Annotated in this window: 45 protein-coding genes and 1 pseudogene (1 of these 46 running past the window's edge); 21 read left to right on the top strand and 25 right to left on the bottom strand. The window is 65.5% G+C overall.

What is annotated here, in order from left to right:
* Positions 1 to 57: 57 nt before the first annotated feature.
* From ACFYOW_RS42525 to ACFYOW_RS42565, 9 genes are all read right to left on the bottom strand, one after another.
* Positions 58 to 279, bottom strand: a complete 222-nt coding sequence (locus tag ACFYOW_RS42525) for a hypothetical protein (RefSeq protein ID WP_387296593.1) — start codon at positions 277 to 279, stop codon at positions 58 to 60.
* Positions 280 to 349: 70 nt separating this feature from the next.
* Positions 350 to 1,108, bottom strand: a complete 759-nt coding sequence (locus ACFYOW_RS42530; RefSeq protein ID WP_387296595.1) for a class II glutamine amidotransferase — start codon at positions 1,106 to 1,108, stop codon at positions 350 to 352.
* Complete coding sequence (locus ACFYOW_RS42535) at positions 1,096 to 2,301, bottom strand: hypothetical protein (RefSeq protein WP_387296597.1); 1,206 nt, start codon at positions 2,299 to 2,301, stop codon at positions 1,096 to 1,098. Before ACFYOW_RS42535 ends, ACFYOW_RS42530 begins: the two co-directional genes overlap by 13 nt.
* 1,180 nt (positions 2,302 to 3,481) lie before the next feature.
* Positions 3,482 to 4,243 carry a hypothetical protein gene (locus ACFYOW_RS42540; protein WP_387296599.1) on the bottom strand — a complete coding sequence of 254 codons (762 nt, stop codon included), beginning with the start codon at positions 4,241 to 4,243 and terminating at the stop codon, positions 3,482 to 3,484.
* 142 nt (positions 4,244 to 4,385) lie between these two features.
* A complete protein-coding gene (locus tag ACFYOW_RS42545; protein ID WP_387296601.1) occupies positions 4,386 to 4,820 on the bottom strand; it encodes a hypothetical protein in 435 nt (144 codons plus the stop codon).
* Positions 4,821 to 5,274: 454 nt separating this feature from the next.
* The gene (locus ACFYOW_RS42550) at positions 5,275 to 5,985 is read right to left on the bottom strand and encodes a hypothetical protein (protein WP_387296603.1); all 711 of its coding nucleotides are present in this window, start codon (positions 5,983 to 5,985) and stop codon (positions 5,275 to 5,277) included.
* Positions 5,982 to 6,434: a hypothetical protein gene (locus ACFYOW_RS42555; RefSeq protein WP_387296605.1), complete on the bottom strand. Its 453-nt coding sequence runs from the start codon at positions 6,432 to 6,434 to the stop codon at positions 5,982 to 5,984. Before ACFYOW_RS42555 ends, ACFYOW_RS42550 begins: the two co-directional genes overlap by 4 nt.
* Positions 6,431 to 7,153, bottom strand: coding sequence for a hypothetical protein (locus ACFYOW_RS42560; RefSeq protein ID WP_387296607.1), 723 nt, complete (start codon positions 7,151 to 7,153; stop codon positions 6,431 to 6,433). Before ACFYOW_RS42560 ends, ACFYOW_RS42555 begins: the two co-directional genes overlap by 4 nt.
* Positions 7,150 to 7,638, bottom strand: coding sequence for a hypothetical protein (locus ACFYOW_RS42565; RefSeq protein ID WP_387296609.1), 489 nt, complete (start codon positions 7,636 to 7,638; stop codon positions 7,150 to 7,152). The genes ACFYOW_RS42560 and ACFYOW_RS42565 overlap by 4 nt, the downstream gene beginning before the upstream one ends.
* A 188-nt stretch (positions 7,639 to 7,826) precedes the next feature.
* Between ACFYOW_RS42565 and ACFYOW_RS42570 the strand changes: the two genes are divergently transcribed.
* Positions 7,827 to 8,078 (top strand): hypothetical protein, encoded by a 252-nt coding sequence (locus ACFYOW_RS42570; RefSeq protein ID WP_387296611.1) that lies wholly within the window; start codon positions 7,827 to 7,829, stop codon positions 8,076 to 8,078.
* Between the two features lie 434 nt (positions 8,079 to 8,512).
* On the opposite strand, the gene ACFYOW_RS42575 is transcribed toward ACFYOW_RS42570, so the two are convergent.
* From ACFYOW_RS42575 to ACFYOW_RS42585, 3 genes are all read right to left on the bottom strand, one after another.
* Positions 8,513 to 10,273, bottom strand: coding sequence for a zeta toxin family protein (locus ACFYOW_RS42575; protein WP_387296612.1), 1,761 nt, complete (start codon positions 10,271 to 10,273; stop codon positions 8,513 to 8,515).
* The gene (locus ACFYOW_RS42580) at positions 10,273 to 10,506 is read right to left on the bottom strand and encodes a hypothetical protein (RefSeq protein ID WP_387296614.1); all 234 of its coding nucleotides are present in this window, start codon (positions 10,504 to 10,506) and stop codon (positions 10,273 to 10,275) included. Before ACFYOW_RS42580 ends, ACFYOW_RS42575 begins: the two co-directional genes overlap by 1 nt.
* Positions 10,507 to 10,990: 484 nt before the next feature.
* On the bottom strand, positions 10,991 to 11,674 hold the full coding sequence (locus ACFYOW_RS42585) for a hypothetical protein (protein WP_387296616.1): 684 nt from the start codon (positions 11,672 to 11,674) through the stop codon (positions 10,991 to 10,993).
* 169 nt (positions 11,675 to 11,843) lie between these two features.
* Between ACFYOW_RS42585 and ACFYOW_RS42590 the strand changes: the two genes are divergently transcribed.
* Positions 11,844 to 12,371, top strand: coding sequence for a hypothetical protein (locus tag ACFYOW_RS42590; protein WP_387296618.1), 528 nt, complete (start codon positions 11,844 to 11,846; stop codon positions 12,369 to 12,371).
* A 633-nt stretch (positions 12,372 to 13,004) separates the two neighbouring features.
* Here ACFYOW_RS42590 and ACFYOW_RS42595 read toward each other — a convergent pair.
* From ACFYOW_RS42595 to ACFYOW_RS42605, 3 genes are all read right to left on the bottom strand, one after another.
* Positions 13,005 to 13,334: a hypothetical protein gene (locus ACFYOW_RS42595; RefSeq protein WP_387296620.1), complete on the bottom strand. Its 330-nt coding sequence runs from the start codon at positions 13,332 to 13,334 to the stop codon at positions 13,005 to 13,007.
* Positions 13,335 to 13,338: 4 nt separating this feature from the next.
* The gene (locus tag ACFYOW_RS42600) at positions 13,339 to 14,097 is read right to left on the bottom strand and encodes a hypothetical protein (protein ID WP_387296622.1); all 759 of its coding nucleotides are present in this window, start codon (positions 14,095 to 14,097) and stop codon (positions 13,339 to 13,341) included.
* Positions 14,098 to 14,575: 478 nt separating this feature from the next.
* Positions 14,576 to 16,156, bottom strand: a complete 1,581-nt coding sequence (locus ACFYOW_RS42605) for an IS1182 family transposase (RefSeq protein ID WP_387296827.1) — start codon at positions 16,154 to 16,156, stop codon at positions 14,576 to 14,578.
* 316 nt (positions 16,157 to 16,472) lie between these two features.
* On the opposite strand from ACFYOW_RS42605, the pseudogene ACFYOW_RS42610 reads away from it, so the two are divergent.
* Positions 16,473 to 17,474, top strand: a pseudogene (locus ACFYOW_RS42610) (TerC family protein).
* Here the strand turns inward: ACFYOW_RS42610 and ACFYOW_RS42615 are convergent.
* From ACFYOW_RS42615 to ACFYOW_RS42625, 3 genes are all read right to left on the bottom strand, one after another.
* Positions 17,471 to 18,010 (bottom strand): hypothetical protein, encoded by a 540-nt coding sequence (locus ACFYOW_RS42615; protein WP_387296624.1) that lies wholly within the window; start codon positions 18,008 to 18,010, stop codon positions 17,471 to 17,473. The pseudogene ACFYOW_RS42610 and the gene ACFYOW_RS42615 overlap by 4 nt on opposite strands.
* Positions 18,011 to 18,124: 114 nt before the next feature.
* Positions 18,125 to 18,409, bottom strand: coding sequence for a YciI family protein (locus tag ACFYOW_RS42620; protein ID WP_387296626.1), 285 nt, complete (start codon positions 18,407 to 18,409; stop codon positions 18,125 to 18,127).
* Positions 18,410 to 18,425: 16 nt separating this feature from the next.
* A complete protein-coding gene (locus ACFYOW_RS42625) occupies positions 18,426 to 18,992 on the bottom strand; it encodes an amino-acid N-acetyltransferase (protein ID WP_387296628.1) in 567 nt (188 codons plus the stop codon).
* A 233-nt stretch (positions 18,993 to 19,225) separates the two neighbouring features.
* On the opposite strand from ACFYOW_RS42625, the gene pgsA reads away from it, so the two are divergent.
* The 10 genes from pgsA (at position 19,226) to ACFYOW_RS42675 (ending at position 25,848) form a co-directional block, all read left to right on the top strand.
* Positions 19,226 to 19,882: a CDP-diacylglycerol--glycerol-3-phosphate 3-phosphatidyltransferase gene (pgsA, locus tag ACFYOW_RS42630; protein WP_387296630.1), complete on the top strand. Its 657-nt coding sequence runs from the start codon at positions 19,226 to 19,228 to the stop codon at positions 19,880 to 19,882.
* Entirely contained in the window at positions 19,879 to 20,373 is a 495-nt protein-coding gene (locus ACFYOW_RS42635; protein ID WP_387296632.1) for a CinA family protein, read from the top strand. The genes pgsA and ACFYOW_RS42635 overlap by 4 nt, the downstream gene beginning before the upstream one ends.
* 129 nt (positions 20,374 to 20,502) lie before the next feature.
* A complete protein-coding gene (locus tag ACFYOW_RS42640) occupies positions 20,503 to 20,940 on the top strand; it encodes a helix-turn-helix domain-containing protein (RefSeq protein WP_387296634.1) in 438 nt (145 codons plus the stop codon).
* A gap of 202 nt (positions 20,941 to 21,142) precedes the next feature.
* Positions 21,143 to 21,979, top strand: a complete 837-nt coding sequence (pspA, locus tag ACFYOW_RS42645) for a phage shock protein PspA (protein WP_357483270.1) — start codon at positions 21,143 to 21,145, stop codon at positions 21,977 to 21,979.
* 166 nt (positions 21,980 to 22,145) lie between these two features.
* Positions 22,146 to 23,036, top strand: coding sequence for a hypothetical protein (locus ACFYOW_RS42650; protein WP_387296636.1), 891 nt, complete (start codon positions 22,146 to 22,148; stop codon positions 23,034 to 23,036).
* Positions 23,037 to 23,110: 74 nt separating this feature from the next.
* The gene (locus ACFYOW_RS42655; RefSeq protein WP_387296637.1) at positions 23,111 to 23,740 is read left to right on the top strand and encodes a TetR family transcriptional regulator; all 630 of its coding nucleotides are present in this window, start codon (positions 23,111 to 23,113) and stop codon (positions 23,738 to 23,740) included.
* 19 nt (positions 23,741 to 23,759) lie between these two features.
* Complete coding sequence (locus tag ACFYOW_RS42660; RefSeq protein WP_387296639.1) at positions 23,760 to 24,425, top strand: VC0807 family protein; 666 nt, start codon at positions 23,760 to 23,762, stop codon at positions 24,423 to 24,425.
* A gap of 156 nt (positions 24,426 to 24,581) precedes the next feature.
* Positions 24,582 to 25,031, top strand: a complete 450-nt coding sequence (locus tag ACFYOW_RS42665) for an SRPBCC family protein (protein ID WP_387296641.1) — start codon at positions 24,582 to 24,584, stop codon at positions 25,029 to 25,031.
* Positions 25,028 to 25,375 (top strand): ArsR/SmtB family transcription factor, encoded by a 348-nt coding sequence (locus ACFYOW_RS42670; protein WP_387296643.1) that lies wholly within the window; start codon positions 25,028 to 25,030, stop codon positions 25,373 to 25,375. The genes ACFYOW_RS42665 and ACFYOW_RS42670 overlap by 4 nt, the downstream gene beginning before the upstream one ends.
* A 29-nt stretch (positions 25,376 to 25,404) precedes the next feature.
* Entirely contained in the window at positions 25,405 to 25,848 is a 444-nt protein-coding gene (locus ACFYOW_RS42675) for an SRPBCC domain-containing protein (protein WP_387296645.1), read from the top strand.
* 103 nt (positions 25,849 to 25,951) lie between these two features.
* On the opposite strand, the gene ACFYOW_RS42680 is transcribed toward ACFYOW_RS42675, so the two are convergent.
* The gene (locus ACFYOW_RS42680; RefSeq protein WP_387296647.1) at positions 25,952 to 27,085 is read right to left on the bottom strand and encodes a mandelate racemase/muconate lactonizing enzyme family protein; all 1,134 of its coding nucleotides are present in this window, start codon (positions 27,083 to 27,085) and stop codon (positions 25,952 to 25,954) included.
* 18 nt (positions 27,086 to 27,103) lie between these two features.
* Positions 27,104 to 28,018, bottom strand: coding sequence for a 5-dehydro-4-deoxyglucarate dehydratase (kdgD, locus tag ACFYOW_RS42685; protein ID WP_387296649.1), 915 nt, complete (start codon positions 28,016 to 28,018; stop codon positions 27,104 to 27,106).
* A gap of 262 nt (positions 28,019 to 28,280) precedes the next feature.
* Here kdgD and ACFYOW_RS42690 point away from each other — a divergent pair, with 262 nt between their 5' ends.
* The 4 genes from ACFYOW_RS42690 (at position 28,281) to ACFYOW_RS42705 (ending at position 33,173) form a co-directional block, all read left to right on the top strand.
* The gene (locus ACFYOW_RS42690) at positions 28,281 to 29,669 is read left to right on the top strand and encodes an MFS transporter (RefSeq protein ID WP_387296651.1); all 1,389 of its coding nucleotides are present in this window, start codon (positions 28,281 to 28,283) and stop codon (positions 29,667 to 29,669) included.
* A 184-nt stretch (positions 29,670 to 29,853) separates the two neighbouring features.
* Positions 29,854 to 30,786: a hypothetical protein gene (locus tag ACFYOW_RS42695; protein ID WP_387296653.1), complete on the top strand. Its 933-nt coding sequence runs from the start codon at positions 29,854 to 29,856 to the stop codon at positions 30,784 to 30,786.
* The gene (locus ACFYOW_RS42700; RefSeq protein ID WP_387296654.1) at positions 30,707 to 31,555 is read left to right on the top strand and encodes a hypothetical protein; all 849 of its coding nucleotides are present in this window, start codon (positions 30,707 to 30,709) and stop codon (positions 31,553 to 31,555) included. The genes ACFYOW_RS42695 and ACFYOW_RS42700 overlap by 80 nt, the downstream gene beginning before the upstream one ends.
* A 343-nt stretch (positions 31,556 to 31,898) precedes the next feature.
* The gene (locus tag ACFYOW_RS42705) at positions 31,899 to 33,173 is read left to right on the top strand and encodes a cytochrome P450 (RefSeq protein ID WP_387296656.1); all 1,275 of its coding nucleotides are present in this window, start codon (positions 31,899 to 31,901) and stop codon (positions 33,171 to 33,173) included.
* A 58-nt stretch (positions 33,174 to 33,231) separates the two neighbouring features.
* On the opposite strand, the gene ACFYOW_RS42710 is transcribed toward ACFYOW_RS42705, so the two are convergent.
* From ACFYOW_RS42710 to ACFYOW_RS42730, 5 genes are all read right to left on the bottom strand, one after another.
* Positions 33,232 to 34,521 (bottom strand): cytochrome P450, encoded by a 1,290-nt coding sequence (locus tag ACFYOW_RS42710; RefSeq protein WP_387296658.1) that lies wholly within the window; start codon positions 34,519 to 34,521, stop codon positions 33,232 to 33,234.
* A 232-nt stretch (positions 34,522 to 34,753) separates the two neighbouring features.
* On the bottom strand, positions 34,754 to 35,989 hold the full coding sequence (locus ACFYOW_RS42715; protein WP_387296660.1) for a cation:proton antiporter: 1,236 nt from the start codon (positions 35,987 to 35,989) through the stop codon (positions 34,754 to 34,756).
* A gap of 36 nt (positions 35,990 to 36,025) precedes the next feature.
* On the bottom strand, positions 36,026 to 37,753 hold the full coding sequence (locus tag ACFYOW_RS42720) for a 3-deoxy-7-phosphoheptulonate synthase (protein ID WP_387296662.1): 1,728 nt from the start codon (positions 37,751 to 37,753) through the stop codon (positions 36,026 to 36,028).
* A gap of 40 nt (positions 37,754 to 37,793) precedes the next feature.
* Positions 37,794 to 39,281 carry an NAD(P)/FAD-dependent oxidoreductase gene (locus ACFYOW_RS42725; protein WP_387296664.1) on the bottom strand — a complete coding sequence of 496 codons (1,488 nt, stop codon included), beginning with the start codon at positions 39,279 to 39,281 and terminating at the stop codon, positions 37,794 to 37,796.
* A 616-nt stretch (positions 39,282 to 39,897) separates the two neighbouring features.
* On the bottom strand, positions 39,898 to 41,013 hold the full coding sequence (locus ACFYOW_RS42730) for a hypothetical protein (RefSeq protein WP_387296666.1): 1,116 nt from the start codon (positions 41,011 to 41,013) through the stop codon (positions 39,898 to 39,900).
* A gap of 270 nt (positions 41,014 to 41,283) precedes the next feature.
* On the opposite strand from ACFYOW_RS42730, the gene ACFYOW_RS42735 reads away from it, so the two are divergent.
* From ACFYOW_RS42735 to ACFYOW_RS42750, 4 genes are all read left to right on the top strand, one after another.
* A complete protein-coding gene (locus tag ACFYOW_RS42735; protein WP_040692895.1) occupies positions 41,284 to 41,454 on the top strand; it encodes a hypothetical protein in 171 nt (56 codons plus the stop codon).
* A gap of 121 nt (positions 41,455 to 41,575) precedes the next feature.
* The gene (locus ACFYOW_RS42740; protein ID WP_387296668.1) at positions 41,576 to 42,280 is read left to right on the top strand and encodes a PIG-L deacetylase family protein; all 705 of its coding nucleotides are present in this window, start codon (positions 41,576 to 41,578) and stop codon (positions 42,278 to 42,280) included.
* Between the two features lie 461 nt (positions 42,281 to 42,741).
* Positions 42,742 to 56,769, top strand: coding sequence for an amino acid adenylation domain-containing protein (locus ACFYOW_RS42745; RefSeq protein WP_387296670.1), 14,028 nt, complete (start codon positions 42,742 to 42,744; stop codon positions 56,767 to 56,769).
* Positions 56,770 to 56,779: 10 nt separating this feature from the next.
* Positions 56,780 to 57,671, top strand: the 5' portion of a protein-coding gene (locus ACFYOW_RS42750; protein ID WP_387296672.1) for an aldo/keto reductase. Its footprint extends 38 nt past the window's final position; 892 of the gene's 930 nt are visible here — the first part of the coding sequence; its start codon is at positions 56,780 to 56,782; its stop codon lies off the right edge, out of view.

Here is a 57,671-nt window from a genome sequence, read left to right on the forward strand (position 1 = left end):
CTACCCGATGTTGCCCACCGGCCGCTGATCAGCCACCGGAAACCAATCCGAACCCGACTACGCCGGGCCGAAGGCCCGGCGAAAGATCGAGGCTAATGCGGCGGCGAGTGCATCGGCGGCGCAGGGGCCGAGATCGGCATATTGATAGACGGTTTCGGGATCGTCGTCCACGCACAGCAGCAGGCGGACCCGGTGGCCGTCGGTGCTGAGGATGACATGGTCGTCGACGATGTCTCGCAGCCTGACCAGCGCGGTGGGCAGATTCAGCGTCTGTCTCATGGGATCGGGTTCCTTTGTCGGGCACTACTGCCGGTGCCAGAGTCGGGGCTTGCGGTGGATGTGTTGGAGTTCAGGTGGTTTCGAGGTCGAACAAGTCGGCGTAGCGGTTCTCGCCGGCCAATGACGGGCACGCGCACTTGGGGAAGGAGTACAAGCAGTCGGCGCAGAACCCGCAGATCCTGCAGTGCGGGCCGACCGGGTCGTCGTTGAATTCGCCGCATTCCTCGCAGTAGCCCCAGTAGCCCTCGGCTTCGCCGGACCACAGGCCGTCCAGATAAGAGTGGTTGGAGTGCCAGCTGCCCTGGTCCCAGTGCCCGTGGTGTTCGTTGAAGATGTAGGCCGCACGCTGATAGGCGGGATCGATGGTCAACAGCACCATCTTGTCGGTGCCGAGCCAGCGTTCGAGCCGCTCACGCCCAGCCCAGGAATCCAGCGACCCGAACGGGCGCACAGGCAGGTATTCCTCGGCGGCGATACGCGTGTCCGAGCGCGGATCATCCGGGGCGGGGTGCACGATCTTGGGCAGGATCCCGTTGTGCGCGAGTACGGTTCGCGCGTCGCCACCGACAACGAAGGGGTGACAGTTGTCCAGCGAAAGCACACCGTGGGTGGCCAGACGGGAATGGAACAATGCCGGACCCTCTGGGTATTGCTTTCGGATAGCGGCGAATTCGGTGATCGCCGCGTCGGCGTCCATGCTGCGGCCGACGGTGATGGTGTCGGCGGTGATGATCGCGTAGCCGTGCCCGTGCGGGTTGGCCGCCGCGCCGCCACGTAAAGCATCGAGGTTCGGGGCGATGCCGGGTTTGACGAAGGTCAGGATGCACATGCGAGCGCCTCCAGCTCAGCCAGAAGGGGCGAGTAGTCCGGGCGGGCGCGCAGCCAGGTGGTGAACGCGGTCCATTCCCAGCCGCGACGGCGCGCAATGTCGGCGGCGCTGAGGCAGCGGGTGTATTCGACCGATCCAGCCGCGAAGGCGAGCGCGGCTTGAACCTGCTGCGGAGTTAGAGAACTAGCGAAGACCCGCAGCTCGAAGGTCTTGGCAGGACGAACATTAATGGCGTGATGGCGGTCCGCGTCGCGGTCGCCCTTGGCGAAGTCACGGACACGGGAACGGGCAGAGGGCGAGAACAGTGCCCAGTCAGACGAGCGTCGCGCCAAGGTAGTGACCTGAGGTTCGTTGCGGTAAACGAACTTCAGCCACCGGTAGGCGTGGGCGGGGGAGTCGAACCCGTCGCGGGAGAGGTGGATGTGAATGCCGACGTTGGTATCGGTGTAGCAGCCGAGCGACCGCAGCTGGTTCAACAGCGGCCATGGGAACGAGGTTCGTGCGTAGTCGAACGACATCGGGTGGGTGACCAGTTCGAACCCACAGGGGTGAATGGAGGAGTCCTGTTTGAGGTAGGCCAAGTCACCGAGCTGATCCAGGGCTGTGTCGACCGCGTCGCAAAATTGCGTTTCGGGGGTTTGAATTTCGAGTTCGAGCCCGAGGAACAGCGGACCCTCGCCGTGGAATTCGGGTTCGGGTTTGTAGTCGTAGTAGTGGACCGCTTCGTGTTCGGGGCGATCGCAATCCTGGCAATACGTGTCGTCGTAGGGGATAACGTTGAAGCATTCGGCGCAGTCGTGGTAGCCCTCTTCGAGGCAGGAATCGCAGACTTCGTTGCCGCCATCAACGCGCGAGGTATCGGTGGTGAGTCGGCCGCAGTCATCGCAGGTGGAGTACTCCTCAGCGCAGTCGTCGCAGATATGGCGGCCGCCGACTGCGGTGCGGGTGTCGTGGCTGTAAATGTCGCAGTCAGCGCATTGCGTCCAGCCGGACACGCAGTCCTCACACAGCACGCTGTCGCGGCTGGTGCGGTGGACGGTGCGGGTGGGTCGGGCGCACTCATCGCAGTGGTCGAAGTCGGTGGCGCAGCTCGCGCACAGGTCCTCACCCTCGACGGTGGTGGTGAGGTTCGCGGCGGGCACCGTATCCGAACATTGCGAGCACGACTGGTCGACCAGCGTGGATGCTGGCATGGCACAGGGCCTTTCGGTGAAATGGATATAGCCCCGTGCGCAGCGAGCGGCCGCGTACGGGGTTCGCGGGGACAGATCAGCAGGGGCCAGGACTAAGGCAGATGTCGGCCGATGTGGCAAGGTCGATGGAGCCAGGCACCCTTGGTTGCGTGGAGGTGTGCATTCGGCGGTCTGGCTGTGGTCGAAGAGTTCGCAATCAGCGAAGGCGGCTTCACTCGATGCGCCAGCGGTATCTGACGCACAAGCGGTCCATGCGATCCAGGTCAGACTGCGGCAGTGGCCGTGTATCGGCAGTCTTTGTCGACTGGTGCAGAACCGCCAATGGGCAGCTGGAGTTGAAGTCCAGACACCGTCGTCCCAGTGACCGCCGTTGTCCAGCGAACAGGTACGCGCTGTAGAGAGCGGGCAGGGGCATGGGGGAAGATGACGAGCTTGGTCGAGCCCATCCGTGCGAGAAGTGGTTGCAGTGCGCTCTCCCCAGCGAGGCGGATGGGGGTGACAGTCGGCCCTGCGAAACCCGTTGCTGGGTTCGGCGGTATGCCCCAGGGGCTGCCGGGGAGTGGTGGTAAGGCAGCGCGATGTTCAGCGGGAATTCATCAGATCGGTGGCGGCGCTGGACCAGTTTCTGTGATGCCTCGGTCGTGGTCGCCGGGGTCGGTGAGCATCGCCGCGACGTTGTCATCGCGGGGTCGGTTGGTACGCGATCGCTGAAGGGCGACAAGCGCGGTCTTCGCCAGCGTCGTTGTGGGGCAGCAGGATTCAGGAGCGGCGCGTGGGTGTTCTGATGTCCTCCGGCGCGCTGGATGTCCGACGGATGTTGCGGTTGTCGATCAGTGTCAGCAGTTCGGTGTCTTCGGTGCGTCGCAGGCCGGTGCGCCATCCGATGAGTTCGAGCTGGGGCGGCTGCGGAAGCAAGGGGCCGCATCTCCGGAGCTGAGTGTCGATGCAGGAAGCGAGATTGCCAGCGGCACAACCCGAATGGGTGTGGTCACAACGCTGTCGTACTGGTTGTGCGAGTCACTGCGCGCCGCCGTTGCTGAGGCCAGCGTTGGGGGCGAGCGTGGGGATCACAAGATCTTCGACCATGCGTGAGCGATCAGTGCGGCGTGTTTCAGGCGTGCCAGGCGCCGGATCGCCGCGTGGCCACAACTCGGATCTGTTCGCGCGGTGGAATGGCAAGTCAGCTCGCGGAGTAGATATCGTTGCCTGCGCGGAAAGTGCGGCCGTCAGCTTGCGGGTCAACCCCGATCTTGACGTCCAGAACCTCACCGTTCCAGGTTTTGACGACCTCAGAGATCGTCTGTCCGGTCGTGCCGTGGAGGCGATCCCACCACACGGCGTAGTCGACGAGGGTGCCCGAGTACAGGGTGCCGTTGCGCAAATACATGTACACCGGCCGCGTGTGAACCACGGTGGGCTCGGGTGTGTCCTGCGGGCGTTCGAGCGGGAAGTAGTGCGTGAGGGTCTCCTCATAGGTGTAAGGGCCTGCGGTGAACTGGTGTAAGTCTTCGTCGGGGTTGTCGATGACGACCTCGAGGGTTTGGCCGTCCCAAGTCTTGATCACCGGTGAGACTTCACCGGGTTCGCGGTATTCCCGGTAGTGCCAGAGCAGGCCGTATTCGCCGAGTGTCCCGGTGACGAGGGCGCTGTTGTCCAGCCAGGCGAATCGGGGACCGAGACCGCGGACCGCGGCCGCGATCACTTCCGCGCTGTTTTTGGACGTGAGGGGCGCAGCCTGCCATTGCTGGTGCGCTTCGGGATGCCGCGCCAGCAGGGTGGAGGTGATGATGTCACTGATCAGTTCGTCGTGGGCGGCGTGTGGTTGCGGTAGTCCGGCCAGGAGCCGCAGGACATGGACGAGTTCGGCGGTGCTGGTGTGATCAGCTCTGCGCTGCCACTGGGCGCGCACCTCTTCTGCTGACGGTGGTGGTGTCTTTGTCACTGAACTGGTTCTCCTGCAATCGGTTTCGATGACGGGTGTTTCAAAGGGGTTGAGGATTCGAGCTGCCCCGGGGGATCGCAGGGCAGGACATGAGTGGGGGTGCTGTGGATGCGACGACTGCTACAGCGAAGTCCCGGGGCAGTCAGTACTGCGGGCTGGTCAGCGAGCAGGTGTAGACGCGGGTGGGGATGGTGAAGTGGACGCCGTGGTGAGCTCGGGCCCAGCCGTGGTGGAAGATCCACATACGCGAGGGCCGGTACTCCTCGGTCGCGGTGAGTTCCGATACCGGGACCGAGGAGTAGAGCGAGCCCGAATACGAGCCGTGTCCGCTGCCGATCAGGTAGATGCTGCCGCTGCCGAGCTCGGTCTGCGCGGCGTAATCGCCCCACATGTGTGAGATTCGCAGTGGCCGGTCGGCGAAGTCGATCCAGTCGCCGACCTGCGGGCCGGTCAAGCGACGGCGCGCTTGCAGTGCGATGTGTACGAGTTTGTAGTCCTTGGCATCCCACGTCGGGCGACTTACGATGCGGGCCGGGACAATCTCAGGGGATTCGATGGTCTCGGTCAAGTCGGGCATGAGTGTTGTCTCCTTGTCTGACCGTGAACACCACTTGTGCCGGTAGCACGGAGCTATGGTCATCGGGATGCTGAGTTTCGGTTGCCGTGGGTTTCCTGTCGCTTCCTCACACACGGGCATGTTGTGGTCGCGGTGTACCGGAGGTGGGTTGTCAGAGGGATGGTGGAGGAGCAGCGTGACCGTTGAGGCCAGGCTCGCTCGCGCCCCGATGGGTTCGGTGTAGGTCTGTCGATGCTTGTTTCTTTCCGTGCCGGTACGGGCGAGTTCGGCGGCGCGTACTGGGCGGTGAGGGTGGCGGAATCGGAGTGGTCGGCGTCGATGATCAGCGTGTTGCGGACATCGGTGACGGTGGCGTCGCTGACCGGTTCGTCGTCAGCCACGCCGTCAAGCCCGCAGCACAGCTCTGGTCGGCCGCCTCACGAGCAGTGCGGCTAACTGGAGAGGCGGCTATGAGCTATCGACCTCCCTTGTCCGGCGCCGGTGAAGGCTCTCTCAGCGCTCGACGCAGCGGGCCCCACAACGATTGGAGCTTCAGCGGTTTCGAGGTGAACTCGTCGACTCGATCTAGCGGTCGGCCGACAATCGCCTCAGCGTCAGCCCACTGCGACGCCGTCGGCAAAGTGCGGGGCTCACCGAGGAACAGCGTCCGAGTTAGGGCATCAGCCAGCCACCAAAGGCTGTCATCTGGCGGCGGTCCGAGATCGCCACGCGGCCCCCAGCATTCGGCCGTGCCGAAATAGCAGAACCCTTCGAGGTCCACGGTGTAGGGTCCGTAATCCGGGTCCGCACCAGGCATCACCAGAGATGGGTCTCGAAAGTTGCTGACCCATATGCCGACATTGTCGTCCACGGCGTCCGGATCCACCTCGACAACGATCGAGTCCAGAATCCGCTCCAGCCGCATTCCGTCGCTGCCCCAGTCTATTTCGATCCATCGGACCTTGCGTCCGTCCTCGAGGCGACATCCCGACAGGATCAAACGCATCGAAAGACCGGTGATCAGCTCCTCACGTACTGTCGACTCCCGTAGGTCGTACACCCGCTGTAACACCGCCCACACCGCCGAGTCGGGCCACATCGACGCTGTTACCGCCAGCCGATTGACTCGCGGCATACCCACCGGCCAACCCCATGCATCCGCACCTGGGAACCGCGCGACCGTCATCGTGAACCTCCGTGCGCTGCAGCCAGCCCCAGCACTTCGCGGGCGTCGTCAAGCAGCGGAACGTAGCCCGAGGTGGTGCCGAACAGCCGACGGTGGTGCGCTCGTAGCGCCGCCACGCAGCCGTGGCAGATGAACCGTGAGCCCATTGCCGAATGCCGCATCACGCCACGACCGACCTTGCACGAGTCGCAGAGCCCGCCGCCAGCGATATGTTCGAACGCGGTCTCGAGCGACCCTGGCGCGGTATTGATGCCGACCCGCATCACCAAACCATGCGGCAGCGTGGCCGCCGACGTGAACGACTGTGCCCAGTGGTTCGCGGTGAACATCCCCAGCCGGCGCCACCCCCGGCATCCCTCGTCGTGGGCGCCGGGAATGAGACTGTGGCTACCGCACTCGAATACGTCGTAGCGCCACGAGATGCCCGCCATCAGGTCTGCGGTCGTCATCCGTGTGCCTCCCACACCTGCTGGGAGTCGTCGGCGTGCAGGATCAGCCAGGAACGGTCCGGGAGATTGGTCCAGGCCTTGACGTACAGGCCGGGTCGACGCAGGATCTGTTCGGCGAGCTCGTCGCCGAGAGGCACCGTCGAGGATATGATCGGGCCGAGTTGCGCACCGTCGCTACTGACCGATGTCACTGGCTGCCAGGGCTCCCAGCCCTCCTGCTCGATACGGACCGTGCCGTCGTCGTCGACTCCGACCAACGGCGCGTAAATCCCGTCTACGGTGCACACTTCGCCAGCGAGACCCACCCGGATCACCTGGTCGATGACCTCATCCAGTTTGCCCGGGGTGATCGGCTGCATGTTGGCGCCCTCCGGCGAGCGCTGGACGACTCGGAACATCAGCGGTAGGAGGGGGCTACTCATCGCCAGCCGCTCCAGTTGCGCGAATCCGCCATCGCTGTAGCGGGTTTCGGGGGATTCCGTGTCGAGTTCCAGTGGTTCGCCGCTGAATGCGTTGGCAACACCCCGGTATTCCAAGCCGACCAGGGTGACGTTGTCGGCGATCGGATCCAGCGAATCCGGCATCTCGATATGCTCGAGCGTCGGCAAGATACGCTGCGCCGCATCGAAATCACTAGCCCGCACCGTGATCGTGGTCAAGGTGTAGAGGTCGAAGGTGAATTCGGGAAGGTCTTTGTCGACAGTGAATTCAGGCATCATGCCCCTTTCGATTGTTGTGCGTACTCAACGGCTTTCGGCTGCCTCATGTTGTTGGCGCGGGCGGCTACCCATGTCCCTGCCTGCATGACCGACGCGAAGACGTCGCGCTTCGCTGCCGCCTTGCGGTATGCGTCCGCCACCGCCTCATATACGCCCACTCGACCCATCTCGGTCTCGGTGACTCCGGCGATGAGGGACGCCCGCATGTCGACGGTTACCGCTGAGGTGTCGCCAAGAATGTTCTTCGCGAAGTTGAGGATCTTCGGACTTTGCGGCGAGAAGATCGACCACGGATCGGCATCGACCATCGCTCGTTGCGCTCGGGCAACGTTCATCGGCAAGGTGCCGGATACCGGTTCACCCTTGGCCATCGCGAGCGCTGCCGCGACGTTGCGTTCCCACCTGGTGCGCGGACTCAGCGCGGAGATCACACAGGCGGCGCGTTCCAGGCTGATGTCCGCGATCTCGGACACCTTGGTCGCCAAGACGAACGCCTCCGCGTACCAGGTATGCCCCTCAGCGACCTGTTCATCGGTCGCCTGATCCCAGACCTTGAGAATCGAATTGATAGCTTTGCGTTCGGTGGTGGCTGTTTTCGCGAACGCGGTAAGACGAGCTATATCCGTACTCCTTTTCGATTGTTGTGCAGGCGAGAGGAATTCCGCCCGCCGATGTGGCTCTGCTACTCGTCCTCTGCGCCGAAGGTGATCAGTTGGCCGCCGACGAAGTGCATGTATTGGGGCTGGAAGTAGCTGGCGAGTTGGTTGTCGATGCCGTCGATGTGGACGCTGGTGCTGCGTCAGAAGCTGCCGTCGGTGGTGTGGTGGGGGAACAGCACGGCGCCAAACTCGCGAGAAATATGCCGCTGCAACCAGATTCGGCTTGCCAGCGGATTCCACCCGTCTATGCCGCGGACGCCCAGTAGGTCGACGGCGCGATACTTTGCCGGGATGTCGTCGAGGCCGAAGTCGACCAGCAGTCCGGCGCGGTTAGCCGGTGTTCACGGCGATGGTGTTCATGCTGACCAGTGGTTGTGCGTGGCAGATGCTGCTGCCTTCGCTCGGCGTCACCGTGCCGAGAGCGCACCGCCGGTTCGGAGGCTGGCCTGTGGCGGTCTCTACATCACGCCGTGCCGGATGAACTGGGTGGGCGAGGCTCAATCGACTAGTCGCAGGCGGTAATCGACTCACCGAGTGTTCTGGCGAAACCGGCCACAGTGTCAGTGCTGGGCGGCGACACGTTCAACGACGGCGTGTAACTGGCGGCGCTGTCGACCGCGCAAGACAAGGTCTCAGATTGGTTTTGGTGTGCGGGTCGGGGCTGTTGTGGTGGTGTTGCGCCCGCGTTCGAGGGTGGTTCTCATCGTGATCGATCGGGCCCTCGTTCGAGTCCAGGCGCAGGCGGGCTGTCAGCTGGTCTTGAAGGTTCTTCAGTCGTCCATTGGCGGTCGATGACTGAAGGCAGTGCCGCCTCGATCGATGCGCCGAAATCGGATGCGGTGCCGATCACGTAATCGGTGGCGCGGCGGTGAGGGATATCCGAGTGCGCGGATCGTCCCGCAAGGACTGCCTGTGGGGCCAACGTGTCGTCAATGATGGACAAAATCCGGGCTCCGACCGAGATCGAGGGTATGAGGAGTCGATCTTCCCCGCCGACGATTTCGAAAACTTCCAGTGCCCCGCGGGGGAGAAGTCTCTTCCAGCTGTCGTTTCCCTCTTCGAACACGGCTTGCACGTCAACTCGGTGGTATTCGATCAGAGGATCGGCAGCGTAGATGACACGGTCCAGGATCTGCCAATAGTATTGGTGCTGGCTTGTTTCGGGTTCGCCATCGACTCGTTCGGTAGGCAGCACCACATCGTAGGTGTCTTTGTGAAAGAGCTGGTTGAACGTGGCTGGGTCGAGCTCGGGCCGCCCGATCGGGACAACGGCGACGCGATCGTCCAGTCCAGTAGCGATAAGCGCCGCGTTCCACATCGCTACTACCTCATAAGCCCTCAGTGGGTTGAGGGCTGAGGCCGATGCGCGGTGTTCTGGTGTTGGCTGAGCTGGTTGTTGGTCGAAGTCCAGCACGCCGATAGTCACACGCGGGCGATGCTGGAGCATCTGCACGACTGTGTCCATATCCGATATGGTCACCGGCTGGTAGTGACCCCAGGTCACCGCGGCCCGATCCGAATGCAGCTCGAGCGCCGGAGCGAACAGTTGCGGTTCGGCCGCCTCACGGGCTCGGCGCAGCGACGGGAGGAGCTTGGGCTCAAGGCGGACTGTAAGGCTTGCGTGGAGCCCAAGCCAATCCTGGGTTTGCTGCAGGTTCCACTCCAGATGATGCGTCTTCTCGACCAGCTCGGGCACCGACATCGTCTGCGCGCCAGGCAGTCTCGATTGGCCTTCGACCCGATCGTGGATCCAGTTGCCAGTCTCGCCGCGGTGGCGCAGAGCGATAACGTCGTTGTCGAGGCCGCCGTAGATCGCGATCGTCCCGACACCAGGTTCATTTTCGACGAACTGCGCGGCCTCGAGGATGTTGGTCTTGAGTTGGGCGTCGGATCCGTCGCCGGTGTAGGTGCTGTGGCCGGTCCGCTCGTAGATGAGCTGATGGCATTCGAGCTCCAGCAGCTCGATTTCGGCGTCCGAGGCAGCGAGGAAGGCGAACGAGACCTCGTGGGAGGCGGTTACGGGTGGTGAGTCGGTGAACTGGGCCACGATGTCGGCGGCAAGTTGTCGGCTTCCGACATCGTCGACAACGATTATGCTGGCCCCGATGGCGCGCACGTAGTCCACTGCCATCCGCACCCAGCGTCGAACCTCGTAGTCGATCTGTGCAGAATGCGCTTCTTCCCAGCCGGGTTGATTCTTCTTTTTCAGGTAGTCGGGATAGAAACCACGAAAGTCGTGGGGGTTGATCACGACCGGGCGGGTCGGTGCGGCGGTGCTGTCGGCGAGGGTTTTCGTGAAGGTGGTCTTTCCTGCACTGGGCTGGCCGAGGAGGACAGTGATGCGTGGATCGTCCGAAGGGAACGCCTCAGACAGGTGCAGCCATACGATGCCTTGGGTGAAGATCTGCTCGGCGCGCTCCAAGGATAGGGCAGATGACGGTTCAGGCGCCGAGTTGGACATCAACGTGGGCCTAATAGCTTCTGATGGACTGCGGCGTCATGCGTCAGGATCGCGTGGATCGCTTCGCGGTGAGTCGGTTTCAGATCTTTCAGGCGTTGCTTGTAGCGCTCAGCTTGCGGAAGCCATCTTGGATCGTCGGTTGCTTCGAGGCGTGCGTATGTCGCGAGTTCGGTCAGAATTTTTTCGGCGAGTGCGTACCCAACTTTTTCGCCTAGTGGGATGGCGGCACCCATCTCCCCTCCCTCAACCCGTGCTCGCAGAGGAATTGTCGAGCTTTCCTACGAGGTTACTCGCCGTCTACTCAGCTGGTCTGCTGCGAAGGGGTGTGTGTTCGCCTCGGGCAGGCGATAGCAGTACTGCGGCGCCGATGTCGGACGGGTGGGGAGGGTTCGTTGCGTGGGGGTGTCTTGTGGACAACGGGTGCGAGGCTTATCGGAATCGTGTGGGGATGTGTGGACGTAGGTCGGCATCGGAGTTCCTGTGCGGTTTGATTGCATTGTCGCTCTTGATATCTGGTCGGGCTTGCGAGCAGCAAAGCCGGGAGCTGGAATCCCAACAGATCTGAGTGCCGATCAGAGCGGCCTGGCAAGGGCTTGCTTGTTGGTGTTCGGTTGTGTGCGCGACTTGGTGTTGTCTCGATGCCTGGCGGTGCTGAGTTAGCAGGCCGGGCCGGCAACGTCGTCCAGCTGCTGTCGGTGTGGCGCACGTTGGCGTGCGCTAGGCGAAGAATGCCCAGCCGGTATGCTGATCGGCGCCGCCGCGGCTGTGGAGGCTGGCTCTGATCTGCTCGGTCCCGTGATCTCTGTGTTGGTAGAAGAATCGGATTTCTTCGAGCGTTTCGGCCGGATATGCTACTGCCACAGCGGCTTTGGCCGCATGGTCGAGCCAAGTCCGAAAGCCTTCGGTGAGATCGCGGTCGGGAATCGGAATGTCGAGTTCGTGGAAGACGGTCTCGCCGCGCACGGGTATAGCTCCGGCCAGCTCTGTTGACGCTGTGATTTCGGGATGCGTACTGCGCAGGTGTGCGGCGAGGTTCTGTGCTTGAGTGAGCGTGAGCGGTGTATCGGCGACTGCGAGGAAGCGGGCGCGTGATGCGATGGTTCCTCTGATGTATTCCTGGTAGTGGGGCTTGTCGTCGTCGACGGGGCATTGACCGTATCGATCGAGGTCTTTGGTGTAGGCGATGTGCATTTCGGTGGCCCACCATTGGCGGGCGCGAACGAATGCATCACCGACGTCGGCTCCGGCGGTGTCGGTGGCGCAGACGTAGACAAAGAAGTCGTCGGGTGTAGACACAAGAGGGTCCAGTTTCGTTGAGGGTGGCAAGAGATCCTGATCTGGATGGGCGTTTCTTGGATGGCGAATCGAGACCCGTGGCAAGGCGGCGCGATCCGCGCGCATCTTCGCTCGTGGTGAAATTAGCTCGGCTGCAACGACACTCGCGGGTACTCTCGCTGCAGACATCGCGAACCCGCTTTGGGGGTAGATCACCTTGCAACCCGACACCTCGTGCCCGTCATGCCACTCACACGGTTCGGTCCGTCACCTCGCTGCCGTCCACCACGAAGGCATGAGCACGATCGAAAGCCACGGTGTACTCACCGGTATGGGGATCACCAGCGGTGGCTCCCTCGTGCCTGTCGTTGGTGCAACATCCGCGGTGCAGATCCAGACAACTGATCTCGTTGCGATGACTGCACCGACCCCACCACTGCGCAGGACCACAGGGTTGATATTGGTGGGGGTGGCGTTCCTCGCGATATTCTTCGTGTTCGTCGTGCCGCTCGGTGGGCTCATTATTGGTTCGATGGCCGCGCAAGGTGGCGACCATGTCGTCACCTCGGCGGTAATCCTGTTCGGCCCGTTCATCCTTCTGTGGGCTGTGCCATTCGCGATGGTAATCCCGCGAGTACGACGGAATCGCCGTATCGCCCGTGGCCGCACCACAGCGATGGCAGCGTTTCAGGACAGTTGGTACTGCGGCCGGTGCGGCGGTTGTTTCCTCTCGACGACGTCATGGCGGCCCCTTCCTGCGCGGACGTTGATGTCGCCACTTGAATACCGGACCCGTTTGTGGCAGGCCGCAGGTTACGCTTGACCCGCAGTCCCGAGGACACGCTTGGCTTTTCGACGGCGGAGAGATCCGCCGGACGGAGAAAACAACTTCCCGAACCGCCTTATGCCGCCAACTGGATAGCCTCTTGTGAGGCGAGTCATGTTGTAGTGCTTGTCGTTCCGGTGCGACGAGCTAATGTTTGCAGGTTCGGCAAGGGTGTGGCTGCAGGGTGACGTAGAGCCGCCGCACCGTGTGCGGCGGCGGTGTGATGATCGGCGGAGCGAGCAGACGGTAGCAAACAGCGTATGTGAAGATCGGCTGCGGAATTTGCTCTCTCCAGGTACTGGGTTGCTCGCTAGCTCTGCCGTTGGATGTGTCCAGGATGGCTTGGCTTGTCTTCCTTTCGGCGAATCTTCGCAACTCACCCGGTCCAGGAGCTCATCCTCGGAGGCTACGAAAGACGCCTTTTGTCAGCGTTGACGTTCAGATAGTGCGCACGGCGCACACTCCGAGAAAGCCTTCGGTCACCTTGCTCAGCATGTATCCCGGGCATCGCTCAGTGCCGGGATTATCACCACCGATGCGGCGCAGTTCATCTTCGCAGCTGGGCTTCCGCAGCGGGCGAGCGCTCTCGTCTCGTGCCGCGAATCAGCCCCTCAATGGCGGAGCGGGCTGTTATTGACGGGTTGCGATGAGGATCGGTTGCACAGCGTCCCAAGGCACCCATTGCCGCAGTGTCACTCCGCTGAGGCCGTTGATGGTGAGTAGATCGAGCTCGATTTCCAGGTACCAGGTGGGCGTGGTGCCTCTAGCCAGCCGTGCCCATCGGTAGGCGGTCGCCGTGATCCACTCTTCACCAGTGCGGATATCCAGGGACGCGGCTTTTTCGCCGAGGGTTGGCGGCATGGTCCGCGGCCAGTCGTGCTGTGGTGCACCCCAAATGCGGCGCGGGTCTACTCGCACTCTCTGTGGTGGTTTCAGTACTCGCATGGGTCCGTCGCTCATCGGCTCAACCAGTCCGGGCGATCGGTGAGGGCGTAGCGGCGCTGTCGGTCGCCTGTCGAGTCCATGCGCAGCGCCGGTCATCGGTGCCCTGCAAGTGCACTCGGGTGGTGAGCGGTCGCGGTGTAGCACGGCCGGTGACGGTAATGTCGTAGCTCACCGCACGCAGCAGCCCGCGCCCGCGGGCAAGTCCGACATATTCGGCTCTGTCGCAACGTATTTCGAGATCCACAGCGAGCCGGGCAGGCTGGGTGAGTATCAGGATGGCGTCGTGGCTGCGGACGCGGGCGAGCGCAGCTCGAATCCGGCTCGCTGGAGCGGTGTCGGGGGTGTCGAGCACAACGATGTCGAGACCGTCGAGCAGGACCACGGCCACCTCAAGAGGATCGGGACCCGGATACGGGATATGGGCCAACCGGGTAAGGTCGCCGCCCATCTCGACGAAGGCGAGTAGCCCGAGTTGTGGGCGTCCGACCACCGCGACACGTTTTCGTTGCGATGTTGCTGCGGCCAGGAGTCCGAGTAGTGGCGTGCTGCTGCCAGTGCATGCGATGGTTCGACCGAGTGGGAGTCCGCCGTGCGGCAGCGCTTCGCCGAGCCCGCCCGGCACTGAAAGTAATTTCGTGGTGACAGGTGCAGCGCCGAGTGGTGGCGCGGCTCCGACTTCTTCGGGAATCGTTGTCACGTGGGTGCGCTTATGTGCTCCGTGCAGGCGCCGCACCAATGCCGCGCTTTGCTGCGGTGTCAACCCAGTCAGGTCGGCCATTTCTACCCGGATCACAACATTTCCGTTCCTCGAACCCGAGACATTGAGTCGAACATACATTCGATTCTACTGGTTTCTCGGCGCCGCTGAAGCGCGTCGTGGATCCACCGCAGCACGTACTAATCGACCTGAGCGCAGCGATCCCGACCAACGGTCCATTTCGGGCGGACAGAGTTTCGCTGCGGTCCAAGAACTGCGGCCTCGACGTCACCGCGACCATGCCCGGCTTACTTCTGGCGTGGGCCCGCGCGACCGATGGGACCTGGCTGGGCCTGTGCTGTTTCGCTATCCGCACTGGTAATCAGCGAGGCCGTGTCGAGACCAGACAGTGTGCCCGGCACGGGCCATATCGTTGAGGCGTGACTAGGACGCTGCTGAATAAGGCTGATTCCGGGGGTTCCGCCGCTGCGCGGCGGAACCCCCGGAATCGTGTGAGTGTGATGGGCGGTGGTGTCTGCTGGTGGGCCATCGCCTCGGTTCAGGCGATGGCCCAGGTGCCGGCGGTCCGGGTGAGGCCGAGGTTGAGCAGGCGGCGCAGGTTGAGGGCGGCAGCGCGGCGGTGCAGCCACTGGTTACTGGCGTCGATGCCGCGGTAGCGCAGTTTGCGGCAGCGGCCCTTGGGGCCGATGAGCCAGGAGATGCTGCGTTCGACCATCGGTCGGTGTTGTCGGTAGATGGCGCGCAGGTCCGGGTCGCTGCGCCAGTGGCGGCGGGCTTGACGGAGTAGGGCATCATGTTCGTGCAGGCGCAGGATTCGGCCCTGTTCGCTGGTGGTGCAGCGGGTGCGCAGCGGGCAGTTGCGGCATGCGACCCCGAAGGTCACCGCACGTTTGGCGGTGATGTGTTTGGTGACACCGTTCGGGCAGGTCACCGACCCTGCGACTTCGTCGACGAGGAAGTCGTCCATGGTGACCCCGCCCTCGACCGCCGGACGCAGCGGCAGTGGTTTGATGACTGCGGTGAGTTCGCGTCGTGCCAGGTCGGCACGGAACTCTCCGGTGCCGTATGCGCTGTCGCCCAACACTTCTCGCACTTCCCGTAGAGCGGTGTCGGTGTCGAGTAGTGATCCGGCGACGGTGGCTTCGTGGTTGTCGGTTCCGGTGCCTTTGGTGAGCCGGGCGGCGGTGACCAGGCCGGTGTCGGGTTCGACGGCGAGGTGGGCCTTGTAGCCATCCTGACGGGAAGCCACGGACTTGTGGACATGGCGGGTGCCGGGGTCGACCACCGAGATCACCCGGTCCTCGGCGACCTTGCGGGCGATACGCCAGCGTCCATCCGTCCCGTCGGAGCCCTCGGCGGGTTCGACGTCCTGTCCGGCGATCAACGCCAGCAACGCCAACGCCTGCTCGGCCTTGTCGCGGACTTTCTCGTCGAACTCGTTGCCCGACAACGCATTCACTACCGATGTCGCGTCGTTGACCAGCGCCGACACCAACGCTTCGCGGGCGGGGTTGTCGTCCCACGCGATGGCTGGCTTGCCGGGATCGTCGTAGTCGTGGCCCGTGCACAGTTCAGCGACAATGCTCGCAGCGCCGGGCACCTCGCGGCGGACCCGGCGGATCGCGGCGATCAACTGGGTGACGGTGTCCTGGGTCGCGACCGCGTCGTCGAGGACCACCGAATCCAGGGCTCGTCGCGTCTTACCTTGCAGCACACCGGTTTCGGAAACCACCGCACGGACCGCATCGAAGATCCGGTTCGGACTGTCCGAGTTCGCCAACCGCCGCCGCCAATACGTCAACGTCGACGGATCGAAGCCCTCGTCATCCAACGCCAGCCCGCACGCAACCTTCCACCGCAGGTCGCACCGCACCGCGGCCACCGTCTCACGGTCGGACAGGTCGTGCAGCGCCTGCAACACCAGCACCGACGCGGCGACCTCGCACGGCAGACTCGGCCGCCCCGTCCGCGACGGGAACAGGTCCTCGAACATCACCGCCGGGAACACCTCCCGGCGATGCTCGGCCAGGAACGCGAACACACTGCCCGCCGGAACCAGATGCCCCACCAACGCCGCCGCATCCATCAACTCCGGATCCGACCTGCCCTCACCTTGCACCCCACCATCCTCGTTGACCCCGACCCAAAGGACCGGGGACAACACGCCACGTTATTCAGCAGCGTCCTAGCGACTGCTTACAGGTCGCTCGAGAGGGTCGGCATCCTCGTAGTCACGCGATGCGGCATGCGCAGGCGCGCGCTCGTCCAATTTCGCCTTGTTCAGGATGAGGTAGTCGCCGGTCATGCTCGCGAGGGTGACACGTCGGCCGCCGGACCCGCATGTGAAATTATGGTCAGCAACTCTTCAGCTAGCTCGACAGAACGGACAAATCGGGCATGATTGCTGTCATGAAACGCGTTTCCCCGGAGCCCGCATGCAGGTAACCGCACTCGAATGGATCTTGACGATCTTGGTGATCCTGGGTCTGTTCGTCTTCGACTTCTTCGCCCATGTCCGCACACCACACGATCCGACCTTCAAGGAATCCGGCACCTAGTCAGCGATCTACATCGGTCTGGCCCTGGTCTTCGGCGGATTCGTCGCCTGGAAGTGGGGCTCGACCTTCGCGGGCGAGTACTACGCGGGCTTCGTCACCGAGAAGGCCCTCTCGGTGGACAACCTGTTCATCTTCGTCATCATCATGTCGAGCTTCGCGGTGCCGCGGATCTACCAGCAGAAGGTACTGCTGATCGGCATTGTGCTGGCGCTGGTCATGCGGGGTGTGTTCATCGCCGTCGGTGCGGCGGCGATCAGTGCGTTCAGCTGGGTGTTCTATCTGTTCGGCCTGTTTTTGGTCTATACGGCCGTGAAACTGTTGCGCGAGAGCGGACACGAGGTCGAGCAGGAGGAGAAGCGCGACAGCCGGATCGTGGCGCTGGCCAAACGGGTGCTCCCGACCACCGACGAATACGACGGCGACAAACTGCTCACCCGGATCGATGGCCGGCGCGTGATCACCCCGTTGTTGTTGGCGCTGTTGGCAATCGGCTTCGCGGACCTGCTGTTCGCGCTGGACTCCATCCCCGCCATCTATGGTCTGACCGAGCAGCCCTACATCGTGTTCACCGCGAATGCCTTCGCGCTCATGGGTTTACGGCAGCTGTATTTCCTCATCGGCGGCCTGCTGGATCGCCTGGTCTACCTGTCCTACGGCCTTTCGGCGATTCTCGCGTTCATCGGCGTCAAACTGGTGCTGCACGCACTGCACGAGAACACCCTGCCTTTCGTCAACGGTGGTCGGCACGTCAAGGTACCGGAGATTTCCACGCCGGTCTCGCTGAGCGTGATCATCGGGATTCTGCTCATCGCGACCGTCGCGAGCCTGATCAAAACCCGTGGCGCGGCCCGGTCCGTCGAGAGCCGAGTAGCGGATTAGAAGATCCGGTTGTTTTCGGGCGTGATCTCGAAGCCGTGCCCGGTCGCGTCATTGCGGCAGGTCACCCCGACGGGCTGGGCCAGGCAGGTGAAGCCGGCCACGCTCAGGCTCGACCCGACCGGCAGCACCGGCGCATCGGTATCGGCTCCGGATGTGGTGCCGACGAAGTAGCCCCGGTTCACGCACAGATATCCGGCGTTCTCGCCGACGGCCAGTGCCGCCGCACTCGGGTCGATGCCCCAGCAGGCCTGCATCGCCGGCGGGGTGGGCTGGGTCGTGCCCTGGCAGCCCACCGGTCGTTTCGGCTGTCCGAACGGCTCGTCGAGGAAGCCGCATGCGATGCCGCCGTCCGCCGTCCGGAAGTAGTAGCCGTCGGTGGCGCGGTATATCGACTCGTCGACCGAACCCGCTCGTAGCAATGGACGATCCCCGACCGTCAAGTTTGCCGTGGTGTCGAAATCGGCGGCCCTCGAGCAGATGGTGAGTGCGAGGCCTGCGACCGACAGCGACGCGAAAATCGCGACGGATATGCGCATACGGGGGAGTCTGCGTCGGTGGGCGCGGATTCTTCCGCACCTGGCGCGGCGTGTCGCCGTAAGTTTGCTGACCGCCAAGTGTCGAGCGGCGACACGCGGCGGTCAGCCGGACGGTCAGGAAGCGAATGTGCCCATCACCGGCAGCCACTCGACCGCCCGTACATCCTCGATGAGGTTCTCGCGGGCGAACGGATCCTGCGGCAGCAGTTCCTTGATGGCCGCCTCGTCGGTGACCTGGAACAGCAGCAGTGCGCCGGAACCATCCGGGTAGGGACCGCTGGTCAGCAGCGAACCCGCGTCGATCAGGCCGTTGAGCCAGGCCCGATGTTCCGGGCGGAAGGCATCGCGCGCCTCGACGGTGGCATCGGAGTAGGTGTAGTGCACGGCGAAGATGGGCACGATCGATCCGTTCTGGTCAGAGGTTCAGCAGCATTCGAGTATTGCCGAGGGTGTTCGGTTTCACATAGCTGAGGTCGAGGAATTCGGCGACACCGGGATCGAAGGTCCGGCACATCTCCGCGTACACCTCGGCGGTGACCGGTGTGCCGTCGATTTCCACGAATCCGTGCCTGCCGAAGAAGTCCACCTCGAAGGTGAGTACGAACAGCCGTCCGAGTTCGAGTTCCCTGGCCACCGCGACCAGCCGTTCTACGATGAGCCGACCGACACCATGCCCCTTGACATCGGGATGCACCGCGACCGTGCGCACCTCGCCGAGGTCGGCCCACAGCACATGCAGCGCACCGCAGCCGACCACCCGGCCGTCGAGTTCGGCTACCCAGAATTCCTGTACCGCCTCGTACAGTGTGACCAGGTTCTTCTCCAGCAGGATCCGACCGGCGTATTCATCGACGAGGCTCTTGATCTGGGGCACATCGGAGGTTCGGGCGCGTCGCACAACAGGGGCAGATTTGTTCGCGGCAGGTGCCGCGCCCGGATACGCGTCGCTGGTCGAACCACCTAGTGGTCCCCGAGAGGTCATGTGGTGCACAGTAGTCGGCCCGGTTACCGATACTCTGAACGTGTGCCGCACATCCACCCGCTCCGCTCACCGCATCGCGTAGGCATGCGTCCGAGCGTCGTGACGGTGGGTGGTGTGGCCTTGGTGACAGGGGCTTACGCCAGGGAGGCGGAGGCCGTGAGGGAGCGCAGCGAGCGAACCATGTCACAGCCGTGCACGCACGCGCCGGAGCCGAGCGCCAGCGAGGCGGAGGCGTGAGCGTGCAGCCCGAAGAGATCGATCGACGCTGGGGCGAACCCGTGGTTCGCGCCGGATTCGCGCCCGCCCAGACCGATCCCGTCGTCCCGCTGATGAATATCGCGAATGTGCTCACCATGCTGCGCATCGCGCTGGTGCCGCTGTTCGTGCTCGCGCTGTTCGTCGGCGGTGGCCACCAGACCGGCTGGCGGATCGCGGCTGCCGCACTGTTCGGCATAGCCGCGATCACCGATCGCTTCGACGGGCAATTGGCGCGCAAATACGGCCTGGTCACCGATTTCGGCAAACTCGCCGATCCGATCGCGGACAAGGCGCTGATCGGTTCGGCGGTGATCGGACTTTCGATGCTCGGTGATCTGGCGTGGTGGATCACCCTGGTCATCTGCGCTCGCGAGATCGGGATCACGCTGCTGCGGCTGGTGGTGGTGCGGCGCGGGGTGATTCCGGCCGGACGCGGCGGCAAGTTGAAGACGCTGGTGCAGTCCGTCGCGATCGCGGTACTGCTGTTGCCTCTGCACGGCGGATTCGCCACCGCAGGCATGACATTGATGTATGTGGCCGTCGCGCTGACGGTCATTACCGGCCTCGACTATGTGGGGCAGGCGGCGCGGGTGTGGCTCGCTGGAGGTCCGGGCCGGACACGCGGCGCATGACCGATCCGCTGACAACCGGAGCGCCTGTCGTCGAATTGGTGCGCGAGCTGGGTGCCGCCCGGCAGACCGTGGCGACCGCCGAATCGCTGACCGCGGGCCTGCTCGCGGCGACCATCGCCGGGGTGCCCGGTGCCAGCGCGGTGCTGCGCGGCGGGCTGGTCGTCTACGCGACCGAACTCAAGCACAGCCTGGCCGGTGTCAGTGACGAAGTGCTCGCGACCGAGGGACCGGTCGCCGCGAGCACCGCCGAAGAGTTGGCCGTCGGTGCGCGGCTGCGCTGCGGTGCGGACTGGGGTATCGGATTGACCGGGGTGGCCGGCCCCGAATCTCAGGGCGGGCATGCCGTCGGCACTGTCTTCCTCGGACTGGCCGGGCCCGGGCATACCGAGGTCATGCGGCTGAAACTGGACGGCGACCGGTGGGCGATCCGAATCGGCGCTACGCACAGCGCGGTACGGGAGTTGCGTCGTATCGTGGGAGACGGCCACTAGGCGCTGCCGCGCCTGGTTTGCCACCGTGGGAACCAACCGGGCCCTGTTCGACGTTGTGCCAGAAAGGACGGCGTGCGCAGCGCTTGTAGGCGCCCGCGGACCCGGTTACTGGGAGCTAAGGAGAACGACATGACGCTGCTGCGAGAGGCGATCGGGGACAGTTTGCGGCGTGCTCGTCTCGCCCAGAGCCGGACCCTGCGTGAGGTCTCCACCTCGGCGCGCGTGAGCCTGGGATATCTGTCGGAAGTCGAGCGGGGCCGCAAAGAGGCCTCCAGTGAGCTGCTCGCCGCCATCTGCGCGGCCCTGGATGTGCCGCTGTCGCGGGTGCTCTGGGATGTGAGCACGATCATGGCGGGCGCCGACGGTCTGCCCGCCGACGCGCCCGCCCAGACCGCCGATGCACCCGAGGCGGAGCGGACCGCTGCGGCCGAACCCGCCGAGGCCGCGTCGGAGCCCGCGACCGCCACGATGTCGGTGGCAGGTGCCCGTACGCAGATCGCCGAGGACACCCGGATCGTCATTCCGGCCCCCAGGGCCGACATGCTGGTCCTGGTGAAAAGCAACTGATCAATAGACGAGAGGTGGCGTCTGCGGCCGACGCTGCGAACCGGTGCCGAAAGCGGATAGATTCTGTACTAGGCGTCAGTTGGGCCGGGTTCGCCCGGCCCGGGTGCCACATGGTGGAGGATAGGCACATATCGGGTGCGTGACGGTCGCGCACTAGAGTCGCGGTAAAGCGCGGCGCATCTTATGGAGGCGGGATCAATCGATGGCTAATCCGTTCGTCAAGGCCTGGAAGTACATGATGGCCCTCTTCGATTCGAAGATCGAGGAGCATGCGGATCCGAAGGTCCAGATTCAGCAGGCTATCGAGGAAGCTCAGCGTCAGCATCAGGCCCTCTCGCAGCAGGCCGCATCGGTCATCGGCAACCAGCGTCAGCTGGAGATGAAGCTGAACCGTCAGCTCGACGATGTCGAGAAGCTCAATGCCAATGCGCGCCAGGCCGTCATGCTGGCCGATCAGGCCGCCGCGGCCGGCGATACCGAGAAGGCGATCCAGTACACCAACGCCGCCGAGGCATTCGCCGCGCAGTTGGTCACCGCCGAGCAGGCCGTCGAGGACCTCAAGGTGCTGCACGACCAGTCGCTGCAGGCGGCCGCGCAGGCCAAGAAGGCGGTCGAGCAGAACGCGATGCTGTTGCAGCAGAAGGTCGCCGAGCGCACCAAGCTGCTCAGCCAGCTGGAGCAGGCCAAGATGCAGGAGCAGGTCTCGGCATCGCTGCAGCGGATGGATTCGACGCTGTCCGCGCCCGGCACGACGCCGAGCCTGGATGCCGTGCGCGAGAAGATCGAGCGCCGCTACGCGAATGCGCTTGGCGCCGCCGAACTCGCGGGCAATTCGGTGCAGGGCCGGATGCTCGAGGTGCAGCAGGCCAGCATTCAGATGGCCGGACACAGCAAGCTGGAGCAGATCCGCGCCTCGATGCGCGGCGATGCGCTGCCTGCGGGCGGAGCGACCGCCCCGGCGATCAATCCGGGTGCCGCGCAGGCGAATCCGGCACAGCCGCAGCCGCAGATGAACAAGGGCCAGACCGCGCAGCAGTAGCCCCGTCGTTCGAAATAGATGGCGTTCGAAATAAATACAGTTCGGCGAGGACTGGTTCGGTGGAAGACATGGCACGGGTACCTGGCGGGTCGGCCGTCGGTCATGCTCGGGCCCTGCCTGTCCGGCCACCGCGGGTCGCGCCGAACGCGTGCCCTGGAGGAGACCGATGAGCCCGCAGGGACCTCGCGAACAAGGTAGGGGTGGTCGTCGTCGCGGTGCCGCGCTCGTGCGCGCACAGGCGGCACTCGCACCGCAGCCGGGGAGCCTGCCCGACAGTCTGCGCGAGGTGGGCGAGCATGCGCTGGTCGCGGTGCGGCGCTGGGCGGATCCGCGCGAGCGGGAGTTGCGCAAGCGCCGCCGGGCCCGCCGCCGCAGCTTCCAACTGGGCACGGTCGGCGGTCTCACCACCGCGGGAACCGTTGGGCTGATGGTGCTTTCGGCACCGGTATGGGCGGTGGTCGTGGTCGGCGGGGGAGCGGTTGCGCTGGTCACCGGTACCGCGCTCAGTGCCCGCCGCTACCTCCAATTGCGCAGCTCACCGCTGCCGCAGGCAGCTTTCGTGCCGCGCAAACAGCCACCGCCGTGGTCATCCGCGCGCGGGCCGATTTCCCGCCTGGTTCGGGCGGAGAAGGCGCTACACGGCCTCGGCACGCAGATCGCCCGCTCGAACCGGCTGCCCGAGGACGAACTCGCCGACATGATCGAAACCGCGGGTTCGGGTGCGGCCGCGCTGCACGCGCTGGCCGCCGACATCACCGCGATGGAACAGGCACTCGGCGCCATGGGGCGCTCGAAATCCGTTGCCGCCGTTGGCCTCACCGAGAATATGCAATTTGCACTCGGTCGCCTCGATAGCGGGGTCGCCGAGTACGAACAGGTAGTCGCCGCGGCGGGGCGGATTCTCGCGGTGCCCGAAAGTGCGGTGCTGCGGCACAACTTCGACACCATCGTCGCCGATCTGCGAGACGCGGCCGATCGCCTGGACGGGTGGGCGCAGGCCCTCACCGAGGTGGCCGACCAGCACGCCCCCACTTCACTTCCGCCGCAGGGGAACTAACCCGCGTCGGGCGGGTGGATAGTCGCTCATATCGACTCTTGCTTGCATGAGCAAGACGCCCTACAGTCTTGCTCATGCAAGCAAGAAGTAGGTCGGGCAAGCAAGATGAGCGGACCTTCACCGAGACTGCGCGCCGGGCGCAGATCGTGAACGCGGCGATCGCGGTGGTCGCCGAGCACGGCTATCCGAATGCCTCGTTCGCGAAGATCGCCAAGCAGGCGGGGCTGAGCAGTACCGGCATGATCTCCTACCACTTCGCGGGCAAGGATGATCTGATCCGCGCGGTGGTCGCCGAAATCATGCGCGTGGCTTTGGAATTCGTGAGCGACAAGCTCGAGGGGGAGGTCGACTACACGGCCCGGCTACGCCTGCACTTCGCCGCCAACCTGGCACTGCTGGACGAGTACCCCGACCATCTGCGGGCGCTGTCGAGCATTATCGCGAACGCGCACCCGAACGACCGGCAGACTTTCGGACTGGCCGAGCATCTCGCCGACTTCGGCCGAATCCAAGCGGAGCGCATCCGAGAAGCGCAGCGGGCCGGGGTATTTCGGGACTTCGACCCCACCGTCATGGTCATCGCCATGCGGGGCGCGCTCGATGCGGCGATCGCCCGCGCCTCCGTCGACCCCGACTTCGATACCGCGGCCTGTGCCCGTGAACTGGCCGATCTCTTCGACTATGCCACCCGCAAGCACTCGTGATCACGACCGGAGCCGAATCATGAACCAACAGAAGGCGATTGCGACCGACCGCACGCTGCGGCAGAAGCGCGCCGCAGTGCGCCGCCACCTCATGCGCCAGTTGCTCGTGGAACTGGTACTCCCGCTCGGCGGTTATTACGCCTTACGTGCGGCCGGGGTGAATCCGTGGCTGGCGCTGGTCGCGCCCGCCTTGCTCACCGTGCCGTTCCTGGCCTATAGCGCGATACAGCAGCGCCGGATCGACATGGTCGCACTGTTCACGCTCAGCATGATCGTGGTGGGGACGGCGATGTCGATGGTGACGGGCGACCCTCGAACCCTGCTGGTGCGCGACAGCTGGATCTTCGGCGCGCTGGGGCTGTGGGTGCTGGCCACCCTGTTCACCCGGCATCCCTTCATGCGCAGTGCCGCCCGCACGATCGTCACCGTCAAGATCGGCGAGGAAGGCTATCGGCAGTGGGATGCCCGCTGGGACAACGACTCTCGATTTCGCAGCCAGTTGCGGGTGCTGACCGCGGTGTGGGGTCTGGGATTCGCCCTCGACGCCGTGGTGCGGGTCGTGCTCGCCTACACCCTCCCGGTCGATTCGGTGCCTCTGGTGAGCACGCTGCAGTGGCTTGTCGTCCTCGGTGGGCTCTTCGCCTTCCATTACGCCTATGTCACCAAGCACGGGCTGAAGGTCTGAGTCGCCGCCGAAACCCCGGCCGACCATGCGTGCTGGTTTGGCCGGGGTTTTGTGCTGTCGGCACGCTGCCGGACCCCATATGCAACCAATGGTTGCGTGATGAGCGGTGGTCGGCTAACGTGATGTGCAACCAAACGTTGCAGATGGAGGAAGAGTATGGAGTACGGCAGCATCGAACGCGAGATCCACGTCGACGCCTCACCCGAAGTTGTCTTCGAGGTGGTCAGCAGCCCGGAACACATCTCGGAATGGTGGTCCGACGAGGCCGATTTCGAGACGACTCCCGGCGCGGTCGGTGAACTGGTCTTCGGCGACCGGGAACATGTCGCCCCGATCACCGTGGTGACCGTCGAGCCGCCGCGGCTGTTCTCGTTCCGCTGGTGCTATCCGGAGGGCTCGGCCGACCTCGCCGACTCGCTGCTGGTCACTTTCGAGCTCACTCCGGCAGGCGCGGGCACCAGGATTCGCCTCACCGAGACCGGTTTCCGTGAGATGGGTTGGGAGGCTGCGAAGTTGGAGGAGGTCTACCAAGATCATAGCGCCGGTTGGGACCGGTTCGTTCCGCAACTCGGCGAGTACATCGCGCGGCTGGTGTCGACCCCGTGACCGCTACCGTCGACGACGACCTGTGGTCCGCGGTCGGGGATCCGACCCGTCGGCGGATGCTCGACCTGCTCCTGGCGGCCGGCGATGGCACGGCCACCAGTCTCAGCGAGCAGCTGCCCGTGACACGGCAGGCCATCGCGAAACATCTTGGCGTGCTCGACCGCGTCGGCCTGGTGCACGCCACGCCCGCGGGGCGGGAACGGAGGTATCGGGTGGATGAGGCGCAACTTGCCCGCGCGGTCGCGCAGTTGTCCTCGGTCGGGGCGGCGTGGGACGCCAGGCTCCGGCGCATCAAGCGGATCGCCGAGGCGATTCAACGCACAAAAGATCAGCAGCAGAAGTGAAAATCCAACACTGGAAAGAGGATTCGAAAATGGTGGATATCCTGCACCGAGTCGCGATCCAAGCGCCGACGGCCGAGGTCTATGCGGCCCTGACCACCGTCGAGGGGCTCGCCGGCTGGTGGGCGAACAACACCCAGGGCAAGGGCAATGACGTCGGCGGCGTGCTCCAATTCCGTTTCGATGCCGGTGGATTCGATATGAAGGTTCTCGAGCTCGACCCGGGCAAGCGCGTGCGCTGGGAAGTCGTCGAGGGACCCGAAGAATGGGTCGGCACCCAAGTGGACTGGAACCTCGACCAGGTCGACGACTACATCGTCATCCTCTTCAAACATGAAGGCTGGAAGGAGCCGGTCGAATTCATGCACCACTGCAGCACCAAGTGGGCGGTCTTCCTGCTGAGCCTGAAGTCGTTGGTGGAGACCGGAAAAGGCGCACCCGATCCGCACGACGTCAAGATCGACAACTGGAACTGACGCAGCAGGCCTTCCTGCGAATCGGACAGGCGATCACCATGCGCGGACGGGTCAGGTCTCGACCGACGCCGCACAACGCATGGTGATCATCTGACCAGCCTGGTCATCGGTGGATGGTGTGTTCGGCGATGGTCCAGGCGCGGGCTTGGTCGCTGATGGTTACGCCGAGGCCGGGGCGCGATGACAGGTGCATGCGGCCGTCGGCGATTTCGAGGCGTTCGTTGAAGAGGGGGTCGAACCATTCGAAGTGTTCGACCCAGGGCTCTCGCGGGTAGGCGGCGGCGAGGTGGATGTGGATTTCCATCGCGAAATGTGGTGCCAGTTGCAGGTTTTGGCTGTCGGCGAGGGCCATCACCTTCAGGAATTGGGTGATGCCGCCGACACGCGGTGCGTCCGGCTGCACGATGTCCGCGCCATGAGCAGCGATGAGTTGGGTGTGTTCGGCAACGCTGGTGAGCATTTCACCGGTGGCGATGGCGGTGTCGAAGGTGGCACTGAGTTGGGCGTGGCCATCGAAGTCGTAGGCGTCGAGGGGTTCTTCGATCCACACCAATCCGAACGGCTCGAAAGCTCGGCACATGCGGCGAGCGGTGGGACGGTCCCACTGCTGGTTGGCATCGACCATCAACGGCACGCGGTCCCCGAGCTTCTCGCGCACCGCGGTAAGCCTCGCGAGATCCACCGCGTGGTCGGGGTGACCGACCTTGATTTTGATGCCGCCGATGCCGTGTTCCAACGATGCTGTGGCGCGGTCGAGGACTTCTTCGATGGGTGCGTGCAGGAATCCACCCGAGGTGTTGTAGCATCGCACCGAATCACGGTGTGCACCAAGCAGTTTCGCCAGCGGCAACCCGGCGCGTTTGGCCTTGAGATCCCACAGCGCGACATCGAAAGCGGCGATCGCCTGCACCGACAGCCCGCTGCGCCCAACCGAGGCACCCGCCCACATGAGTTTGTCCCAGATCTTGGCGATATCGCTGGGATCCTCACCGAGCAGTACGGGCGCTATCTCGCGGGCATGTGCGAACTGGCCCGGTCCGCCCGCGCGCTTCGAGTAGCTGATGCCGATGCCTTCCAGCCCGGCCTCGGTGGTGATCTCGGCGAAGAGCACCGCGACTTCGGTCATCGGCTTCTGTCGACCGGTCAGCACCTTCGCGTCGCTGATCCCGGTGGGCAGGGGCACGGTGACCGAGGAGATCTCGACGCTGGTGATCCGGTCGAGGATGGGTGAATCCATGGTGGGGGTCCTTCGGGTTCAGGCGATCGTCTTCACGAGGGTGGTCAGCTCGGCGAGTTCGGCCTCGGTGAGGTCGGTGAGCGGCGGGCGGACCCGGCTGGATCGTCTGCCGACCGCGGTGAGCCCGGCCTTGATGATCGATACCGCGTAGCCGGGGCGGCGGTCGCGGATGTCGAGGTAGGGGATGACGAAGTCGCGCAGGTGGGTGTAGACGGTCGCGCGATCGCGGGCGCGGACCGCGCGATAGAAATCGAGCGCGAATTCGGGTGCGAAATTGAAGATCGCCGAGGAGTACGTGGTAACACCCATTTCGGTGTAGGGGAGTGCGAATGTTTCCGCGGTGGGCAGGCCGCCGATGTAGGTCAGCCGATCACCCATCCGGGTGTAGATCCGCGTCATCGACTCGATATTGCCGACGCCGTCCTTGAACCCGATGAGGTTCGGGCTGCGCTCGGCCATCTTTGCCACCGTCACGTCATCGCAGGCGGCATTGGCGCGGCTGTAGAAGATCACCCCGAGCGAGGTCGCCGCACACACCTGGGCCACATGTTCGACCAGCCCGTCGGGCGAGGCTTCCACAAGATACGGCGGCAGCAGCAGTATTCCGTCCGCACCCGCCGCCTCGGCCGCGCGCGCCTGCTCCACCGCTACCCTGGTGCCCGCCGTCGCGGGCGCGATCACCGGAATCCGTCCGGCGGTTTCGGCCACCGCGGCGCGCACCACGCGATCGATCTCCGCGCTGGTCAGGGCAAAGCCTTCGCCCGTGCCACCGGCCGCGAACAGGCCGGCGACTTCGTATCGGGACAGCCAGCCGATGTGCTCCCGGTAGGCCCGCTCGTCGAAGTTCAGTTCGGCGTCGAAATGGGTGACCGGGAACGAGAGCAATCCGCGCCCCAGCGCGGGTCCCAATTCCTCGGCGGATAGCTGCGGCACGAATATCCTCCTGGCGACGGAAATTGCTGATTTCTCTGGAGATTAGGTCCGGCACCTGATGCCGGTCCAACACTGTTTTGAAATCAACCGATACTCGAATGGCATCGGATCCGACTATGCTCTCGCCGACCGGCACCCTCTCGTTCGGGTATCGCTCAATACCGAATTGGTGTTCGACGGGTATCGCTTCCGACCTTTAGCCTCCTTTCACACCCATTGCAGGGTGATCCGGCGCACACCGGCCGGTCACAGGAGGACAGTGATGTTGAAACGTGAGAACATGCCCGCCGACGGCGGCACCCGCGCCGTGGTGGCACCCACCGAACAGCGGCCAGCCCGTCGCATTCCCACGCGCTATCTGGTGCTCGGGCTCTTGTTCATCATCACCGCCGTGAATTACGCCGACCGCAGCAGCCTTTCGATCACGGGCAGTGCGGTCCGGGCAGATCTCGGGTTTTCCACCGTCCAGCTGGGCTACATCTTCTCCGCATTCAGCTGGGCCTATGTCGTCGCGCAATTGCCCGGCGGAATGCTGCTCGACAAATTCGGCGCACGACGGGTCTATGCGGCGAGCCTGGCGTTGTGGACGCTGGTCACCGCGGCGACCAGCCTGGTCGGTCTGATCACCACGCCGGTGCTGGTCGCATTGTCGATCGTATTCGGGCTGCGATTGCTGCTCGGCATCTTCGAATCACCGGCCTTCCCCGGTAATGCACGGGTGTCGACCATGTGGTTTCCGGCCGCCGAACGTGGCCGGGCGACAGCGGTTTTCAATTCGGCACAGTATTTCGCGACCGTAATGTTCGCCCCGGTAATGGCCTGGATCACCAATCAATTCGGCTGGCGCTGGGTATTCGTGCTGCTCGGTGTGCTCGGCTTCGGCTTGGCCGTGTTCTGGTGGCGCTGGCTGTATCCGCCGCGTGCGCACCGCCGCGTCACCCCGGCCGAACTCGATACGATCGTCTCCGGTGGTGCGCTGGTCGATCTCGATACGACCAAGGGCGAGAACGCGACTCGACGCACGCGACTCGATCGGCGCATGCTCGTGCGCGTCTTCTCCACCCGGCCGCTGTGGGGCGTCTACGTCTTCCAGTACGCGGTGAACGCACTGACCTACTTCTTCATCACCTGGTTCCCGATCTATCTGAACAAGGGCCGCGGCCTGTCGCTGGTGCATGTCGGATTCGTCGCCGCACTGCCCGCGCTTGCCGCCTTCATCGGCGGCCTGGTGGGCGGCATCGTGTCCGATGCCCTATTGCGTCGCGGCCGATCACTGACGGCGGCGCGCAAAATCCCGGCGGCCGTTGGCATGTTGCTTGCCACCCTCATCGCGCTGTCCAACTTCAGCGACAGCACCACTGTGATCGTGGCGATCTTGACCGTGGCCTTCTTCGGCAAGGGCATCGGTTCCCTGGGCTGGGCGATCACCACGGATATCGCACCGACGCAGGCGGTCAGCTTCGTGAGCTCCACCATGAATGCGTTCGGCAATATCGCGGGCATTGTCACCCCGATCGTCATCGGTTATCTGGTTTCCTCGACCGGCTCGTTCGATACCGCGCTGTGGTTCGTATCTGCACACGGGCTGCTCGCCGTGGCCGCGCTCATCGGTATGGGCACCATCCGGCGTATCGAGTTCGATATGCCCTGAGTGGCACCACTTTCCATGGACATTCCGTCGCGCGACACGCGGAATGTGTTGGGACGCCATCCATCCGGGTCTCCGCTCCGAATGACAGTTGATCGACGTTGCTGACGCTCGCCGAGCTCGACCTCGGCGAGCCGCGTCATGCGGCGCAGATCTGGTTGGCGGGTTCCGGGAGGTGCGTCACTACATGCTGTTGATATTCATCGTTCCCGTCCTTGCGGCGATTATCGCTGTCGCCATCTTCGTGATCGGAGATCGGCTGCGACCGAAGTCTTGGGTGTCGACCGACGACGAAGCGGCCGGTTCCCTCGTACTCGAACTGATCAACACGCTCTTCCTGGCGGTGGTCGCCTTTGTGGTGGTGATCTGCTGGCAGGAGTACGACAACGCGCACAATCACACCATTGCCGAGGCGAAGGCGCTGGTGGATACCTATTCGACCGCGCATTCCATGCCGGATCCCGAGCATCGCCAGATCCAGGACCTGGTACGGGATTACACCGATCAGGTGCTCACGCGGGAGTGGCCGGTCATGCAGGCGGACCGGCGGCTGAGTCAGCCCACCCAGGACACGTTCGACAGCCTGCGCGATGCCGTCGCGTCGGTGAATACGACGGATCCGGATGTCGCGGACCTGCGCACGAGTGCCATGGCCAGCCTCGACGCGGCTGCCGAGGCGCGCCAGGACCGGGCCATGGACGCGAGTTACAAGATGCCCGTATTCCTTTACGCGGCACTGTGGTTCGGCACCATCCTGCTGCTGTGCACCGCGGTGCTCTCAGGTGTGGAGGTCACCAGGCGCAGTGCTGATGACCGCCCTGCTGGGTATCGTCGTCGGCACGACGGTGCTGGCGATCTACAACCTCGACCGGCCGTTCTCCGGCGGAAACAGTGTCCCGAAGGACGCCTTCGAATACGCCATGTCCCGCTACGCGCACATCACCTGACGGGCCGCCCGAGACCTGCGGAGCTGCGACGGATGGGATATCGGCAACATGGCGTTTGTAGTGCAGAGACGAAGGGCCGCATTTGGCTTGGCCGTGGCAACGGCGGTGCCGCTGTTCGCGGGTGCGCCCGCGGCCGCGGATTCGACCGGCCCCGAGTGGCCGGTCATCGGTGATATCGCCACCGGGAGTGCAGCTGTCGATGCAACTGGGACCGGAAGTGCGGCTGCGGATTCCGGGAGCAGCGTCTACGGAGGCGCTCTGGATCTCGAACCGAGGGGTGTCGCCACCGGAAGTACAGCCCCCGGGACGGCGCTGTCGGGCAATGCGAAGCGGGGCGGCGCGGCGACCGGCACAGGCGGCATCGACAACGGCGCCGATAACCCACCCGGCGGGCATGCGGATGCGACGGCCGGAGTGGGCGAATCACTCGGCCTCGACCCGGGTAGTGTCCAAACCGCCTGCACCGGCAGCGCCGTAATCGGCAGCGCGACAATACTGCTCGGACTCGCGACCGGCAGCGGCATAACCGGCTCCGGTTTGATCGGCACCGGGTCGGTCGGTTCGAGCGGATCCGGCCTCGGCAGCGTCGTCGTCGGCAGCGCGACGACCGGCAGCGCACTGCTGACCTGTCTGCTGCTACTCCCGGCCCCTGAACCGCCAGGCATTCCCCTCCAACTCGGCCCACCGCCGTCCGCTCCAGCGACACCCGCACCGGCAGCGCTGATCGCCCCACCGGAATTCCCCCCAGCCGCACCGGCACTCGCGATCGCGCCGGAAACACCGATCCGCACCACCCCGCACCGGCCACCGGCCGTGGCGGCCGAATCCGCCCCGGAGGATCCGATCGCCTGGAACCTGCTGGAGCTGGTGACGGTCATGGTGGTCACCGTCCTGACCGTGGTCCGCAAGATTGCTGCAGGTCGCAACAGGCGAGCCGAATGACGCCCGCGGGGGGAGCCCTGATCTGCTGAACCCGGGCGAATGCTTGCTCGAACGGCGGTTGGGGCTGCGCGTCTCATGAGCGGTGGCTATCATGGCGGCGGACACTCAAGAACTGGTCTGGGGCAACGGATTTGGATCATGGGCACCGGCAGGATGTTCATGACCCGCACCACACGTGCTGCCCACGTGGGGCGGATCGGCGCGACTGAAGTCGTGCGAGCAGTTTGTTCGTAATTCGTTGTCATCAACCTGCCGAAGCTCGCCGCTGTGACGTAACTGAGGTCAGTGCTGGGTCCGCTCGTTTGTCAAGGTTCTTTAGTTTTCAAAAGTTCGGAGTTCATCTGTGACAACACATACGCATCACCCACCGGAATCACGGTCCTCGGTCGGCGGCTCACCGGGCTTCGGGGCCGGTCCGCGCATCGTGATGTACACCCCGGAATTCGCCGCCGACCCGCACCGGGCCTACGGGCAGATGCGCAAGAAGTTCGGTTCGCTGGTGCCGGTGGATCTCGCCCCGGGCGTACCGGCCACTTTGGTGATCGGCTACTACACCGCGGTCCGCATCCTGACCGATCCGGACCACTTCCCGGCGGATCCCCGGACGTGGGAGCGAAACATCCCGGCCGAGTGCCCGGTACTCGGCATGATGAAGCGGCGCGAGAATGCCCTGCGCACCGACGGGCAGGAACATAAACGCTATCGCGACTCCACCAGCGCGGCGATCAATGACGTCGATCTGCTCGGCATGCACGCGGTAATCGAGCAGATCGCGATCCCGCTGATCAATACCTTCTGCGCCGATGGACACGCTGATGTGTTGCAACGCTACATTTTTCCGCTGGTGTTCACCGCGGTGAACACCATGCTGGGAGTCGACTCCGATATCGGCGCACGGGTCGCGGCGGCGTTGGACGCTATGTTCGACGCCGGGGCCGAGGTCGGTGCGGGCGACCGCATGCTGCACGAGGCGCTGCGGCTGCACACCGAACGCAAGCGGGAGGAGCCCGGTGACGACATCACGACTCGATTGATGCGTCACCCGAGCGGTCTGACCGATGAGGAGGTGATCCAGCAGTTGGTGACCCATTACGCGATCGGGGTCGAGCCGCTGGTCCACCTCATCGGCAACGCGTTGCGGCTGATGCTCACCGACGATCGATTTGCCGCGGGCATGCACAGCGGTAGTCTGTCGACCCGCGATGCGCTGGACGAAGTGCTGTTCACCGACCCGCCGCTGGCGAACTACTGCATTTCCTATCCCCGGCAACCGATTCTGCTCAATAGTGTGTGGTTGCCCGCTCACCAGCCGGTCGTCATCAGTATGGCGGCGTGCAACAGCGATCCCACCGTCAATGCCGTCGACGGCGTCGAGCGCGATGGCAATCGTTCACACCTGGCCTTCAGCGCCGGACCACACATGTGCCCGGCACAGGACGCCGCCTACCTGATCGCCCAGGACGCGATCGACCAACTGCTCGATGCACTGCCGGAGATCGAGCTGGCCGGTCCGGCTGCCGAACTCGGCTGGCGCACTGGGCCGTTCCACCGCGCGTTGACCGCGCTGCCGGTCGTCTTCCCGAAGTCCGCTCCGTTCCCGGAGTTTCCGCCTCCCTGAGAACCGTGTCGTGCCCAGGGCCGAGACCGCCGTACCACCGACGATCTCGGCCCGCCGGCTACAAGAGTTTCATCGGCGCGGACGGTGTGAAGACGACCGGGAATGCCGCCATCGCACGGTGGAAGGGACCGGGCCGCCAGATCAGCTGATCCGGGTGCACCCCAAGCTGGATGTCGGGAAGTGCGTCGAAGAGCTGGTCGATGGCGTACTGAACAGTAAGGTACGCAACGCCTTTGGCCGGACAGGTGTGTGGTCCGGCGCTCCACGCCAAGTGTGAGCGATTGCCCAGACGTCGTCCGTCGGCGTCGTCGTTGCCGCGGATCTCCGGGTCGTTATTGCAGCCGGTAAGGCTGATGACCACCGGTTGGTCCGCGGGCAACCAGATATCGTCGACCATGATCGGCTGGCGCGGGTAGGTGGTGCAGAAGTTCGCCATGGGCGGGTCGTTGAACAGAACTTCGTCGATCGCCGTGATCGTCGAGAGGTTTCGTCCGAGGACATCCGCACACTTGAACCGGTCGTCGGTGATCATCAGCAGCAGCGCATTGGTGATCAGGTTGCGCTGTGCTTCGAATCCGGCGCCGTAGAAGCTCATCAACTGCGCGAAGATTTCTATGTCGTCCATGGCGGCCGGGTGATGTGCCAGCCGTGAGGTGACGTCGTCGCCGGGATGCTCGCGTTTGAGCTGGATCAACTCCATTAGTGCCTCTTTGAGCATCGCCATGCCCTGGGCACTGCGGACTGTGTCGAAGCGCGCCGCCATGCCGCTCGCGACGCGCTGACCGATGTCGGGTGGGCAGCCGACCATTTGGTTCAGGACGCCGAGCACGAGCGGAAACGCGTACTGGGTGACCAGATTGGCGTTCCCGGCCTTGCAGAAGGTGTTGATCAGCGGGATGGCGATCTGCTCGATGATCGAGGGCAGTCCGTGCACATCGATTCCGTCGATGCTCACGACGGAGGCATCCCGATAGCGGGCGTGGGTCGGTCCGTCGTTGTTGCGTGCGGCCGGGAGCCAGGCCATCATCGGCAGCACCGGGCAGTCCTCGGGGACCGTCTTCTGCCAGGTCCGAGGATCGGCGGGAAAGTGGGTGGGGTCGTTGAGGATTCGCACTGCGGTCGCGTAGCCGATCACGAGAGTGGCCGGCACACCGGGAGCCAACTCGATCGGGACCAGCGTGCCGTACTTGCGCCGCATCTCGTCATAGGCGTGGTGCGGATCGGCGACGAACTCCGGCGTGTACAGCGGAATCCGCTCGGCGGTAGTGCTCGATGATCCGTACGGAACGGGGCAGACTCCGGTCATGGTGGTGTGCGGATCGGACGTGGGGGGTTGCGGTGTGGTCAAAGACGTTACTCCAAACGGTGGAACAGAATTCGACAAAGACTGAATCAATGAGCGCGGGCAGATTCCTCGAACAAGGTCAGCGGTGTGTCGTCGAGCATTCGAAACGACACACCCTACCTAGGACCTTTCCGGAACCTGGCGACTCGCCCACGCTAGCAACATAGCAACGGGCAGCCGGCGATGCCCGGGGAACCTGGTTGCTACCCGGTTGGTTCGAGCGTGTCGTGGATGACTATTCGACCGGGCTGCCTGTGGGTAATCGGTTGACCGGGGTGGCCGGATCGGCCTGCGGCGCTTCGTAGAAACCGATCAGCTTCAGCATCGGTGCCGTCATCGCCGTGGTCACTAAGGCCATCACCACCAGCACCGAATACAATTGTGGGCCAATGAGTCCCGTGCTGAGGCCGACGTTGAGGATGACGAGTTCTGTTAATCCGCGGGTGTTCAGCAAGGCCGCCAAGGCGCCCGCCGATCGCGACGGGAGACCTGTCAGTCGTCCAGCCGCATAGACGCTTCCGAGCTTCCCCGCGACGGCCACCACCATGATCACCACCAACTCGCCGACCGCGGCCCGGTCGATCGCCCCGAGATCGACCGCGAGCCCCGCCACGACAAAGAATCCGGGCAGCAACACCAAGCTCAGGATCCGGGCGCCGGATTCGACCGCCTCGCGTCGAGCGCGGGGGAACACCACACCGAAGGCGAACGCACCGAAGATCAAATGCAGTCCGATCCATTCGGTGACCGCGCCGAGCAGCAGCGCGCCGCCGACACCGACCACGATTATCGTCTGCTCGGTGCCCGCCGCGGCGATCCGCGCCAATGCCGGGCGCACGATCCACCACGTCACAGCTACCACAGGAACCAGCAGCGTCAGTCGCCATTGGCTGCCCGTTCCAGGGTGCGCGACGGCCAGCACGACGGCGAGTGCCGTCCAGGCGAAGATATCGACCAGCGCCGCACAGGCGAGGCTGAGCTGACCGATTCCGGTGCGTGTCAGTCCACGATCGTGCAGGATCCGGGCCAACACCGGAAATGCGGTCACCGCCAGCGCGCAGCCGATGAACAGCGTGAAGCTCGGTAGGTCACCGGTTCGGTGCCGGGCGAGCGCGGTCGCGGCGATGCCACAGCCCAGGACGAACGGCACGGCATAGGCGGCGACCGATACCGCCGGGATCGACCGTCGGCTGCCCGCGAATACGCTGCGGTCGAGTTCCAATCCGGCGACGAACATGAACACGGCGACGCCCACATTGGCGAGCAGGGTCAGATAGGAGCGGATCTCGTGCGGGAACAACATGTCCGACAGATGCGTCCCCAACACGGTCGGGCCCGCGAGTATTCCGGCGGTGATCTCCCCGATCACCGCGGGCTGGCCGATGCGTTCGGCCAGCCGGCCCAAGATCCGAGCCGCCGCCATAATGAGGACGAGATCCATTAGGACCACGACGATTTGGCTACTTTGCACTCACTTCTCCCTCGCGATTCGACGTGCGTGCGCCGATCAGCTTGCCCACATCGCGCTCAGTGTGGTGACGACACAGCGCAATGCTCGTCCGGTATCCAGTCTGGTATCGAGGTGATTTCGGGGTTCGCAGTCCAGGTGCAGGCCGGCCGGCACGGTCCCCGTGGTCCGGCAAGCGCTGACGAAGGTGTGAATCGCGGTGGTGGGATCGTTGGCCTGCATCGGATCACACACCCAGCACACCGGGGTACCGCACCGGGCGGCCGCCTCGAACAATGCGGGAAGTGCATCGGCGGTCCGGGTGCCCGACAGTGCGGGGACGAGTGTGAGCCGACCGGGCCGACGCGTGGGACTCAGGTACCGGCACAGGAACTCGACATCGTCCGGCGTCGCGGTGGGGCCGAGGGTTACCGCCAGCGGGTTGCGGACGCGGGCGGCGAAAGACAGCTGCTGGGAAGTGAATTCGTGGTTCCGGTCGCCGATCCAGAGCAATTGGGTCGAGCGGTCCCAGTCCGGCCGCGTCAGCCGAGGTCGAGTCGCATTCGAATCGCAGGACCGGGCGGTGCGCGAGATATGCAGGGGTGCAACGGAACTGTACAGTTCGCGGGAAGCGGCCGGTGCGCTTGCCGCGATGGGGAGCATTGCGGCGACCTCGACCAGCAGATCCCGCGCCACCGAAGCCGGGTAATGGTCCGCAGCGCCGCGCAGCATGTTCGTGCAGAGCGCGATGGGCGGGTTCGAGACGCGCCAACTTTCGAGCAGTGCCGCGGCCCGGCGATATCCCTCCGGCGGCCGATCCCCAGCAGAAATACTGGAATCGGCTGGTGCACTGCATAATTCGTCGTCGTAACGCAGTTGGCCGATGGTCACGATCGGCGTGTCCAGTCCGTGCTTCAGTACTGCGGCGGCACTGATCGCCAGCGCACGGCGGGCGGGCAGGGTCGTGACATCGAGGGCCGCGGAAGTGCGGGCGCCGAGATGCACTACGAATGCACGCCCGCGCGCTGCGGCGGCCAAATCGGTGGTTAGCGAGTCGGATTCGCGCGGATGGACCAGCTCGGGCAGGGCTCGCGAACACTGTCCGCCGGTGCGCGGTGAGTCGATATCGCAGCCACCCCGGCGTGCTGTCGCGGGGTGGGCCGGTTGTGTTCGGGTGTAATCCGGCTCATCGGCCCAACTCAAATCTTCATCCGAGAGGGGGGCATGCTCCGGTGGCACAACGCTGGGATTGAATATCTCGCGGATATAGCACAGCGGCTGATGATCTCCGAGCATGATGACGTACGCCTTGGCCGCGCAGAGGCGACCATCGGGCCATCTCGTGACGCCCGCCCGCAGCACATGTCGCCGCTGGGACAGACCCCGGGAAATCAAGCCGCGACCGATAGGCACATGCAGATCGTCGGTGCCGGCCGCGGTCGCCTGCCCGCTCACGGCGACGACATAGTTCATCGATGCGGTCACCATGTCGGCATTGATCAGGCACGAGCGACGGACGATGACGCGGTCGGGACCGGCCAACCGCAGTGCGTCGGAGACGGCGGCGGGCAGCTGCTCGGCGGCGAGTTCGTCCTGGCGCAGCACCCGCACCTGGAGATCCGTGCCGAGGATGGCCTCGAGTCTCGGCTGGGTGAAGCCGTCGCTGGCCAACAGCCGCCGGGTGATCGGATCGCCGAAGCGTGCGATCTGTTGTGTGGCTGTCCGGGAACCCGAACCACCGACCGGGGAATCGCTCGGTGGTTCGGGGTCGGAGCGCGTGATCGTCATAGTGACCGGCTTCGCGCAGTGGTTTTCACGAAGGCCGGAACTAGAGCGCGGGGACGTTGGCCGCCTTCGGGGGGAGTACCGGCCGCGCTATGGCCTCGACCTCTGCGGCGTCGCGGGGACGCGTGGTCAGGCCGAGTACGGGTTCGGTGGTGATCCGCACGTCGTTGAGCACTGTGTCCGCCAGCGGGTCACGCCAGTGGTCCCAGACGACCGACATGTCCAGATGGCCCATGTACTCGAGGTTGGCCGACTCCGCGTGCAGTTTTTCGGTCTCGGTGAGCTCGGAGGCGATGGTGTCGGTCGGAGTGAGCACCTGGTCTCCCGAGGATTCGTCCACATCGGTGAGCCCGGCCATGATCCGGGTGAACGACACCTCTGGGGTGTCGCCTTCGTGCGCCTCGGTGAGTTTGTCTGCGTGCGAGAAGTATTCGTCGGAACCGATGTACTGCTCGTACATACGCGAGACCAACACGAGGAACCGCGAGTAGGCCCGTCGGGCAGTGTGCTCGTAGAAGGCCATCGCGTCGGTCTCGCTCATTTCGCCGCGCAGGGTGGTCGCGATCGCGGCCGCGGCGACGAGTCCGCCATACGTCGCCAGATGCACGCCGGTGGACAGCAGCGGATCGAGGAAGGCCGCGGAGTCACCGACCAGGGCGTATCCCGGACCGCAGAACCGGTCCGACACATAGGAGTAGTCCTGCTCGGCCTTGACCTCGGCGACCTGCTGCGCGCCTTCGAGCAGTTCGCTCATGGCCTTGCTGTCGCGAATCGTGTTGAGGTAGTAAGCATCTCGGCCCTGTTCGCGTAGTCGCTCGCCCGCCTTGCGTGCGGAAACCACATAGCCGACGCTGAATCGGCCGTTGGACAGGGGGATATGCCAGAACCAGCCGCCCTCGGGGGTGGACACGACATTGATCGCGCCTTCCGGGCTGTCCGGGTGCAGGCGCGCGCCCTCCCAATACGACCACACCGCGACATTGCGGAACGCGGGGTGCTGCCGCCGCATGTTGAAGCGCCGCTTGGCCAGCAGGCCGTATCGTCCCGAGGCGTCGACGAGGAAATCGAATTCGGTGGTCCGAGTACCGGTGTCACCGGGTCCGGTCCATTCCACGGCAATCGGGCGGTCACCATCGAAAATCACGTTCTCGACATTGGCGTTCTCGATCACCTGCGCGCCTTGTTCGGCCGCGTTGCGCAGCAGAATATCGTCGAACGCGTCGCGCTCGACTTGGTAGGACCAGGCTTCGGCATCGACGAGCTGGGACCAGTCCAACAGCCAGTTATCGTTCTGCCACTGGAAATAGCCGCCCCGCTTGATCTGGAAGCCATGCGCCGCGACCTTGTCGAACGCGCCGGAAAGACGCAGCGTCGACAGGCACGATGCGAGCATCGATTCACCGATGTGATACCGCGGGAACGTATCTCGTTCCAGAAGCGTCACGCGTATTCCTGCTCGAGCCAGCAGCGCCGCGGTTGTCGACCCCGCTGGGCCGCCTCCGACAACGAGGACATGCGGATCGTTCGCCATTGCACACTCCTTGGAACAGCGGACACCGGCGCGGACTGTGCGTCCACATCGGCAACCGAACCAACTCCGGTCCACGGTGGTGGATCAACCCGGACCGAGCGCCGCCATTAGTTAGCCATCCGTAGCGACGCCCCTCGTCAGAGTGTAACGGTAACTATCGAATCATCAACCACCAGAGTCGATTTGGTGATCTCAGACAATCGGTGGTAACCGGTGTCTGAAGGGTAGCCGATACCGCCGAGTCGGACCTACGCGCCGGACCGCCCTTACAAAGCACGCCTGGGCAGGTGTCGGATGCGGCGGCGCGAGTCCGCGGATGCATTTCGGAGCAGCACTTTTCGTGGAGATCGTGCGCCGCGATCGGAGGGAATCGCCTGGGCGTGACAGGCGAGGCTGTTCGGTGTCGTTTGGCATCACCCCACTCTTCCGGCAAATTCAGAGTAAAGCCCAAACTAGGACTGCGCGAGGCGTTCGCAAAGTTGACTTCTGCGGTTGGCGACCGATGCGCAGCGATCAACGCGCGGATTCCGCTGCGGCGGAAGTGATTTGCCCGGCGGAGCGGCCAGCAACGCGGGTGCGAACTGTCAAGTGCACCCGCGTTATCTGATCGTGACGCCTATTCGGGTGTCTGCTCGACGGCCCCTGCTACCGCGACCGTGGCTTCGGCGGCGTGCCGGGCGACCTCGGGGGTGCATCGTCCGAGTCCGCACGCCGTGGCGACTCCGAAGGCATTGCGACCCAGCGCATCCTCGAAAAGCGCACGCGCTCGGTTGCTGTTCTCGACCGAATCCGTGGAAACCACACCCGCGATCACCCGCCAGTCGGTGGCCAGTGTTCGCAGGGGAGCGTAGAAGCGAGGTTCCAGTGGTGCGGGCTCGGTGCCGTACGCACACGGAATATGTACCGGAGGCAGCGGCGCCCCTTGTCGATCCAGCAGTCGCGCAGTGTGATTGAGCAGTGTCACCGCGGGTGCCAGACTGCGCGGGGACAGCAGGCTTTCGTGCTGATAGTCGCCGTAGCACAGGTGCACAACGGTTTGCGCGCCGATCTCGTGCAGCTGCCCGAGGACGCCGGCGAGCTGGCGCGCCACCAGCGGGGCCAGCGCCCATCGCGAACCCAGTTGTGTCGCTTTGACCATGCTCAACAGAGCGAAGGGGGATTCCAACTGCCAGACGACACGGTCGCCGTGCCGAGCGACCACTTCCGATACCTCCTGCACCACCGCTTCGGTGAACACCGGCAGCCTGCGCAATGCGGCGACCGCGAGATCGAAGTGCCGCAATGCCTTTCCGACCGGCAGCCCGCCGGACACGGCCGCGCCCGCGAATACGAACATGGCCAGATCCAGTGGATTCGGCAGGCTTATCTGGACTTTCGTCTCGGCCAGCTGCGGCTGTTCGCGCTGCAGCGACTCGAACGCCGCGACCACTTCACCGATGCGCTCGACCCGGTCCATCGACACGTGCCGCGGTTCGAGCTTGCGACCGGATCGGAGTCCATAGCTGGGAAAGTCGCTGTAGTCGGCGTATCCGCCGTCCTGGACGATCTCGAAGACATCGGAATGCTGCTTGCGTGTCAGCAGATAGTCCATGATCCAGTCGGGGTCCAGATCGCAGGGCAGCGCGGTGACCGGCCGGCCCGCGGTGCGGTCGGCAAACCATTGCAGGACAGCGCGATCGCCCGTCATCAGGTCCGCCGGAAGACTGCCGACATAATGTGCGTACCTGGTCATGGGTGGCCCCCTTAAGGTTCGGAATACATGCGAGCGGACAGCCAATAGTGACGCAGGTGCGCAACGCCGACAACTTCGACGTTTTCCGTTGTCGCACTTGACGACTTCGGAAACCGGACGGGCTGTCAGGGTGCTGAGCAGAGGTCAGGGTGAACCCTGATCTTCACCCGGATATCGGTGCTGAGCTGGTGATTTATCACCGTCCGGCTGCCAGCATGGAGGAGTCGGATCGTCGGATGGCGGTTCGCCCGAGACCTTCTGGAGGCTGGCATGTTGTGGAAAATCATCGGTGTCGTAGCGGTCGTCTGGATCGCGCTCGCCATCATCGGTGCGTTGATCAAGGGGCTGTTTCCGATTCTGGTGATCAGCGCGGTCGTCTTCGGGCTGTACCTGCTGTACAAGGCGGTCGCGGGCTCGGACAACTCCGTGAGCAAGCTGTAGCGTCCGCCCGCGGGCCCGCCGGGACTCGGGCGCCGCGGTTTCGAGAGGTGGGCCGTGTCCTGTCCGCTGCGGGCAGCGCGCGGCCCACCCGCGTTTGGGGGCGTCTGCTTGAATAAGCCGTGTGGAGCAGGTTCCCGAGGATTGGCAGCGCGGCCTCGTCGTCGTGGCGCATCCGGACGATATCGAATACGGTGCGGCCGCCGCGGTGGCGCGTTGGACGGGGCAGGGCAAGGACATTCGCTACGTGCTGGTGACCTCCGGCGAGGCCGGAATCGCGGGCATGCCGCCGGCGGAGGCCGGACCGCTGCGGGAGGCCGAGGAGGTCGCCGCCGCCAAGGTGGTCGGGGTGCACGAGGTGGAATTCCTCGGTTATCCGGACGGTCGCGTCGAAGAAACCCTTGCGCTGCGCCGCGACCTGGCCGCCGTGATTCGTCGTCATCGTCCGGAATTCGTGGTGCTGTTCAATTTCGGCGACACCTGGGCTCCCGGCTATGCCAACAGCGCCGACCATCGCGCGGTCGGCCGCGCCGCCCTCGATGCCATATCCGATGCGGGTAACGAGTGGATTTTTCCGGATCTCACCGAACCGCCGTGGTCGCCCCGGCTGGCCGCGGTGGTCGGCCCGAGTGCCACCCACGCCGTCGACGTCACCGACACCATCGAGGAGGCCGCCGCCTCGCTGGCCGAGCACCGCCGCTATCTCGAGGTGCTCAGCCCCGAGCCGGTCGCGGACCAGGTGCGCGCGGTGATCGACATGGCGACGGCCCCGAAGCCGGGTTTCCCCGCAGCGCGTGCCGTCGGCTTCGAGCTCTACTACTTCGGTTGATCGCTGTGACGGCAATCACGTCGACAACCAGTCTCGAGGCTGGTTTCGCGAAAATGTCGCGGAAATCACGTTCGACGGTGGCAACCAGTGCGGTCGCAGGTGGTTGCGAGCCATTGCGGTGATAGCGATACCGTACTAACGCGGGGGTTGTGGCCGAGGTTGGAAACGTCGTGACCGACCTTCACCTAGGCTGTTACGGGCCGCGTTGTGAGGCCGATCGCGTTTCTTCGAGCGATGTCGTAACAGATTCTCGCTCTTGGGGATATGTGACGAGTTCGCTCTTGTAAACTCGAACGCTTGGCTCGCGGCGGTATGGCGGTCCGGTAGTGAAGTACGTGCGTTCCATTATGCGGGTGCGGTCTTTAGGCGCGCAATAGGTGAGAGGTGTAGTACCGGAAATGGCAAGGGATCGTCGTTCCGCACGTGGTAGTCGTCGCCGAGTCGGTCTACTCTTCGGAAATTTGCTCGCGGCCGCTGTGGAGTCCGCCGCCGATGCCGTCGCCATCCGGTTCAACCCTTCGGGCGATCCGTCCGACGACAGACAGCTGACCTACCGCGAACTCGACGAGTCGTCGTCGCGGTTGGCGCGCGAACTCATCGAACACGGCGTGGGCGCGGGCGATGTGGTGGCGATCGGTATTGCGCGCAGCATCGAGTCCGTGCTCGCCGTGTGGGCGATCGCGAAGACCGGCGCCGCATACGTGCCCGTGGATCCCGGATATCCGTCCGACAGGATCGCGCACATCCTCGCCGATTCCGGTGCCGTCCTCGGATTGACCACCACGGCCCACCGCTCGGTGCTCGGCACGAGTGTCGACTGGATCGAACTCGACGACCCGGCGCACGCCGGACGCATCGCCGAACGCCCGGCCCATCCGATCTCCTACGCCGACCGGGTCCGTCGGCTGGACGAGCGGCACCCCGCCTACGTCATCTACACCTCCGGATCGACCGGACGGCCCAAGGGCGTCGTGGTCTCGCACAGCGGCCTGGCCGGACTGGTCGCCGCGCAGCGCGAGCAGTACGCGGTGACCGGGGAGTCACGGGTTCTGCATGTCTGCTCGCCCAACTTCGACGTTTCGGTGCTCGAGCTCCTGCTGGCATTTTCTACCGGCGCGACCTTGGTGATCGCGCCGCCTTCGGTGTTCGGCGGGGCCGAACTCGCGGATCTGCTCCGGCGCGAGCGTGTCAGCCACATGCTCATCACCCCGGCCGCCCTGGAATCGGTGGATCCCGACGGTCTGGACGAGCTGCGGGTCGTCGTGGTGGCCGGTGACAAGTTCGGCACCGAGCTGGTCGGCCGCTGGGCCGGCGAGCGCGCGTTCCACAACGGCTACGGCCCCACCGAGGCGACGATTCTCGCCACCGGCACCCCGCCGCTGGTGCCGGGCGAGCCCATCACGATCGGCACGGCCATTGCCGGTGTCGGTGCGTTCGTCCTGGACGCGCGGTTGCGCCCCGTGCCCGCCGGGGTGATCGGCGAACTGTACCTGTCGGGTCCCGCGCTGGCACAGGGGTATCTCGGGCGGCCGGGGCTGACCTCGGAACGGTTCGTGGCCAGCCCGTTCGGCGCCGATATCGGCAACCCGGGCGCGCGACTGTACCGGACCGGAGATCTGGTGCGGCGCACCGAAGAGAGTGGCGTCATCGAGTACCTGGGTCGCTCCGACTTCCAGGTGAAGATTCGCGGCTTCCGCATCGAGCTCGGCGAGATCGACAACGCGCTCACCAGCCACCCCGACATCGACTTCGCGGCAACCCTCGGCAAAACGCTGCCGTCGGGTGCGACCGCGCTGGTGGCCTACGTGCTGCCGAGGACCGGGGCCGTTGTGGACACCGACGCGCTCGCCGAATTTCTCGGAGAGTCGCTGCCCGCGTACATGATTCCGGCCGCCTTCGTGGTGCTGGACGAGATTCCACTGACCCCGGTCGGCAAGCTCGACCGTGCGGCACTGCCCGAGCCGGTCTTCACGCCGCGCGCGTTCCGTGCCGCCGAGACGCCGGTCGAGGAAATCATCGCCGAGGTATTCGCCGGGTTGCTCGGTGTCGAGCGCGTCGGCCGGGACGACTCGTTCTTCGCATTGGGTGGCGATTCGATCCTGTCGATCCAGCTGGTCTCGCGGGCGAAGGCACGCGGTGTCGTATTCACCGCCGCGGAGGTGTTCGAACATCGCACGGTCGAGGCATTGGCCGAAATCGCCAGATCGGCCGATGCGGTGGAGCAGCAGCGGCTGGCGGAGCTGCCCGGCGGCGGGGTGGGTGAGCTGCCGTTGCTGCCGATCATGGCGGCGATGCTGCCGAGCGACTCGTCGTATCGGCGGTTCTCGCAGACGATGGCGCTGCGGCTGCCCGACGGCATTGATCGGGAGACCCTGGTCGCGACCATCGGCGCGGTCTTCGATCACCATGACATGCTGCGCGCTCGGTTGCGGGAAGCCACCTCGGATACCGTCCGGACCTTCGAGGCCTTGGAACGCGGCGCGGTGGACGTCGACGCGTTGGTGCATCGGGTCGAGGTATCCGCCGATATCGACGATGCCGAGTTGTCGCGGCGGGCGAGTGTCGAATACGACGCCGCGCTTGGCCGCCTCGATCCGGCGAACGCGGTGATGGTGCAGTTCGTCTGGTTCGCTTTCCCGCAGGGCGGTCGCCGTCGTGATGTCTTGCTGGTCGTCGCGCACCACATTGTGATCGACGGGGTGTCCTGGCGGATTCTGATTCCGGACCTGGCGATGGCCTGGTCGCAGCTCGCGGCGGGACAGCAGGTGGCGTTGCCCGCCAACGGAACCTCGATGCGGCGCTGGGCGCACGCCCTGCGCGATGCGGCGCAGGATCCGGCGCGGCTTGCGGAACTGCCCTTCTGGCAACAGGTTTCGGGCACCGAAGACCCGCTATTCGGTGCGCGTGCGTTCGATCCGGCGGTGGACACCTTCGGCACCGTCGATCGCGTCGAGGTGACGCTGCCCGTCGAGGTGACCGATGCACTGCTGACCGCGATCCCGGGCCGGTATCGCGGTGGTGTCAACGACGGCCTGCTCTCGGCGCTGGCGCTGGCGGTGAGCAAGTGGCGTGGCGAAAGCACGGGCGGTACCGCGCTGGTCAAGTTGGAAGGCCATGGCCGCGAAGAGGAGATCGTCTCCGGCGCGGATCTGTCCAGGACGGTCGGCTGGTTCACCAGTGCGTACCCGGTCCGGCTCGATCTCGGGGGCGCGGACCTCGCCGAGGCGTTCGCGGGCGGAAAAGCTCTGGGCGACATCGTGAAATCGGTGAAGGAGCAGCTGCTCGCGGTCCCCGACAAGGGACTCGGCTACGGCCTGCTGCGCTACCTGAACCCCGAGACCGCCGGACAACTGAGCACCGCCGCCGAACTGGGCGGTGCCGCACAGATCAGCTTCAACTACTTGGGCCGGATGGCGACGGGAGAGATTCCGGCGCAGCTCGGTGCGTTGGGTTGGGTGCCGGTCGCGGATCTGGGGCAGCTGGATGCCGAGATGGATCCGGATATGCCCGCGAACGGCGTGATCGACATCAATGCGATCGTCACCGACGGTGCGGATGGATCGCAGCTGGGTGCGTCGCTCGCCTTCCCGCGCGGGTTGTTGTCGCGGGAGCGGGTGCAGGAGTTCGCCGACCTGTGGGTCGCGGCGCTGCACGCACTGGCCGAGCAAGCGCGGCATCCGGATGCCGGTGGGCTGACGCCGTCGGATCTGCCGTTGGTCACGGTCGGTCAGTCGGATATCGAAGTGTGGGAACGGAATTACCCGGCGCTGTCGGACGTGTGGCCGCTCTCGCCGTTGCAGTCCGGTCTGCTGTTCCACGCGCAGCTCGCCGAGTCGAGTATCGACGTCTACACCTCGCAGGCGACGGTCGACCTGGGCGGCGACGTGGACGCCGAGCGACTGCGGGCGGCGGCCCAGGCCATCCTGGACCGCTATCCGAATCTGCGTACCGCATTCGTCGCCGGCGCCGACGGCCGCGCCGTGCAGGTGGTCCTGGATCGGGTCGAAGTGCCTTGGCGGACAGTGGATCTGACGCATCTGCCCGAATCGGAGCGGTTGGCCGAACTGCGGCGACAGGTGGCCGCGGAGCGGGAGACCGGCTTCGATATGTCGGCCGCGCCGCTGATGCGGTTCACCCTGTATCGCACGGATCAGTGGCATCTGGTTATCACCACCCACCACATCCTGCTCGACGGCTGGTCGATGCCGTTGCTGATGCGAGATGTGCTGGTGCTCTATGCGACTCGGGGTGATCGGTCCGCGCTGCCGCGGGTGCCCTCCTATCGCACCTTCCTGAGCTGGCTGGCCGGCCGGGATCGGGAGGCGTCGCTGCGGGCTTGGGAACAGGCGCTGTCCGGTGTGGCGGAGCCGACGCTGCTCGCCCCGCAATCGCGGACGGTCGCAGGCCACGGCAGCGGCAAGGTGGTCACCGAGATCGACACCGAGCGCACCCGCCGGATCACCGAGCTGGCCGCCGAACTCGGCGTCACCGTGAACACCGTGCTGCAGGCGGCATTGGGCATCCTGCTCGGGCGGTTCACCGGTCGCGACGACGTGGTGTTCGGCACCACGGTGTCCGGCCGTCCGGCCGAGTTGTCCGGCGTCGAGTCGATGGTCGGTTTGTTCATCAACACGCTGCCGGTGCGCGTGCGGGTCGACGGCAGCCTCGCGGTCGGCGAGTTCCTGCAGTCGCTGCAGCGCGAGCAGGCCGGTCTGCTCGACCACCACTATGTGGGTCTCACCGACATCCAGCGGATCGCCGGTGCCGGAGCGCAATTCGACACCCTGCTGGTCTTCGAGTCCTACCCGATCGACCGCGAGGCGATCGCCGCCGCCGATTCCATCGACGGCATGTCGGTGCGGGCCGTCGGTATGGAGGACGGCGCGCACTACCCGCTGACGCTGGTGGCGATCGCGGCGTCGACGATCGAGCTGACGTGGCGGTATGCCGGCGGCGGGTTCACCGCCGATGAGGTGGGAACCCTTGCCGCGCGGCTGATCCGGGTGCTCGACGCACTGGTCGGCGAACCCGCGGCCCTGGTCGGCGATATCGACATCATGCTGAGCGACGCCGAGCGGGATCGAATCCTGCTGGAGTGGAACGATACCGGTCATACGGTCGAACCCGAGCTGCTGCTGGACGGCTACCGGCGCGCGGTATCGGCGCATCCGGATCGGGTCGCGGTGGCCTACGAGGGCGCCGAGCTTACCTACGGAGAACTCGACGAGCGGGTGAATCGCCTTGCCCGCCTGCTGATCTCGCAGGGCGTCGGCGCGGAATCGCTGGTCGGCCTCGCGGTCCGGCGCTCGCTGGATCTGGTCGTCGGCATGTACGCGGTCCTCACCGCGGGCGGTGCGTACGTGCCCGTGGACCCGGATCATCCAGCCGACCGCGTCGAGCACGTGCTCACCGCGGCGCGGCCGGTGTGCGTGCTCACCACGACCGCGGACGCCGTGCCGGTGCCGGACGGGATTCCGTTGCTGCACATCGACACCGCCGATCTGGACGGATTCTCCGGTACCCCGCTGGCGGCCGGGGAGCTGCTGCGGCCGGTGCGCCCGGAGAGCCTGGCGTATGTGCTGTTCACCTCCGGCTCCACCGGACGGCCCAAGGGCGTCGCGGTCTCGCACCGGGCGATCGGCAACCATCTGGCCTGGATGCAGTCCCGCTATCCGCTGCATGCCGACGATGTGTACCTGCAGAAGGCCGCCTTCACCTTCGACGCATCGATGTGGGGCTACTTCATTCCGCTGCGGCTCGGCGCCAAGCTGCTGATGGCCACGCCCGACGGTCATCGCGACGCCACCTACATCGCCGAAACCATTGCGGCGCAGCAGGTTACCGTCACCGACTTCGTGCCGTCGATGCTCGCGGTGTTCGCCGCGCACACGCCCGTCGGGACGCTTCCGACGCTGCGGCACATCATCGTCGGCGGCGAGCTGCTGCCCGCGGAGACCGTGGCCGCGGTGCGCGCGGTCTGCGACGCGTCGGTGCTCAACGTGTACGGTCCGACCGAGACCGCGGTCGCCGTCACCACCTGGCTCGCAACCGTCGACGATCAGGGCGGCCTGCCGATCGGATCGCCGGTCTGGAACAGCCGACTGTACGTACTGGATTCCCGCCTGCGGCCGGTGCCCGCCGGTGTCACCGGTGAGCTCTACATCGCCGGTGATCAGCTGGCCCGCAGCTATCTGGGACGCGCGGATCTGACCGGGGAACGGTTCGTGGCCAACCCGTTCGGAACCGGCGAGCGGATGTACCGGACCGGCGACCTGGTGGCTTGGAGTGCGCCGAGTGTTCTGAAATACCTGGGCCGCACCGACTTCCAGGTGAAACTGCGCGGACAGCGCATCGAACTCGGCGATATCGAGGCGGCGCTGCTGGCGCAGCCGTCGGTGAACCAGGCGGCCGTCCTGGTGGTGCCGACCGAACTCGGCGACCAGCTGGTTGCCTACGCGGTCCCGGTGCCCGGCGCGCACCTCGAGGTGGAGCCGCTGCGTGCCGCGCTGGCGGGCACCCTGCCCCAGTACATGGTTCCGGCCACGATCATGGAGCTTGCCGAGTTCCCGCTCAGTACCGCGGGCAAGCTGGACCGCAAGGCGCTGCCGCGGCCGACCCTGGCCGGCCGGGAATTCCGCGCTCCGTCCACTCCGCTCGAGGAGATCGTGGCCGGTGTGTTCGCCGAGGTGCTCGGTGTGGATCGGGTGGGTGCCGACGACGACTTCTTCACCCTGGGCGGCAACTCACTGGTCGCCACCCAGGTCGTAGCCCGGCTGAGTGCGGCGTTGGGCGCGCGGGTGCCGGTGCGAACGCTGTTCGACGCACCGGTGGTCGCCGACCTGGCGGCGCGGATCGTGCCGGATTCCGACAACGCTGATCGGCCGCCGTTGACGCGGTCCGTGCGACCGGCACGCATCCCGCTGTCGCTGGCACAGCATCGGATGTGGGTGCTCAACCAGGTCGACACCGAATCCCCGTCCTACAACCTGCCGTTTGCCATCCGGCTCACGGGCACCCTGGACGTGCCCGCATTGCGCGCGGCCGTCGCGGATGTCCTGGAGCGGCACGAGGCGCTGCGCACACGGTTCCCGGTCGACGGCCCGGACGCGACGCCGCGCCAGGAGATCCTGTCCGTGGCCGAAACGCTGCCGAACGGACTGGAGGTCGAGACGACCGCCGATCCGGACCGGGTCGCGGCACTGTTGTCCGCCGGATTCGATGTCACCGAACATCCGCCCGTGCGCGTCCGGTTGTTCTCCGACCCGGCGCGCGACGAGCACCTGCTCGTCCTCGTCACGCATCACATTTCGGCGGACGGCGTCTCGCTGGCACCGCTGGCGCGGGATCTGGCGACCGCCTACCTCGCGCGCACCGCGGGGATCGCCCCGGGTTGGGCTCCGCTGCCGGTGCAGTACGCCGATTTCGCGCTCTGGCAGCGCGAAGTCATCGGCACCGAAGACGACGAGAACTCCATTGCCGCACAACAATTGGCTTACTGGCGGCGACAGCTGGCCGGTGTGAGCGAAACCGCGCGGCTGCCGCTGGACCGCCCGCGTCCGGCGCAGGCATCGATGCGCGGTGCGGCGACCGAAATCGCCGTGCCAGCACAGGTGCATGCCGGGCTGGCCGACCTTGCGCGTCAGCACAATTCGTCGCTGTTCATGGTCGTGCACGCCGCGCTGGCCGCGCTGCTCGCGCGGCTGTCCGGTGGCTCGGACATCGCGATCGGCACGCCGATCGCGGGTCGCGGTTCGGCCGAACTGGACGATCTGGTCGGCATGTTCGTCAATACGCTGACCCTGCGCACCGATGTCGATCGCGACGCCCCGTTCGCGGCATTCGTCCAGCAGGTCCGCGAAACCGACCTGTCCGCCTTCGCCAACGCGGAGATCCCGTTCGAGCGGGTGGTCGAGGAGGTGCTGCCCGCCCGGGCCGTCTCGGCTAATCCGCTGTTCCAGGTGATGCTGTCGTTCCAGAACATCGAGCAGCCGACACTGGAGCTGCCCGGTCTGACGGTTTCGGCCGTCGATACCGGTGAGATCGTCGCGAAATTCGACCTGCAGGTGATCGTCGAGGCGCGCCAGCACGACGATGGCACGCCGGACGAGCTGGTCATCGGCTTCGCCTATGCGACAGACCTTTTCGAGGAAGCCACCATCGTGGGCCTCGGCCGCCGATTCGAGCGGATCCTCGCCGCGGTCGCCGCCGACGCGCAGGTGATCGTCGGTGCCATCGACCTCCTCGACGAGGCCGAACGGGACCGGGCGCTGGCCGCGCCCGCCCGGACCGCCGAGCCGGTCCCGGCCGAAGAGGTCACGCTGCTGCCGCAGCTGTTGGCCGATGCCGTCGACACCAATCCGGACGGTGTCGCGGTGATCTTCGCCGATGCCACCGAGCAGCTGGCCGAATGGGAGTACGTCGACCTCGACGAGCGCTCGAGCAGGCTGGCTCGACTGCTGATCGACCGTGGCATCGGCCCGGAGGATCTGGTCGCGATCGGCATTCCGCGCTCGGCGGAGTCCGTGCTCGCGGTGTGGGCGATCGCCAAGACCGGCGCCGGATTCGTCCCGGTGGATCCCAACTATCCCGCCGAGCGGGTCCGGCACATGATCGCCGATTCGCATGCGGTACTGGGGCTTACGGTCACCGAGATCGGCGCCGACCTGCCCGACGAGGTGCAGTGGCTGACCATCGACGCCGACGACATCGATCGGCGGCTCGGCGACTACAGCGCCGATCCGGTGACGGACGCGGATCGGTTGCGTCCGTTGCGCGCGACCCATCCGGCCTATGTCATCTACACCTCCGGATCGACCGGTAAGCCCAAGGGCGTGGTCGTCACGCAGGCCGGTTTGTCGAGTTTCTGCGAGGAACAGCGCGAGCGCTACCGGGTGACGAGCAGTTCGCGCACACTGCATTTCGCATCGCCGTCGTTCGACGCCTCGGTGCTGGAATTGCTGCTGGCCATCGGTGGCGCCGCGACCATGGTGGTGGCCGCACCGTCGGTCTACGGCGGCGAGGAGCTGGCCGCGCTGCTGCGCCGGGAGCGGGTGACGCATGCGTTCATCACGCCCGCGGCGCTGGCTTCCGTCGACCCGGCGGGCCTGGACAAGCTCCGTGTCGTCATCGCCGGTGGCGAGGCCTGCCCGCCTGAGCTGGTGCGGCGCTGGACGATTCCGATCGCCGGACGGCGCACGCGCGAGTTCTACAACGGGTACGGGCCGACCGAGACCACGATCATGACCAATATCAGCGCGCCGCTGGTGCCGGGGGAGACCGTCACCATCGGCGGGCCGATCCGCGCCATCACCGAGTACGTATTGGACGATCGGCTCTCGCCGGTGCCGGACCGCGCCGTCGGCGAGCTCTACATCACCGGCGCACAGGTGGCCCGCGGCTACCATGAGCGCCCCGCGCTGACCGCCGCCCGGTTCGTGGCGAATCCGTTCGATCGTGACGGCGCCAGGCTGTACCGGACCGGCGATCTAGTCCGCCGGACGGTCGACGGTGCGCTGGAATATCTGGGCCGCAACGACTTCCAGGTCAAGGTCCGCGGCTTCCGCATCGAACTCGGCGAGATCGACGCCGTCCTCGCGGCGCATGAAACCGTCGACTTCGCGGTCACCATCGGACATGAAATCGCCAGCGGTGCAACCATTCTCGTCTCCTATGTGCATGCCGCCGCCGGTGCGGTGGCCGATGCCGACGAACTCACCGCATTCGCGGCGAACAGCCTGCCCGCGCATATGGTGCCGACCACCGTCATGGTGCTCGACGAGATTCCGCTGACCCCGGTCGGCAAGCTCGACCGAGCCGCCCTGCCCGCGCCGGTGCTGCATACCAGGGCATACCGTGCGCCGTCCGGGCGATGGGAAGAGCTGGTCGCGAGCGTATTCACCGAATTGCTCGCGCCCGCGACGCCGGTCGGCGCCGACGACGATTTCTTCGAATTGGGCGGCAACTCGCTGATCGCCACTCGGCTGGCGGCGCGGCTGGGCGCCGCATCCGATACCCGGGTGCCGGTGCGCCTGCTGTTCGAGGCATCGTCGGTGTCCGCGCTCGCGGCCAGGCTGAGCGAGAACGAGGCCGGAAGCGACCGTCCGGAGCTGATCGCCGGTCCGCGGCCGGAGCAGATCCCGTTGTCGGCGGCGCAGCAGGGCATGTGGTTCCTCAACCGCTTGGATACGAACTCGCTGGCCTACAACGTGCCGATGGCGGTGCGCTTGACCGGTGCCGTCGATACGCAGGCGCTGCGGGCGGCGATCGGGGATTTGGTGACCCGTCACGAGATCCTGCGCACGGTCTACCCGCCCATCGATGCGGGCCCGGTGCAGGTGATCCTGCCTGCGGCGCAGGCGATTCCGCCGATGCTGGTCCAGGCCATCGACCCGGCCGAAATCGTGGACGCGGTGGCTGCCATGGTGCGGACTGCCTTCGATCTCACCGTCGAGGTGCCGGTCCGGGTCAGCCTGTTCGACCTCGGCGACGGTGCGGATGGACGCGAGTACGTGCTGGCAATGGTCGTGCACCACATCGCGGGCGACGGTTCGTCGATCGGACCGCTGGCCCGCGATCTGATGACCGCGTATGTGGCGCGCAGCGCCGGACAGGCGCCGAATTGGGCCCCGCTGCCGGTGCAGTACGCCGACTACGCCATCTGGCAGCGCGAACTGCTCGGTGCCGAGGACGATCCGGAATCGTTGGCGGCCAAGCAGATCGGGTACTGGCAGCAGGAATTGGCCGGCTTGCCGGAGCAGCTCGACCTGCCCTCGGATCGGCCGCGGCCGCTGGTGCGGTCCTTCGCCGGTGGCCAGGTGTCGGTGCGGATCGACGCCGAAACCCACAGCGCGCTGGCCGAATTGGCGCGGGCCCAGGGAGCGACCGTGTTCATGGTCGTGCACACCGCACTCGCCGTGCTGCTGGCGCGGTTGTCCGGGACCAACGACATCGCCATCGGTACGCCGACCGCCGGACGCGGCGACGCCGTGCTCGACGACGTCATCGGCATGTTCATCAATACCCTGGTATTCCGAACCCGATACGACGGCGGCGCGCGTTTCACCGAACTGCTGGCGCGCCAGCGGGAGACCGATCTGCAGGCCTTCGCGAACTCGGACGTGCCGTTCGAGCGGCTGGTCAATGTGCTGAACCCGGTGCGCTCGCCATCGCGGCATCCGCTGTACCAGGTGGGGCTGTCGTTCCAGAACCTGGACCGCGTCGCACTGGAACTGCCGGGGCTGACCGTCGCGAGCCTGGATATCGGTGTCGAGGTATCGCAGTTCGATCTGCACTGGTATATCGGCGACGCCTACGACGAGGCGGGCACGCCGCTGGGTATCGGCGGCATGGTCACCTACGCCGCCGATATGTTCGATCCCGCCACCGTGCAGGGTTTCGTGGACCGGTTCGCGCGCCTGCTCACCGCCATCGCCGCCGATCCCGGTGTGGTGCTGGGCGAGATCGAGCTGACCGATGCGACCGAACGCGCCGCGCTGCTCTCGGATGCGGCCGATACCGCGCACCCGGTTTCGGCGGATTTCCTGCTGACCGGCTACCGCCGTGCCGTGGCGACGACACCGGATGCGGTGGCCGTTGTTCACGACCAGACCGCCTGGACCTATCGGGAATTCGACGAGCGTGTCAACCGCCTCGCCAGGTACCTGATCGCGCAGGGCGTGGGTCCCGAATCCGTTGTGGCGCTGGCGATACCGCGTTCGCCGCAGCTGGTCGCCGCGATGTATGCGGTGCTGACCGCGGGCGGCGCGTATCTGCCGCTGGACCTCGACCATCCGGCCGACCGGATCGGGTACATGGTGGCGACGGCCGAGCCGGTCTGCGTGCTGACCACCGACGGCAATTCGGTACCCGTCACGGGAGTTCCCGTCGTCGATATCGACTCCCTCGAGCTGTCGGAATACTCCGGTGAGCCGGTCGAGTTCGGCGAGCTGCGTGCGCCGCTGCACGCCGATCATCCGGCGTATGTGCTGTTCACCTCCGGCTCGACCGGTCGGCCCAAGGGCGTCATGGTCTCGCACGGCGCGATCACCAACCAGACCGAATGGATGGTGGCGGAGTACGGGTTCGGCGCCGAGGATGTCTACCTGCAGAAGACGGCGACGACCTTCGACGTATCGCTGTGGGGTTATTTCGCCCCGCTGTGGGTGGGCGCGCAGCTGGTGCTCGCGGCACCGCATGGACAGCGCGATCCCGGCTATATCGCCGAGCTGATCGAGACCCACCAGGTCACGGTCACCGATTTCGTTCCTTCGGTACTGCAGGTCTTCCTGGCCGCTGCCCGGGTGGACCAATTGGCGTCACTGCGTGCGGTTTTCGTTATCGGCGAGGCCTTGCCGCCCAACACCGTCGCCGATTTCGCCGCGCTGTCGGATGCCGGACTGCACAACCTGTACGGCCCCACCGAGGCAGCGGTCTCGGTGACGTACCGGCCCGCCTCTATCGACGACCGGCTGACGGTGCCGATCGGTGTGGCGCTGTGGAATACCCGCACCTATGTGCTGGATTCCCGGCTGCATCTGGTACCCGCCGGCGTCGTCGGTGAACTGTATTTGGCAGGAAGCCAATTGGCGCGCGGGTACCTCGGTCGTGCCGATCTGACCTCGGATCGGTTCGTCGCCGACCCGCACGGCCCGGCGGGTTCCCGGATGTACCGGACCGGTGATCTGGTGCGTCGCCGCGCCGACGGGGTACTGGAATATCTGGGGCGCACGGACTTCCAGGCGAAGATCCGTGGTCACCGGGTCGAGCTGGGCGAGATCGAGGCCGCGCTCCTGGCCGATCCGTCGGTCGCCCAGGCTGTCGTTGTGGTGGCGAAGTCGGAGACCGGCGATCAGTTGGTCGCCTATGTGGTGCCCGCAACCGAGCTCGAGGCAGATACCCTGCGCGAATCGCTGTCACACATGCTTCCGGGCTACATGGTGCCCTCGGCCATCATGGTCCTGGAATCCTTCCCGGTGAACAGCAGCGGCAAACTGGATCGGGCCGCGCTGCCGCGGCCGGTCCTGCGCGCCCGCGAGTTCGTCGCACCGGCGACCGATACCGAGCGCGCCGTCGCCGAGGTATTCGCCGAGGTGCTCGGCATCGCCCGGGCCGGAGCCGAGGACGATTTCTTCGATCTCGGCGGCACCTCGCTGCTCGCCTTCACGCTGCAGCGGGCATTGGCCACCCGGCTCGGTATCGATGTGCCGATGGCGGCGCTGTTCATCGCGCCCACCGTGCGCGGTCTGGCCACCCGTCTCGACAATCCGGACGAGCCGGCGGCCGTGGTCCCGGGCACCGACACCGCGACGATCACCACCGACGCGGTGCTCGAACCGGAGATCGATGGTGCGGGTCGCGCACCCGTTCGCGCCGAAGCGCCGCGCGACGTACTGCTCACCGGCGCAACCGGATTCGTCGGTGTGCACCTGCTGCGGGAACTGCTGTCAAGCACCGGGGCGACGGTCTGGTGCCTGGTGCGCGGCGACGATAGCGAGCGGGCCTACAAGCGGATTCGCGACGCCATGCAGCTGTACCGGATCTGGGACGATGCCTATCAGGGTCGAATCGTCGCTGTCGCAGGTGATCTGGCCGCACCCGGACTCGGGCTCGATCAGTCCGACTGGGCCCGGCTCGCCGAGCAGATCGACGCGATCTACCACAACGGAGCTCGCGTCAATCACATCGAGCCGTATGCGCGGTTGCGCGCCGCCAATGTGTCGGGCACTCGTGAGGTGCTGCGGCTGGCGACCACGGGTCGGGTCAAACCGGTGCACTTCGTCTCCACGGTCAATGCCGTGATTCCGAATGCGCCCGCACCGGATTTCATCGCCCGTGAGGATGTGCAACTGCACGTCGACGAGGTTTCCGGAAACGGTTATGTGGCAAGTAAATGGGTCGCCGAACAACTGATCCGCCAGGCCGGTGCACGTGGTGTGCCGGTGACCATCTACCGTCCGGGCACCGTGTCCGGTGATCCGCGGCTCGGAGTGAACAGCGTCGACGACTCGTTCTGGAATATGATCCGGGCGGCCGCCATTCTCGGACTCGCCCCGGAGATCGGCGATGCCACCATGTCGCTGGTGCCGGTGAACTATGTGGTGAGCGCCATCGTCGCGCTGGCGGATCAGTCTCCGGTCGGGGCGGCCTACCATCTGGTGAACGCCCGTCCGGTGGCGATCGGCGATATCTTCGAAGCCCTGCGCAGGCACGGGATTCCGATCGAGATCGCATCGATCGAGGAGATCGCGACCAAACTGGCCGAGGAAGCGGCGGCGCGCGATGCGACCGGCGATGATTCACTGGTGCGCGCCGCCTTGGTCAGCGGCAACTACGGCGGGGCCGCGGCCGCTGTCGACGACACCGACACCCGAATCGAGTTGGCGCAGTACGGTATCCACTGCCCGCCCATCGATGCCGCGGCCCTGGACGCCTATGTCAGGTCCTTCATCGATGCGGGTTTCTTCCCCGCCCCGAGCGACGTTCAGCTGTAGAGAGGAAAGCATGACCGCCGAAGCCCAGTCCCGTCCCGCCGCCGCCTCGGGCACCTTCGCCCTCGGTGGTGACCTACCGGTCACGCGCCTGGGCTATGGCGCGATGCAGCTGACCGGTGACGGTGTGTGGGGCGACCCGAAGGATCCGGATGAGGCCGTGCGAGTACTGCGTCGTGCCGTCGAGCTCGGTATCACCCTCATCGACACCGCGGATTCCTACGGACCGTTCGTCAGCGAATCTCTCATCCGCCAGGCTCTGCACCCGTATCCGGACGACCTGGTCATCGCGACCAAAGCCGGGCTGGCCCGGCCCCGTCCCGGTGAGTGGGTGCCGATCGGCCGTCCCGAATATCTGCGCCAGCAGCTGGAATTGAGCCTGCGTCATCTCGGCGTCGACCGCATCGATCTGTTCCAGCTGCACCGGATCGACCCGCAGGTGCCGCTCGCCGACCAGCTCGGCGAGCTGGCGTCGCTGCAGCAAGAGGGCAAGATCCGCCATATCGGCCTGTCCGAGGTGACCGTCGCTCAGCTCGACAAGGCCCGCAAGATCGCCGAGATCGTCTCGGTACAGAACCAGTACAACCTCGCCAACCGCAGCGCGGAGGACGTACTCGAATACGCCGAGGCGAACAACATCGCCTTCATCCCGTGGTTCCCCATGGCCACCGGCGATCTCGCGCGTCCGGGTGGTCCGCTGGACAGCCTCGTGCGCGAGGATGCCAGCCCGTCCCAACTCGCGCTCGCCTGGCTGCTGCGCCGCTCGCCGGTCATCCTGCCCATTCCCGGCACCTCCAGCGTGGCGCATCTCGAGGAGAACACCGCCGCCGCCACCATCACGCTCACCGATGACGAATTCGCCGCGCTGTCCGCGGTGAGCACCCCCGCAGCGGGGGGTGCCCGCG

Source organism: Nocardia sp. NPDC006982 (assembly GCF_042869435.1).
Taxonomy (GTDB): Bacteria; Actinomycetota; Actinomycetes; order Mycobacteriales; family Mycobacteriaceae; genus Nocardia.

Excerpts from the sequence above, each read along its gene's own strand:
- ACFYOW_RS42650 (WP_387296636.1), top strand. The coding sequence starts at position 22,146 with ATGAGCCCGCAGGGACCTCGCGAACAAGGTAGGGGTGGTCGTCGTCGC.
- ACFYOW_RS42545 (WP_387296601.1), bottom strand. The coding sequence starts at position 4,820 with ATGCCCGACTTGACCGAGACCATCGAATCCCCTGAGATTGTCCCGGCC.
- ACFYOW_RS42730 (WP_387296666.1), bottom strand. The coding sequence starts at position 41,013 with ATGACCAGGTACGCACATTATGTCGGCAGTCTTCCGGCGGACCTGATG.
- ACFYOW_RS42655 (WP_387296637.1), top strand. The coding sequence starts at position 23,111 with ATGCAAGCAAGAAGTAGGTCGGGCAAGCAAGATGAGCGGACCTTCACC.
- ACFYOW_RS42735 (WP_040692895.1), top strand. The coding sequence starts at position 41,284 with ATGTTGTGGAAAATCATCGGTGTCGTAGCGGTCGTCTGGATCGCGCTC.
- ACFYOW_RS42530 (WP_387296595.1), bottom strand. The coding sequence starts at position 1,108 with ATGTGCATCCTGACCTTCGTCAAACCCGGCATCGCCCCGAACCTCGAT.
- ACFYOW_RS42535 (WP_387296597.1), bottom strand. The coding sequence starts at position 2,301 with ATGCCAGCATCCACGCTGGTCGACCAGTCGTGCTCGCAATGTTCGGAT.
- ACFYOW_RS42615 (WP_387296624.1), bottom strand. The coding sequence starts at position 18,010 with ATGCGCATATCCGTCGCGATTTTCGCGTCGCTGTCGGTCGCAGGCCTC.
- ACFYOW_RS42560 (WP_387296607.1), bottom strand. The coding sequence starts at position 7,153 with ATGATGCCTGAATTCACTGTCGACAAAGACCTTCCCGAATTCACCTTC.
- pspA (WP_357483270.1), top strand. The coding sequence starts at position 21,143 with ATGGCTAATCCGTTCGTCAAGGCCTGGAAGTACATGATGGCCCTCTTC.
- ACFYOW_RS42720 (WP_387296662.1), bottom strand. The coding sequence starts at position 37,753 with ATGACGATCACGCGCTCCGACCCCGAACCACCGAGCGATTCCCCGGTC.
- ACFYOW_RS42575 (WP_387296612.1), bottom strand. The coding sequence starts at position 10,273 with ATGTCCAACTCGGCGCCTGAACCGTCATCTGCCCTATCCTTGGAGCGC.
- ACFYOW_RS42595 (WP_387296620.1), bottom strand. The coding sequence starts at position 13,334 with ATGAGCGACGGACCCATGCGAGTACTGAAACCACCACAGAGAGTGCGA.
- ACFYOW_RS42665 (WP_387296641.1), top strand. The coding sequence starts at position 24,582 with ATGGAGTACGGCAGCATCGAACGCGAGATCCACGTCGACGCCTCACCC.
- ACFYOW_RS42600 (WP_387296622.1), bottom strand. The coding sequence starts at position 14,097 with ATGGCCGACCTGACTGGGTTGACACCGCAGCAAAGCGCGGCATTGGTG.
- ACFYOW_RS42680 (WP_387296647.1), bottom strand. The coding sequence starts at position 27,085 with ATGGATTCACCCATCCTCGACCGGATCACCAGCGTCGAGATCTCCTCG.
- ACFYOW_RS42550 (WP_387296603.1), bottom strand. The coding sequence starts at position 5,985 with ATGACGGTCGCGCGGTTCCCAGGTGCGGATGCATGGGGTTGGCCGGTG.
- ACFYOW_RS42635 (WP_387296632.1), top strand. The coding sequence starts at position 19,879 with ATGACCGATCCGCTGACAACCGGAGCGCCTGTCGTCGAATTGGTGCGC.
- ACFYOW_RS42525 (WP_387296593.1), bottom strand. The coding sequence starts at position 279 with ATGAGACAGACGCTGAATCTGCCCACCGCGCTGGTCAGGCTGCGAGAC.
- ACFYOW_RS42580 (WP_387296614.1), bottom strand. The coding sequence starts at position 10,506 with ATGGGTGCCGCCATCCCACTAGGCGAAAAAGTTGGGTACGCACTCGCC.
- ACFYOW_RS42640 (WP_387296634.1), top strand. The coding sequence starts at position 20,503 with ATGACGCTGCTGCGAGAGGCGATCGGGGACAGTTTGCGGCGTGCTCGT.
- ACFYOW_RS42695 (WP_387296653.1), top strand. The coding sequence starts at position 29,854 with ATGCTGTTGATATTCATCGTTCCCGTCCTTGCGGCGATTATCGCTGTC.
- ACFYOW_RS42625 (WP_387296628.1), bottom strand. The coding sequence starts at position 18,992 with ATGACCTCTCGGGGACCACTAGGTGGTTCGACCAGCGACGCGTATCCG.
- ACFYOW_RS42585 (WP_387296616.1), bottom strand. The coding sequence starts at position 11,674 with ATGCGCGCGGATCGCGCCGCCTTGCCACGGGTCTCGATTCGCCATCCA.
- ACFYOW_RS42725 (WP_387296664.1), bottom strand. The coding sequence starts at position 39,281 with ATGGCGAACGATCCGCATGTCCTCGTTGTCGGAGGCGGCCCAGCGGGG.
- ACFYOW_RS42590 (WP_387296618.1), top strand. The coding sequence starts at position 11,844 with ATGAGCACGATCGAAAGCCACGGTGTACTCACCGGTATGGGGATCACC.
- ACFYOW_RS42660 (WP_387296639.1), top strand. The coding sequence starts at position 23,760 with ATGAACCAACAGAAGGCGATTGCGACCGACCGCACGCTGCGGCAGAAG.
- ACFYOW_RS42690 (WP_387296651.1), top strand. The coding sequence starts at position 28,281 with ATGTTGAAACGTGAGAACATGCCCGCCGACGGCGGCACCCGCGCCGTG.
- ACFYOW_RS42675 (WP_387296645.1), top strand. The coding sequence starts at position 25,405 with ATGGTGGATATCCTGCACCGAGTCGCGATCCAAGCGCCGACGGCCGAG.
- ACFYOW_RS42555 (WP_387296605.1), bottom strand. The coding sequence starts at position 6,434 with ATGACGACCGCAGACCTGATGGCGGGCATCTCGTGGCGCTACGACGTA.